This window comes from Amycolatopsis echigonensis, assembly GCF_014174495.1.
GTDB lineage: Bacteria > Actinomycetota > Actinomycetes > Mycobacteriales > Pseudonocardiaceae > Amycolatopsis > Amycolatopsis echigonensis.
Genome location: NZ_JACJHR010000027.1, coordinates 1 through 55224, shown reverse-complemented (window position 1 = coordinate 55224; position 55224 = coordinate 1). Strand labels below are relative to the sequence as shown.

At 69.0% G+C, this 55224-nt stretch carries 59 protein-coding genes (1 of these 59 only partly in view); 33 read left to right on the top strand and 26 right to left on the bottom strand.

Annotated features, from left to right (window positions below):
- On the bottom strand, window positions 1–792 hold the 5' portion of the coding sequence (locus H5411_RS20085; RefSeq protein WP_183124636.1) for a fumarylacetoacetate hydrolase family protein. Its footprint begins 201 nt before the window's first position; only the first 792 of its 993 coding nucleotides appear in the window; it begins with the start codon at window positions 790–792; its stop codon lies beyond the left edge, outside the window.
- Between the two features lie 120 nt (window positions 793–912).
- Between H5411_RS20085 and H5411_RS20080 the strand changes: the two genes are divergently transcribed.
- Complete coding sequence (locus H5411_RS20080; RefSeq protein ID WP_183124635.1) at window positions 913–1512, top strand: TetR/AcrR family transcriptional regulator; 600 nt, start codon at window positions 913–915, stop codon at window positions 1510–1512.
- A gap of 137 nt (window positions 1513–1649) precedes the next feature.
- On the opposite strand, the gene H5411_RS20075 is transcribed toward H5411_RS20080, so the two are convergent.
- From H5411_RS20075 to H5411_RS20050, 6 genes are read right to left on the bottom strand one after another with little or no spacing between them, the layout of a single operon-like run.
- On the bottom strand, window positions 1650–2528 hold the full coding sequence (locus tag H5411_RS20075; RefSeq protein ID WP_183124634.1) for an SMP-30/gluconolactonase/LRE family protein: 879 nt from the start codon (window positions 2526–2528) through the stop codon (window positions 1650–1652).
- A gap of 2 nt (window positions 2529–2530) precedes the next feature.
- A complete protein-coding gene (locus tag H5411_RS20070) occupies window positions 2531–4012 on the bottom strand; it encodes a CoA transferase (RefSeq protein WP_183124633.1) in 1482 nt (493 codons plus the stop codon).
- Entirely contained in the window at window positions 4009–4866 is an 858-nt protein-coding gene (locus H5411_RS20065; protein ID WP_183124632.1) for a 3-hydroxyacyl-CoA dehydrogenase NAD-binding domain-containing protein, read from the bottom strand. The genes H5411_RS20070 and H5411_RS20065 overlap by 4 nt, the downstream gene beginning before the upstream one ends.
- Window positions 4867–4880: 14 nt before the next feature.
- Window positions 4881–6044 (bottom strand): acyl-CoA dehydrogenase family protein, encoded by a 1164-nt coding sequence (locus H5411_RS20060; RefSeq protein WP_183124631.1) that lies wholly within the window; start codon window positions 6042–6044, stop codon window positions 4881–4883.
- 13 nt (window positions 6045–6057) lie between these two features.
- Window positions 6058–7230, bottom strand: coding sequence for an acyl-CoA dehydrogenase family protein (locus H5411_RS20055; RefSeq protein ID WP_183124630.1), 1173 nt, complete (start codon window positions 7228–7230; stop codon window positions 6058–6060).
- A 3-nt stretch (window positions 7231–7233) separates the two neighbouring features.
- Complete coding sequence (locus H5411_RS20050) at window positions 7234–8406, bottom strand: CaiB/BaiF CoA transferase family protein (RefSeq protein ID WP_183124629.1); 1173 nt, start codon at window positions 8404–8406, stop codon at window positions 7234–7236.
- Window positions 8407–8536: 130 nt separating this feature from the next.
- Here H5411_RS20050 and H5411_RS20045 point away from each other — a divergent pair, with 130 nt between their 5' ends.
- From H5411_RS20045 to H5411_RS20015, 7 genes are all read left to right on the top strand, one after another.
- The gene (locus tag H5411_RS20045; protein WP_101441021.1) at window positions 8537–9412 is read left to right on the top strand and encodes a LysR family transcriptional regulator; all 876 of its coding nucleotides are present in this window, start codon (window positions 8537–8539) and stop codon (window positions 9410–9412) included.
- A gap of 123 nt (window positions 9413–9535) precedes the next feature.
- A complete protein-coding gene (locus H5411_RS20040; protein WP_183124628.1) occupies window positions 9536–10936 on the top strand; it encodes a fatty acid desaturase in 1401 nt (466 codons plus the stop codon).
- Window positions 10936–11127, top strand: a complete 192-nt coding sequence (locus H5411_RS20035; protein WP_037811043.1) for a ferredoxin — start codon at window positions 10936–10938, stop codon at window positions 11125–11127. The genes H5411_RS20040 and H5411_RS20035 overlap by 1 nt, the downstream gene beginning before the upstream one ends.
- A complete protein-coding gene (locus tag H5411_RS20030; RefSeq protein ID WP_183124627.1) occupies window positions 11124–12326 on the top strand; it encodes an NAD(P)/FAD-dependent oxidoreductase in 1203 nt (400 codons plus the stop codon). The genes H5411_RS20035 and H5411_RS20030 overlap by 4 nt, the downstream gene beginning before the upstream one ends.
- A gap of 1 nt (window position 12327) precedes the next feature.
- On the top strand, window positions 12328–12951 hold the full coding sequence (locus H5411_RS20025) for a TetR/AcrR family transcriptional regulator (RefSeq protein WP_183124626.1): 624 nt from the start codon (window positions 12328–12330) through the stop codon (window positions 12949–12951).
- Between the two features lie 431 nt (window positions 12952–13382).
- Complete coding sequence (locus H5411_RS48485; protein WP_281377261.1) at window positions 13383–13505, top strand: hypothetical protein; 123 nt, start codon at window positions 13383–13385, stop codon at window positions 13503–13505.
- Window positions 13506–13564: 59 nt separating this feature from the next.
- Complete coding sequence (locus tag H5411_RS20015) at window positions 13565–13960, top strand: VOC family protein (protein ID WP_101437442.1); 396 nt, start codon at window positions 13565–13567, stop codon at window positions 13958–13960.
- Window positions 13961–14340: 380 nt separating this feature from the next.
- On the opposite strand, the gene H5411_RS20010 is transcribed toward H5411_RS20015, so the two are convergent.
- A complete protein-coding gene (locus H5411_RS20010; protein ID WP_183124625.1) occupies window positions 14341–15057 on the bottom strand; it encodes a CDP-alcohol phosphatidyltransferase family protein in 717 nt (238 codons plus the stop codon).
- A gap of 33 nt (window positions 15058–15090) precedes the next feature.
- Here H5411_RS20010 and H5411_RS20005 point away from each other — a divergent pair, with 33 nt between their 5' ends.
- From H5411_RS20005 to H5411_RS19995, 3 genes are read left to right on the top strand one after another with little or no spacing between them, the layout of a single operon-like run.
- Window positions 15091–16065, top strand: a complete 975-nt coding sequence (locus H5411_RS20005; protein ID WP_183124624.1) for a zinc-dependent alcohol dehydrogenase — start codon at window positions 15091–15093, stop codon at window positions 16063–16065.
- 11 nt (window positions 16066–16076) lie between these two features.
- Window positions 16077–16475 (top strand): 6-pyruvoyl trahydropterin synthase family protein, encoded by a 399-nt coding sequence (locus tag H5411_RS20000; protein ID WP_183124623.1) that lies wholly within the window; start codon window positions 16077–16079, stop codon window positions 16473–16475.
- Window positions 16472–17209: a class I SAM-dependent methyltransferase gene (locus H5411_RS19995; RefSeq protein WP_183124622.1), complete on the top strand. Its 738-nt coding sequence runs from the start codon at window positions 16472–16474 to the stop codon at window positions 17207–17209. The genes H5411_RS20000 and H5411_RS19995 overlap by 4 nt, the downstream gene beginning before the upstream one ends.
- Here H5411_RS19995 and H5411_RS19990 read toward each other — a convergent pair.
- The 4 genes from H5411_RS19990 to H5411_RS19975 all read right to left on the bottom strand — a co-directional run bounded on the left by H5411_RS19990 (window position 17192) and on the right by H5411_RS19975 (window position 21318).
- A complete protein-coding gene (locus H5411_RS19990; RefSeq protein ID WP_183124621.1) occupies window positions 17192–18157 on the bottom strand; it encodes a DNA polymerase domain-containing protein in 966 nt (321 codons plus the stop codon). The two genes, H5411_RS19995 and H5411_RS19990, sit on opposite strands and share 18 nt — an antisense overlap.
- 77 nt (window positions 18158–18234) lie before the next feature.
- Window positions 18235–19014 (bottom strand): oxygenase MpaB family protein, encoded by a 780-nt coding sequence (locus tag H5411_RS19985; RefSeq protein ID WP_183124620.1) that lies wholly within the window; start codon window positions 19012–19014, stop codon window positions 18235–18237.
- A gap of 42 nt (window positions 19015–19056) precedes the next feature.
- Window positions 19057–20100, bottom strand: a complete 1044-nt coding sequence (locus tag H5411_RS19980) for a cytochrome P450 (RefSeq protein WP_312878461.1) — start codon at window positions 20098–20100, stop codon at window positions 19057–19059.
- Between the two features lie 342 nt (window positions 20101–20442).
- Window positions 20443–21318, bottom strand: coding sequence for a LysR family transcriptional regulator (locus tag H5411_RS19975; RefSeq protein WP_183124619.1), 876 nt, complete (start codon window positions 21316–21318; stop codon window positions 20443–20445).
- 70 nt (window positions 21319–21388) lie between these two features.
- Between H5411_RS19975 and H5411_RS19970 the strand changes: the two genes are divergently transcribed.
- Complete coding sequence (locus tag H5411_RS19970) at window positions 21389–22531, top strand: FAD-binding oxidoreductase (RefSeq protein ID WP_183124618.1); 1143 nt, start codon at window positions 21389–21391, stop codon at window positions 22529–22531.
- A gap of 105 nt (window positions 22532–22636) precedes the next feature.
- Here H5411_RS19970 and H5411_RS19965 read toward each other — a convergent pair whose 3' ends face one another.
- Entirely contained in the window at window positions 22637–23041 is a 405-nt protein-coding gene (locus H5411_RS19965) for a nitroreductase family deazaflavin-dependent oxidoreductase (protein WP_183124617.1), read from the bottom strand.
- A gap of 83 nt (window positions 23042–23124) precedes the next feature.
- Between H5411_RS19965 and H5411_RS19960 the strand changes: the two genes are divergently transcribed.
- Entirely contained in the window at window positions 23125–23583 is a 459-nt protein-coding gene (locus H5411_RS19960) for a MarR family winged helix-turn-helix transcriptional regulator (RefSeq protein ID WP_183124616.1), read from the top strand.
- Here H5411_RS19960 and H5411_RS19955 read toward each other — a convergent pair.
- Window positions 23569–24240 (bottom strand): GNAT family N-acetyltransferase, encoded by a 672-nt coding sequence (locus H5411_RS19955; protein ID WP_183124615.1) that lies wholly within the window; start codon window positions 24238–24240, stop codon window positions 23569–23571. The two genes, H5411_RS19960 and H5411_RS19955, sit on opposite strands and share 15 nt — an antisense overlap.
- Before the next feature lie 40 nt (window positions 24241–24280).
- Here H5411_RS19955 and H5411_RS19950 point away from each other — a divergent pair, with 40 nt between their 5' ends.
- The gene (locus H5411_RS19950; protein WP_101437431.1) at window positions 24281–25129 is read left to right on the top strand and encodes a PaaX family transcriptional regulator; all 849 of its coding nucleotides are present in this window, start codon (window positions 24281–24283) and stop codon (window positions 25127–25129) included.
- On the opposite strand, the gene H5411_RS19945 is transcribed toward H5411_RS19950, so the two are convergent.
- The gene (locus H5411_RS19945; protein ID WP_037811023.1) at window positions 25119–25511 is read right to left on the bottom strand and encodes a RidA family protein; all 393 of its coding nucleotides are present in this window, start codon (window positions 25509–25511) and stop codon (window positions 25119–25121) included. The two genes, H5411_RS19950 and H5411_RS19945, sit on opposite strands and share 11 nt — an antisense overlap.
- A gap of 66 nt (window positions 25512–25577) precedes the next feature.
- On the opposite strand from H5411_RS19945, the gene H5411_RS19940 reads away from it, so the two are divergent.
- Window positions 25578–27929, top strand: a complete 2352-nt coding sequence (locus H5411_RS19940; RefSeq protein WP_183124614.1) for a bifunctional salicylyl-CoA 5-hydroxylase/oxidoreductase — start codon at window positions 25578–25580, stop codon at window positions 27927–27929.
- Window positions 27926–29071, top strand: a complete 1146-nt coding sequence (locus H5411_RS19935; protein WP_183124613.1) for an acyl-CoA dehydrogenase family protein — start codon at window positions 27926–27928, stop codon at window positions 29069–29071. The genes H5411_RS19940 and H5411_RS19935 overlap by 4 nt, the downstream gene beginning before the upstream one ends.
- 44 nt (window positions 29072–29115) lie before the next feature.
- Here the strand turns inward: H5411_RS19935 and H5411_RS19930 are convergent, their stop codons facing one another.
- A complete protein-coding gene (locus H5411_RS19930) occupies window positions 29116–29847 on the bottom strand; it encodes a DUF2306 domain-containing protein (RefSeq protein WP_183124612.1) in 732 nt (243 codons plus the stop codon).
- A 251-nt stretch (window positions 29848–30098) separates the two neighbouring features.
- Here H5411_RS19930 and H5411_RS19925 point away from each other — a divergent pair, with 251 nt between their 5' ends.
- Window positions 30099–31316, top strand: a complete 1218-nt coding sequence (locus tag H5411_RS19925) for a glycoside hydrolase family 16 protein (protein WP_183124611.1) — start codon at window positions 30099–30101, stop codon at window positions 31314–31316.
- 286 nt (window positions 31317–31602) lie between these two features.
- Here H5411_RS19925 and H5411_RS19920 read toward each other — a convergent pair whose 3' ends face one another.
- Complete coding sequence (locus tag H5411_RS19920) at window positions 31603–32289, bottom strand: GntR family transcriptional regulator (RefSeq protein ID WP_183124670.1); 687 nt, start codon at window positions 32287–32289, stop codon at window positions 31603–31605.
- A gap of 148 nt (window positions 32290–32437) precedes the next feature.
- Between H5411_RS19920 and H5411_RS19915 the strand changes: the two genes are divergently transcribed.
- Genes H5411_RS19915 through H5411_RS19895 form a run of 5 tightly spaced genes read left to right on the top strand, consistent with a single transcriptional unit; the run spans window position 32438 to window position 36749 of the window.
- Complete coding sequence (locus H5411_RS19915) at window positions 32438–33703, top strand: MFS transporter (RefSeq protein WP_183124610.1); 1266 nt, start codon at window positions 32438–32440, stop codon at window positions 33701–33703.
- Entirely contained in the window at window positions 33700–34524 is an 825-nt protein-coding gene (locus tag H5411_RS19910) for a putative hydro-lyase (protein WP_183124609.1), read from the top strand. Before H5411_RS19915 ends, H5411_RS19910 begins: the two co-directional genes overlap by 4 nt.
- A gap of 1 nt (window position 34525) precedes the next feature.
- Complete coding sequence (locus H5411_RS19905) at window positions 34526–35275, top strand: LamB/YcsF family protein (RefSeq protein WP_101437424.1); 750 nt, start codon at window positions 34526–34528, stop codon at window positions 35273–35275.
- Entirely contained in the window at window positions 35272–35877 is a 606-nt protein-coding gene (locus tag H5411_RS19900) for a 5-oxoprolinase subunit B family protein (protein ID WP_183124608.1), read from the top strand. Before H5411_RS19905 ends, H5411_RS19900 begins: the two co-directional genes overlap by 4 nt.
- Window positions 35874–36749, top strand: a complete 876-nt coding sequence (locus tag H5411_RS19895; protein WP_183124607.1) for a 5-oxoprolinase subunit C family protein — start codon at window positions 35874–35876, stop codon at window positions 36747–36749. The genes H5411_RS19900 and H5411_RS19895 overlap by 4 nt, the downstream gene beginning before the upstream one ends.
- Here the strand turns inward: H5411_RS19895 and H5411_RS19890 are convergent.
- The 6 genes from H5411_RS19890 to H5411_RS19865 all read right to left on the bottom strand — a co-directional run bounded on the left by H5411_RS19890 (window position 36718) and on the right by H5411_RS19865 (window position 41191).
- A complete protein-coding gene (locus tag H5411_RS19890; RefSeq protein WP_220817176.1) occupies window positions 36718–37341 on the bottom strand; it encodes an alpha-ketoglutarate-dependent dioxygenase AlkB family protein in 624 nt (207 codons plus the stop codon). The genes H5411_RS19895 and H5411_RS19890 overlap by 32 nt on opposite strands.
- A 164-nt stretch (window positions 37342–37505) precedes the next feature.
- On the bottom strand, window positions 37506–38561 hold the full coding sequence (locus H5411_RS19885) for an alcohol dehydrogenase catalytic domain-containing protein (RefSeq protein ID WP_101437420.1): 1056 nt from the start codon (window positions 38559–38561) through the stop codon (window positions 37506–37508).
- A gap of 154 nt (window positions 38562–38715) precedes the next feature.
- Complete coding sequence (locus tag H5411_RS19880; RefSeq protein WP_101437419.1) at window positions 38716–39066, bottom strand: transcriptional regulator; 351 nt, start codon at window positions 39064–39066, stop codon at window positions 38716–38718.
- Window positions 39067–39138: 72 nt separating this feature from the next.
- Entirely contained in the window at window positions 39139–39957 is an 819-nt protein-coding gene (locus H5411_RS19875) for an LLM class flavin-dependent oxidoreductase (protein WP_167441985.1), read from the bottom strand.
- A gap of 68 nt (window positions 39958–40025) precedes the next feature.
- Window positions 40026–40709 (bottom strand): metal-dependent transcriptional regulator, encoded by a 684-nt coding sequence (locus H5411_RS19870; protein ID WP_101437417.1) that lies wholly within the window; start codon window positions 40707–40709, stop codon window positions 40026–40028.
- A gap of 41 nt (window positions 40710–40750) precedes the next feature.
- On the bottom strand, window positions 40751–41191 hold the full coding sequence (locus H5411_RS19865) for a GNAT family N-acetyltransferase (RefSeq protein ID WP_101437416.1): 441 nt from the start codon (window positions 41189–41191) through the stop codon (window positions 40751–40753).
- Between the two features lie 43 nt (window positions 41192–41234).
- On the opposite strand from H5411_RS19865, the gene H5411_RS47675 reads away from it, so the two are divergent.
- Window positions 41235–41549 carry a hypothetical protein gene (locus tag H5411_RS47675; RefSeq protein ID WP_183124605.1) on the top strand — a complete coding sequence of 105 codons (315 nt, stop codon included), beginning with the start codon at window positions 41235–41237 and terminating at the stop codon, window positions 41547–41549.
- A 13-nt stretch (window positions 41550–41562) separates the two neighbouring features.
- Here the strand turns inward: H5411_RS47675 and H5411_RS19855 are convergent, their stop codons facing one another.
- Window positions 41563–43140, bottom strand: coding sequence for an amidohydrolase (locus tag H5411_RS19855; protein ID WP_183124604.1), 1578 nt, complete (start codon window positions 43138–43140; stop codon window positions 41563–41565).
- 47 nt (window positions 43141–43187) lie between these two features.
- On the opposite strand from H5411_RS19855, the gene H5411_RS19850 reads away from it, so the two are divergent.
- The 5 genes from H5411_RS19850 (at window position 43188) to H5411_RS19830 (ending at window position 47296) form a co-directional block, all read left to right on the top strand.
- The gene (locus H5411_RS19850; protein WP_183124603.1) at window positions 43188–43931 is read left to right on the top strand and encodes an enoyl-CoA hydratase/isomerase family protein; all 744 of its coding nucleotides are present in this window, start codon (window positions 43188–43190) and stop codon (window positions 43929–43931) included.
- A complete protein-coding gene (locus H5411_RS19845) occupies window positions 43928–45463 on the top strand; it encodes an ATP-dependent acyl-CoA ligase (RefSeq protein ID WP_183124602.1) in 1536 nt (511 codons plus the stop codon). The genes H5411_RS19850 and H5411_RS19845 overlap by 4 nt, the downstream gene beginning before the upstream one ends.
- Window positions 45460–46107 (top strand): TetR/AcrR family transcriptional regulator, encoded by a 648-nt coding sequence (locus H5411_RS19840; RefSeq protein WP_183124601.1) that lies wholly within the window; start codon window positions 45460–45462, stop codon window positions 46105–46107. Before H5411_RS19845 ends, H5411_RS19840 begins: the two co-directional genes overlap by 4 nt.
- Before the next feature lie 46 nt (window positions 46108–46153).
- The gene (locus H5411_RS19835; protein ID WP_009083750.1) at window positions 46154–46480 is read left to right on the top strand and encodes a hypothetical protein; all 327 of its coding nucleotides are present in this window, start codon (window positions 46154–46156) and stop codon (window positions 46478–46480) included.
- Window positions 46481–46606: 126 nt separating this feature from the next.
- Window positions 46607–47296 carry a 4'-phosphopantetheinyl transferase family protein gene (locus H5411_RS19830; protein ID WP_183124600.1) on the top strand — a complete coding sequence of 230 codons (690 nt, stop codon included), beginning with the start codon at window positions 46607–46609 and terminating at the stop codon, window positions 47294–47296.
- A 3-nt stretch (window positions 47297–47299) separates the two neighbouring features.
- On the opposite strand, the gene H5411_RS19825 is transcribed toward H5411_RS19830, so the two are convergent.
- Both H5411_RS19825 and mihF read right to left on the bottom strand, forming a co-directional pair.
- The gene (locus H5411_RS19825; RefSeq protein ID WP_183124599.1) at window positions 47300–48466 is read right to left on the bottom strand and encodes an isochorismate synthase; all 1167 of its coding nucleotides are present in this window, start codon (window positions 48464–48466) and stop codon (window positions 47300–47302) included.
- A 91-nt stretch (window positions 48467–48557) separates the two neighbouring features.
- Entirely contained in the window at window positions 48558–48869 is a 312-nt protein-coding gene (gene mihF / locus H5411_RS19820; RefSeq protein WP_050788348.1) for an integration host factor, actinobacterial type, read from the bottom strand.
- Between the two features lie 461 nt (window positions 48870–49330).
- Between mihF and H5411_RS19815 the strand changes: the two genes are divergently transcribed.
- From H5411_RS19815 to H5411_RS19795, 5 genes are all read left to right on the top strand, one after another.
- Window positions 49331–50959: a long-chain fatty acid--CoA ligase gene (locus tag H5411_RS19815; protein WP_101437409.1), complete on the top strand. Its 1629-nt coding sequence runs from the start codon at window positions 49331–49333 to the stop codon at window positions 50957–50959.
- Between the two features lie 100 nt (window positions 50960–51059).
- Window positions 51060–52364 carry an ABC transporter substrate-binding protein gene (locus H5411_RS19810; RefSeq protein ID WP_183124598.1) on the top strand — a complete coding sequence of 435 codons (1305 nt, stop codon included), beginning with the start codon at window positions 51060–51062 and terminating at the stop codon, window positions 52362–52364.
- Window positions 52361–53272, top strand: a complete 912-nt coding sequence (locus tag H5411_RS19805) for a carbohydrate ABC transporter permease (RefSeq protein ID WP_101437407.1) — start codon at window positions 52361–52363, stop codon at window positions 53270–53272. The genes H5411_RS19810 and H5411_RS19805 overlap by 4 nt, the downstream gene beginning before the upstream one ends.
- Window positions 53269–54087 (top strand): carbohydrate ABC transporter permease, encoded by an 819-nt coding sequence (locus H5411_RS19800; protein ID WP_167441984.1) that lies wholly within the window; start codon window positions 53269–53271, stop codon window positions 54085–54087. The genes H5411_RS19805 and H5411_RS19800 overlap by 4 nt, the downstream gene beginning before the upstream one ends.
- An 88-nt stretch (window positions 54088–54175) precedes the next feature.
- Window positions 54176–54646: a hypothetical protein gene (locus H5411_RS19795; protein ID WP_101437406.1), complete on the top strand. Its 471-nt coding sequence runs from the start codon at window positions 54176–54178 to the stop codon at window positions 54644–54646.
- Window positions 54647–55224 lie beyond the last annotated feature (578 nt).

Sequence of the window (55224 nt, the reverse complement as noted above, 5' to 3'; positions counted from 1 at the left end):
GTACACGTCTTCGTCCAGCGAAGCCCAGGCGAGCACCTCGGCGAAGGAGAACTGCCGGTCCTTTGTGGATCCGGACGCCCAGACGTCGCCGTTGACTGACGCCGTCATCTGGACCGCCCATTCGTCGACCTCGTCCATGGTGAGCACGCACGGACCCATCGCGGTGCAGAAGTGTTTTCCTTTGGACGGACCGATGGTCATGCTCATTTCGAACATCTGGATGTCGCGCGCGCTGACGTCGTTGAAAATCGTGACCCCGGCGATGCGCCCGGCGGCCTCGGCCGGGGTCAGGTTTTTGCCGCCGCCGGAGGTGAAGAAGCCGAGTTCGAGTTCGAAGTCGAGCTGCGCGGTGTAGGACGGCCACAGCAGGGGCTCGTCCGGGCCGATGACCGTCTCGACGTTGCACTGGTAGCAGATCGGCATCGCCGCGAAGGCGGGCGGAACGGCGAGGCCGGAGCCTTTGGCGTGCTGGGTGTAGGTCAGATAGTCGCGGATCCGCCGCGGCCTCGGCACCGGGGCGAGCAGCCGGACCTCGTCTCGCGGAAGCACTGCCGGATGACCGTCGTCGATGAGGGAGTCGCCTCTTTCGGCCGCGGTGTCTGCGAGCAGAAGCGCCTGTTCAGCCCTGCCGCGCGCCTCGGCACCGCCCTCGAAGAAGGCGACCATCTCGGCCGGTACCTCGGTTTCCCCTTGCCGCGAAGCCCTCAGGACCCGCGCCGGATCCACGACGGCATCGCCGTGCAGCACCCCGAGCCGGGCCGTGCCCGCGGATTCATAGGTGACCAGCCGCATCGCCGCCTCCTTGAACTGGAGTATAATTTTGGACTTGAGTCCAAGCTAAGCCGCGGCGGCGGCAGCGTCAAGGGCGCCGTTCAGCGGGCACCGGGAAGAAATGATGGTTGACTGCGAGGCATGACGGCAGAAGCGACGAGCGATCGGCGGACCAGGCAGCGACACGAACGCCGGGACCGGCTGTTCCAGGCGGCCGTGGAGCTGTTCGTGGAACGCGGCTACGAGAACACCACGATGGAGGACATCGCCGAACGAGCCGACACCGCGCGCGCCACCGTCTTCAACCACTTCCAGCGCAAGACGGCCTTCCTGGACGAGTGGAGCCTGCGCCGGCGGGAACGCGCGATGACCGCGGTGCGCGCCGAACATCTGGAGGACCGGCCGCTGCGCGAGGTGCTGAACCGGTACCTGACCGAATTGGCGCGCAACAGCCTCGACTCCCGAGCGGAAACCATCGCCTGCATGGGCGCGGCGATCCACTCCACCAACGTCTTCGGCAATCCGGAACTGGCGCGCGAGTTCGCCACATTCGTCGCCCGGGCACAGGAGGCCGGCGAGATCCGCGCGGACGTTGATCCGGCGCAGGCCGGGTTATTGCTTGCTACGGGCTACTTCGGGACGCTCAGCTCGTGGATCGAGAGCGAGGCCGCGCCGTTCGATCTGCAGGAGCATTTGCTGAAGATGGTGGAGATGATTTTGCGCGGGATCGCGGCGGACTGAAAACCGTCAGTTCTCGGGGGGCAGCAACATCGAGCCGTCTTCCCAGTATAGACTTGGCAGAGCCACGTTCCACTGTGGACGATCAGAACCTCGGCCACCCCCCCACGACTGTCGGTGTTCGTCCACCAGCCCAGAGACTAACGCTGAATCCCCGCGATCCCGGACAGCAGCTCGCCCATGTCCACCACCACCCGCGACTCGCCACCGACCAACGGCACCGCGGTGATCCGGCCGCCGAGGTCGGACACGTAAGCGACCTCGTCGTCCACCGCCAGGCCGATCGCCTCGGCGAACCCGCTCGCCAGGATCTCCGGCTCGGCACCCTTCTCCCCCGGACCCGGGATCGGCGCACGGTTCAGCGTGTTGCCCTTCGGAGCGGCACCTCGATCAGTCCAATACAGATACCCACCGTGGATTTCCAGGTCGATCGGCTCCGGCAGGTGATCCCACAGGGTCTCGACGTCAGACCGATCGCGAGCTGTCTCGCCAGCCGGAATCTCCAAGCCAGCACGGAAAATCCGGCCGAGGCCGCCCTTGGCCGGACCCTTCTGTGTCCAGTACAGATGCGTAGCGTCCACCGTGACACCAACGCATTCCCGCATCCCGCTGTCGTCCGGCTCGTTCACGATCAGGTCCGTGAGCTCAGTGCCATCCGCACGCACCCGCGTGATCCGGCAGCCCTCCCGGTCCCCCCAATACAGAGAACCGTTGAAGGCCAACTGCTTCCCAGTCGTCAACGTTCCATTCGGGACCACATCGCGCGCACCGGTGCCGTCAAACGAAACCGCGTGCAGGCCGCCGTTGCGTGCCGAGTAGTCGAGGCCAGCCTCGCCCGGCACCGAGGGGTCGCGCGAGGGCATGCCCATGGTGGTCCAATAAACAGTGTCACCGTCGACGACGACGCCATCCGGCGAAACGCCAGCCTCTTTGTACAGCGGGGTAACCTGCCCGTCGGGAAGCCCGACCCGGTAAATCGTCCCGGTGCGAATGCCCAGCACCACCAGCTCGCTGAACACTGTCACCTCCACTCTGGACGGTGTGATCCCCTGGGGATCAACGGATTCGTGTAATAGCCCGAAGTTTCCGACATCCGGATTTGCTCGGTGACCCCGCGGTAGCGGCCAAGCGGAGTGTCCGCGGTGAACGTCTCGGGATCGAAGTATTCGTGCCCGGGAGCAACACCCGCGACCTCCGCGGCGTAGCCCTTGTCGAAGATTCCCAGGCTCAGCAACCACAAGGCAACGCGCGTGAGCGAAACCTGCACCCGATAGGAACCGCCCCATTCGGCGCGGAGCATGAGGGCGCGCAGGATTCCCAGTTGCAGGAACCAGGAGGTGATGTAGTCGTTCACCACCGGCACCGCGGGCAGCGACGGGACCCCGCCCTCGCCTTCGAGCAGCATGACGCCGGACAGGCAGCCAGCCGTCTGGTCGAAGCCGACGCGGCCGGACCACGGGCCAGTGGCGCCGTTGAGCGTCACCTCGGCGTGGATGATGCCGGGACGGATCTCGGCGGCGGTTTCCGCGTCAAGACCGTGCCGCGCGAGGTATCCGGGGCGGCGGTTGGCGTAGAAGATGTCCGCGCCGGTCAGCAACCCGTGCATCCGCTCCTGGTCCTCAGGACGACGGAAGTCGAGCCGTGTGGAGCGGACGCCCACATTGGACGTCGCGTACAGCACCGGCAGTTCGTATTCGCCCGGATCCCACACGTTCAGCACGTCCGCGCCGTGCAGCGCCAAGGCGCGGCCGCAGCCAGCGCCCGCGATGATGTGCGCCCGGCCGAGGGCACGGACCCCTTCGAGTGGCGTGGAAGGGTTGGGAGGCAACGGTTCCGGCGGGCTGTCACCGATCCGCTCGACGATCACCGGCGGCATCGTCGACAGCACCGACTGGTACTGCTCGGTGGCCATCAGCTCTTCGGTCGTCCGCACCACCGGCATGATGACGCCCGCGGCCTCGGCGGCGTCCTCCAGCTCGAACGAATTCCACTGCGAGATCGCTTGCCGCACCAAGGCATCCCGCTCGGGAACGCCCAGCAGCGCGGCCGCGTCGTTGCGCAGCTTCGGATACGGGCTGATCGGGTGCACCCAGCGGCCGTCCGCGGTGGAGTAGAAGCGATCCGTGCCGAACGCGGGATCGACGCGTGCCGGGTCGCCTTGCGGGTAGCCGTCGAGCAGTTCCCATTTCCGGTCGTAGAACGGGCACAGCCGGTGCGGCGCGGTCCGCAGGTCCATCGAGATGTCCTGTCCGCGTCCACCGCGCAGCTGCCAGATCTTCGCCACCGCAACGGATTTCGCCGCCAGCGCGATTGACGTCGCCCCGGCTAGCCGCAACGCGCCCGGCAGCACCGGGTCGGCTCCGGTGAACTCGATCCGGCCGCCGGCGTCGGACTCTTGCAGCCCGACCGAGCCGAGCAAATCGGCCAGGGGCTGGTGCAGATCGTAGCCGTCGGTGGTGGCTGGCTTGGCGAGCGCGGCCTCGAGGTGTTCGGTGAGGCTCATTCCTTCTCCAGCGCGTCCAGCAGTGCGCGGGTGCGGCTGTCGCGCGCCTCGACCCGCGCGGCGTAAGTGTCCGCGGCGCCGTAGGTCTGCTCGACCTCGTCGATCACCGCATCGAGGTGTTCCCGGTCCGGACGGCCGATCTCGAACTTCATCTGCGAACCGACGTGGCTCACCAGGTGCCGGATCCCGTCCGGCCCGCCGCCGAGGTGCATGCTCTCGAACGGCCCGATGGTCGCCCACCGCGGCCCGAGCGACGCCTTGACCAGCTCGTCCAGGTCCGCCGCGGACACGACACCCTGCTGCACGAGGTACATCGCCTGGTCGTTGAAGACCTTCTGCAGCCGGTTCCCGACGAAGCCGGGCACTTCCTTCTTCAGCGTGATCGGCTTCTTCCCCAGCCCGCGGTAGACCTCGACGGCCTTCTTCACGGTCTCCTCGGAGGTCGATACCCCGGGCACCACCTCGACCAGCGGCATCAGCTCGGGCGGGTTGAACGGGTGCCCGACCACGATCCGCGAGGCCGCCGCGTTGCCCTCGGCGATCACCGAGGGCAACAGCGACGACGAGGAGGAAGCCAGCACTGCGTCGTCGCGCGTGGCGGCGGCGAGCGTCGCGAACATTTCCCGCTTCAGCTCGATCCGCTCCGGACCCGACTCCTGGACGAAGTCGGCCCCGGCAGCGGCTTCCGCGAGGTCCGCGACTGCCGTGACGGGTAGCCCGGCGAGTTCCCGGGAGACGATGTCCCGCAGGTCCGGACGCGGATCGGTGACCCGCACCGTCCAGCCCGCCTCGGCGAACAGCCGAGCCCACGACACTCCGATGACCCCAGCGCCGACGATCGCGACGACCGGCATGACGCGCTCCTTTCTCAGGCGGTGACCGCGTCCGCGTTGTTGAGCAGCGCGCTCGGCGGCGTCAGCAACGCGTCCGACGCTAGCGCGCGGCGACGGGCCGCGCTCACTCCGCCGTAACTCTCCGTAATGGCGATGAGGCGCGCCGCGTGGTGCGCGACCTCTGATTCGTAAGTCATTCCGATGCCGCCGTGCAGCTGGACGATCTCCTCGGCGGTCGCGGTCGCCGCGTCGCACACGAACACGAACGCGTCGTCAGCCGCGCCATCAAGGTCCACAGTGGACGCACCGTTGTCGTACGCCTCGACCGTCGCGGTGGCCCACAGCGCCAGCGAACGAGCCAGCTCGACCTTCGCGTACAGGTCGGCAGCACGGTGCACGAGCGCCTGGAACGCCGCCAGCGGAACACCGAACTGCTTGCGCGTCTTGAGGTATTCGACGGTCATCGCGAGCCCGGTTTCCATCAGGCCGATGGCCTCGCCGGTGACCGCGACGCGGGCCCGCGAGAACGCGCGACGCAACCCGGCAGCGACGTCAGAGTCCGCGGTGCCGAGCAGAACCGCCGGCGTACCAGCGAATTCGACCTGTGACGTGTGGCCCCAGTCGGCGGCCCGGCCGTCGACGCGAGTGATGCCTTCAGCGGTCGCCTCGACCAGGTACACCCCGGTGCGGCCGTTCTCGTCCACGGCGGTGACCAGGAACTTGTCGGCCTGGTCGGCGTTGCGCACCGGCGACTTCACGCCGGTAAGCGCGGAACCGGCTGCCGACACCGTCGGCGCGACGCCCCACGGACGCCCCGGCTCGGAGTGCGCGACCGCGATGGTGGTGCCGCCGCCGGCCAGCACCGGCAGCAGCTCCTTGACCTGGTCGTCGGTGCCCAGCTCGGCGATGATCCACGACGGCAGGAACACGCCGTCGAGCAGCGGTTCGGCCGCCGCGTGCTTGCCCATCGCCTCCAGCGTCGCGTAGACCTCGACCGGGCCCGCGCCCGCGCCGTCGTGGTCCGCGGAGATCGGGAGACCGGCGAGACCCAGCTCGCCGAGGGTGCTCCAGACCTGGTCGTTCCAGCCGAGTTCGCTGCTCGTCGCGGCCGCGCGGCCGCCCGCCGGGTAGCCGCGGCCGACCGCCGTGTCGACGGTCTCGAACAGCAGCTTCTGGTCTTCGTTGAATTCGAGGTTCATGAGTCGCCGTCCCTTACAGACCGAGGATCGTCTTCGCGATGACGCCGCGCTGGATTTCGTTGGAGCCGCCGAAAATCGACAGCTTCCGCTGGTTCAGGTACTGCGCCGCGGCCACCACCGCGGCCTCGTCGGCCTGGACCGGCGACTCGGTGTCCAGCAGCATGCCGTCGGAACCGGCCGCGCGCATGCGCAGCTTCGTGAGCGCCTGCAAGGCCTGCGTGCCCTCCATCTTGAGCAGCGACGACACCGGGCTCGGCTGGCCGTTTTCCGAAGCGGCGGTGACCCGCATCTGGGTCGCCTCCAGCGCGAGCAGCGTGGTCTTCGCGGTGTGCATGGCCGCGCGGAACTCGTGGTCGTCCGCGAGCGGACCGTCCTCAGTGGGCAGATCCGCGGCCGCGGCGGCGAGGTCGGCGAAAATCCGCTGACCGGTGCCGACCTGGGCGATGCCGTTGCGCTCGTTGCCGAGCAGGAACTTCGCGTACGTCCAGCCCTTGTTCTCCTCGCCGACGAGGTTCTCCGCCGGGATGAGCACGTTGTCGAAGAAGAACTCGTTGACCTCGGCGGACCCGTCGACCAGCTTGATCGGACGGCGCTCGATCCCCGGCGTGTTCAGGTCGAGCAGCAGGAAGGACAGGCCCTGCTGCTTGCGCGGCGCGTCCGGGTTGGTCCGCGCGAGCACGAACATCCAGTCGCCGTACTGGCCGAGCGTGGTCCAGGTCTTCTGTCCATTGAGGACGTAGTGGTCGCCGTCGCGTTTCGCGGTGGTGCGCAGCCCGGCCAGGTCCGAACCGGCCTCCGGCTCGGAGAAGCCCTGCGACCACCAGATGTCGAGATTCGCGGTGGCCGGGAGGAACTTCTTCTTCTGTTCCTCGCTGCCGAACTCGGCGATGATCGGGCCGACCATGCTCGCGTTGAAGGCGAGCGGCTGCGGCACCGCGTTGCGCTGCAGTTCGGAGGCGTAGATGTGGGACTGGGTCGGCGTCCAATCGCGGCCGCCCCATTCGACCGGCCAGTGCGGCACGGCGAGGCCGTGCTCGTTCAGGATCCGCTGGCTCGTGACGATGTCGTCGCGCGTGATCTGGCCGAGCGCGCTGCGCTTGCGAATTTCCTCCGGAATCGCGCCCAGGAACACCTCCCGCAATTCGTCCCGGAACGCGAGGTCCTCTTGAGACAGTTCGAGATCCATCGATCAAACCCCTTCAGTGGTGCGTACGGCTCCGACGACTTCGGCGGTGCTCGCTCCGGCGCGTTCGGCGTGCCTGCGGAACCCGGCCGGGGTCCGCGAGAAATGCAGCGGGCTCTCCACTACGCGGATCGTGCCCTCGGTCGGGTGTTCCCGCTCGGTGATCAGCCCGACTTCCTGAACGTACGGGTCGGTCGGCAGGTCGGCGATGTCGACGACGACCGCGTACGGAACGTCATGGGCGGTCAGGTACTCCTCCCACTCCGCGGTGGTGCGGTTCGTGGAGTTGGCCAGTACCTTCTCCACCCCCGCGGTGAAAATCTCCCGGTCGATCACCGGGGAGTCCCAGGCCGGATCGGCCGCGGCGTCTTCGAGGCCGGCGCCGATCAGCAGCGTCCGCACGGCGTCGTTGGTGTAGGGCACCGCGGCGATCGCGCCGCCGTCGGCCGTGCGCATGGCGGCGTGCGTGTCGCTGAGCGAAAGCGGGTTGCCGACGTCGCCGGCGGCCGGGACGAAGACGTCGCCCGCCAGGTGCTCGACGAGGTTGACCGCGATCATCGCGTCGGCCATCGCCAGTTCGACCTGCTGGCCCTTGCCGGTGCGCTGCTGGTCGAACAGCGCGGCGAGAACGCCGCCCAGCAGGTACAGCGCGGCGGTCTTGTCGGCGATGAAGGTCGGGACGAACTGCAGCGTGCCGCCCGCCCGGTCCTGCAGGCTGACCAGGCCGGACGTGGCCTGGATGACCTCGTCGTAGGCGGGGCGGTTGGCGCGCGACGAGTGGGGCGCGAAGCCCTGCGCGTGGGCGTAGACGAGGCGCGGGAAGCATTCGCGCAGCTGCTCGTAGCCGAGGCCGAGCCGGTCGAGGGCGGCGGCGCGCATGTTGGTGACGAGGACGTCGGCGTCGGCGAGCAGGGCGAAGAGGTCTTCGCGGCCGGCGGGGTCCTTGAGGTCGAGTTCGATACTGCGTTTGTTCTGGTTGACCTGCATGTACAGCGGGGCCATCCCCGGCGTGCGGCCGGTGTTGGCCGGCGAGTGCCGGGCGACGTCGCGCAGCGGTTCGACCCGGATCACGTCGGCACCGAAGTCGCCGAGGATCTGCGTGGCGTACGGGCCCATCACCGCGGACGACAGGTCGAGCACCTTCACCCCGGAAAGCGGTCCGGTGGCTTCGTCGGGCATCTTCGCGGTCCTCCCGTTGACGATCTTTGGCTTCGCTCTTGACGCTAAGCGCTTGCTCACCGGAAGGGAATGACCGAGTGCATCAGATCGGTATGACCACGCTGATAACACCGTGGGTACGCTGCACTGCGTGGAGATCCACCACCTGCGGTACTTCCTCGCGGTCGCGCGCGAGCTGAACTTCACCCGCGCCGCGCGGTCGCTGAACATGTCGGTGCCGCCGCTCAGCCAGCGGATTCGCGACCTCGAACGCGAGCTGGGCGAACCGCTGTTCGACCGCTCCACCCACCACACCCGGCTGTCCGAGGCGGGCGAAGCACTGCTGCCGCTCGCCGAAGCGGTCGTCTCGGGCTTCGACGCCATTCCGGCGAAAATGCGCAACCGCGACCAGCGCACCGACATCCGCCTTGCCATCCCCGACGTGCTCAACCCCGCGCACCGCCGCCAGCTCAGCGAATCGATCCGGGCCCTGGACGGCTCCTACCGGTTCACGCTGCGGCAGATGCCGTCGCTCGAGATGGAATCAGCGCTGCGGAGCAACTCGATCGACCTCGCGGTGTCACATCTGGGCACTTCCGATGACCGGCTGTCCACGATCGTGCTTTACCGCGAGCCGCTCGGCGCCGTGGTCGACGCGTCGCGCTTCCCCGGACGCACCTCGCTGACCCTGGCTGACCTGCGCGGATTCCAGTATCTGCAGGGTCCGCGACACTGGGACCTCGGTTCGCGGCGGGCCGAGCAGCTCGCCGCCAAGGGCGTGCTGGTCGATCCAGAGGCGCAGTTCTCCGACGTCAGCGGACTGCTGATCTTCTTGCGCAGCACCAAAAGCTTCACCCTCGCGCCGGTCGAATCCGCGACCGCGCTGGCGCTGGACCCGAACGAATGCGCGGTCCTCCCGATCGACGATCTCGTCGCCACGCTGACCACGTTCCTGATCCGGCGCACCGCCGACACCCGGCTGGACCCGGTGGTCGAGGTGCTGCGGCACGCCCGCGTCCCCGGCTGACTTCGACCGACGCCCGACCCGCGGGTTCACTCCTCCGTGTCAACTTTACATTCGGATACCTCTTGTCAATCGCACTGTACATGTCTTACCTTCGTGTAAAGCCAGCCAACGGAGGAGGGCGTGATGAGCGAGATGACCGGCACCGTGCCGCTGGGGTCGACCGAAGGATGGACCGACAAGAAGCGGTACCTGTGGCTGATCGGACTGGTCGTGCCGTCGCTGGCGTTCCTCGCGATCGGCCTGCACGCCGCGACCGGATGGGGCGTCTGGCTCTGGATCGGGCCGATCGTGATCCTGGCGATCGTGCCCGCGATCGACCTGGTCGCCGGGCTCGACCGGAGCAATCCGCCGGACGACGTGATCGAGCGGCTCGAACAGGACCGGTACTACCGGTGGATCACCTACCTGTTCCTGCCGATCCAGTACGTCGGATTCGTCTTCGCGTTCTGGCTGATCGCGCGCGGTGAACTGTCCATCGCGGACAAGGTCGGACTGGCCGTCTCGATCGGCTGCATCGGCGGGATCGGCATCAACACCGCGCACGAACTGGGCCACAAGAAGGAAAGCCACGAGCGCTGGCTGTCGAAGATCGCGCTGGCGCAAAGCTTTTACGGGCACTTCTACATCGAGCACAACCGCGGGCACCACGTGCGCGTCGCGACTCCGGAGGACCCGGCGTCGAGCCGCGTCGGCGAGAGCTTCTACCGGTTCTGGCCGCGCACTGTGTTCGGTTCGCTGAAATCCGCGTGGGGACTGGAGCGCAAGCGTTACGCCCGCCGGAACAAGCATCCGTTCCGGATCGGCAACGACGTGCTCAACGCGTGGCTGATGTCCGCGGTGCTGTGGGTCGCGATGGTGGCGTGGCTTGGCGTCGGAATCCTGCCGTACCTGGTGATCCAGGCGGTGATCGGGTTCTCGCTGCTGGAAGTCGTGAACTACATGGAGCACTACGGGATGTTGCGGCAGAAGGTCGGGCCGCCGGAGCGCCGCCGGTACGAGCGCGTGGATCCCAGCCACAGCTGGAATTCCAACAACATCGCCACCAACGTCCTGCTGTATCACCTGCAGCGGCACAGCGATCACCACGCCAACCCGACCCGCCGCTACCAGACCCTGCGCGACTTCGCCGAATCTCCGGTGCTGCCGACCGGGTACGCCGGGATGATCGTGCTGGCACTGTTCCCGCCGCTGTGGCGTCGCGTCATGGACAAGCGGGTGCTCAACCACTTCGACGGCGATATGAGCCGGGCGAACATCCAGCCGTCTCAGCGGGAGAAAATCCTTGCCCAGTATGGATCTTCTGCCGTGAAGCCGGTTGCCGTGCCGGAGGACGTGCGCGGCGACGCCCGCGAAGGCGGAATGTGCCCCGGCTGCGGATACGTCTACGACGAGCAGCGCGGCGACCCGCGCGAAGGCTTCCCGGCCGGGACGCCGTGGTCGTCCATTCCGGACAGTTGGTGCTGTCCTGACTGCGGCGTAAGGGAAAAGGTCGACTTCGTTGCTCCCGGAAGGATGAGTGCGTGATGCGGATCGAAGCGGATTTGAACAAATGTGACGGCCTGGGCATGTGCGAAGCGATGGCGCCGGACTTCTTCGAGGTGGGTGACGAGGGCACGGTCGTCGTGCTCGACGAGAACCCCGGCGAGGAGCACCGGACCGACCTCGCCGCGGCGGTCGACGCCTGCCCGGTGCTCGCGCTGAAGCTGGTGTCATGACGCTCGCGGTGGTCGGCGCGTCGCTGGCGGGACTGCGAGCGGTCGAATCGGCGCGGCGGACCGGATACGACGGCCGGATCGTGCTGATCGGCGCGGAGGACCGCCTTCCCTACGACCGGCCGCCGCTGTCGAAGGCTTTCCTCGTGGCGGACGGCCCGGTTGCGGTGGAACCGTTTCTCAGCGAGGACGACCTGCGCGATCTCGGCGTCGAACTCTGGCTGGGCACTCCCGCGACCGGACTCGACCCGATCGCCCGGGAGATCCACCTCGGCGACACGACCGTCCCGTACGACGCGGCCGTCCTCGCCACCGGTGCCGCCGCCCGAGTTCTGCCCGGTACCGCGGAGATTTCCGGCATTCACTCGCTGCGCACGGCCGACGACGCGATCGCCATCCGGTCCGCATTGGACAGCGGGGTGAGGACAGTGGTGATCGGAGCCGGATTCATCGGCTCCGAAGTCGCTTCGGCCGCCCGCAAACGCGGTCTACCAGTGTCCATTGTGGAAGCTCTGGATGCTCCGTTGGTACGCGCGATCGGACCGGAAGTCGGCGATGTCTGCGCGGATCTTCATCGCGCCGCGGGCACCGATCTCTATCTGGGCACAACCGTCACCGGATTCGAAACCGCCGACGGCGCGGTCACCGGGGTCCGGCTGTCCACCGGCGAAATCCTCCGAGCCGACCTCGTCGTCGCGGGAATCGGCGCCGCCCCGGCCACCGGCTGGTTGCGCGACAGCGGACTCTTGCTGCACGAACGCGACGGCGGCATCGTCTGCGACGGCACGCTCGCCGCCGCACACGGCGTCTACGCGGCCGGCGACGTCGCGCACGTGGCGAACGCCCTGTTCGACGACGAGCTGATGCGGCTGGAGCACTGGACGAACGCGGCCGAGCAGGGTGCGGCCGCGGCTCGGCACGCGCTGGACCCCGCGAGCGCACGGGTGTTCAGCGCCGTGCCGTATTTCTGGTCCGATTGGTACTCCCACCGCATCCAGTTCGTCGGGACGCCGCGCGCGGACGAGGTGGTCGTCGCGGTCCCGGCCGAGTACGGCTTCACCGCGCTGTACCGGCGCGGCGACCGGCTTGTCGGCGCGTTCACTGTCGACCGACCGCGCGACATCATGAAGTACCGCAAGCGGATCGCCGCGCGGGCACCGTGGTCCGAGGCAGTCGCCTTTGCCTTGGAGAGGGCCGCTTAGAATGACCGCTATGAGCGCGCTTCCGGTGCCCGCGGGCGGCCAGTACCGGCAGCCCATCATCACTGCCGCCATCGAACTCACCGCCAAATCCGGCTGGCCAGCGGTCACCATGGCGCGGCTGGCCGAACTGGTCGGGGTGAGCAGGCAGACCGTCTACAACGAGATCGGCTCGAAAACCGCCCTGGCCGAGGCGATGATCTCGCACGAGCTGCAGCGGTTCCTCGCCGTCGTGAGCACCGCGTTCGACCGGCATCCGGACGACCTGGTCGAGGCGATCTACGACGCCGTCCGCGCGGTGCTCGAACTGGCCGACGACAACATCCTGCTGCGCGCCATCGCCTCCGCGACGCACGGCACCGACAACGAATTCCTCCCGCTGCTGACCACTCGCGCCGGCAGTCTGCTCACCGAAGCGAAAACCGTCCTGCGCGCCCGGGTTCTCCGCTACGCGCCGCCACTCGACGACGGCCAGCTCACCGTGGTCATGGACCTGGTCGTGCGCACCGTGCTGAGCCACGTGATGCAGCCGTCCGGCACCCCCGCCGAGACCGCCGACGGCCTGGCCTGGGTCGCCGCTCGGGTACTCGGCACCTCCCCGTCGGCCTCGATGCGCACCCGCTCGTAAACGAGATGCGCGGCCGACGCCCTGCGTGTCAGCCTGCCGCGCGTAGACCGTGAACGACTTTCCGCACTCGCCCACGTCCGGCACCCATCGCCGCTCCGGTCAGCCACGACGAGGTCCAGCGCCTGCTCGACCGCGGCATCCCGCGCGAGGACTCCGCTGTTCTAGACCTGGACTGCGGCAGTGCCGAGTGGCTGATCCGCGCCCTCGCCCCCTACCCGAGACTCCGCGCCGTCGGCGTCGACACCTCGGAATTCGCCCTCTCCCGTGCCCGCGCCGCCGCAACTGAATGAGGCGTCGCGAGCCGCCCCCGCCAAGATCTTCGGCGACCTGCCAGACCTGCCTGAACTCCTCGGCCAGATGACCGCCGCCGGCTGGACGCCGACCCACGGCCACCCGAGCACCCGCGCCGATCTGGACGCTTACGAATGGTCGTGGACCACCCGGAAGACCCCGACCAAGCCGAAGCCCTCGCCGCCGCGGCCACCCACCGCGACGAGTGGCTCCGGGATTACCGGCACTCGTTCGGCTTCGCGTGCGTCGTGCTGCGCGCTTGACAAAACTTCTTGTCAATGCCACGTTCGGACCAGACCCCAACCTGCGAAAGGGCACTCCGATGACCGACCTCGTGCCGTTCCTGATGTTCCAGAAGCGTGACGCCGCCGAGGCGATGGCCTTCTACACGTCGCTGTTCCCCGGTGATTCCGTGCTCTCCGAGGAGCGCTACGGCGCCGACGGCCCGGGCCCGGAGGGAACGATCGTGATGGCCGAGTTCACCGTCGCCGGGCAGCGGGTGCGGTGCAGCGACAGCTTCGTCAAACACGGCTTCGACTTCACGCCATCGACCTCGCTGTTCGTCACGGTCGACTCGACCGACGAACTCAAGCGGCTCTACGAGGCACTCGGCGAGGGCGGCGGAACGCTGATGCCGCTGGACGACTACGGCTTCGGCCCGTTCGCCTGGGTGAACGACCGGTGGGGCGTGTCGTGGCAGTTGAGCGCGAAGGGCTGAACCGCACAACAGGATACGCGTACGGTTTCTTTTTGCGATCGCTAATCACGACGGATCCGCAGCTCGAGAGCAATTCCCGACGCTATTGACCGAGCGCCAGATGTCCGGAAAAGGAATGCGGTCAGGTTATCCACGGACGGGTTAAGCGAAGGTATTCGGGCACCGCTAGAGTGAGCATTGGGAGGTTGGAGATCAGCCTGAGGGGGGGCCGATACCGCATCCCGGGGCCAGCCGTTTTACCCGCAGTAGTCCGCCGAGGCGGTGCTGGTCGGGCCAAGCGGCTGGCCCTTGTGCCGCATTGCGGAATCAAGAGTCACGACGGTCCGGAAGCCGCGCTTTCAGTCCTCTAAACCCGGCGATGAAGAATCAATTCGCGGCGCCTAGACGGCACGGTTCCGGTACAGCCACCACACGTCCCGGCCGAAGGACCAGCTCAGCGTTGCTGCCGCCGCCCCCGCCAGGACCGCTGGGGCGAATCCCGCCGCCGCGACGGTCAGGGCGATTCCCTGCATAGCCGCCACTGCCTTTCGCGCCCGGCTGGGGCGCAGCGGGGCGCGAAGCCACGGTGCCAGCCGGGCCGCGGCCACGAAGGCGTAGCGCATCAGGCCGATCGCCAGGACCCACGGGCCGACCGAGGTTGCGACCAGGACGCTCAGCACCAGGATCAGGAAGGCGTCCGCTTCCATGTCGAACCGGGCGCCCAGCGCGGAGACCGTTCTGGTGCGGCGCGCGACGTAGCCGTCTAGTGCGTCCAGGGCCAGGGCGACCGCTGCGATGGGGACGAGCAAGGTCAGCGGCGGGTGCCCGCCCAGGTGGTCGGCGACCAATGCGGTCACGCTGCCGATCAGGGCCGCTCGGGCGAGGGTCACCTGGTCGGCGGGGCCTAGCCGGTACACGCGGATCCGCCAGGCACCCTGGGTGAGCAGCACCACCAGGCCGAGCAGGTAGGCCACGCCGACTGCCCATCCGGCGAGGCCGAGGCCGGTCGTAACCGTCAGCAGGGTCAGCAGCGCGAGTTGCGCCAGCAGCGCGGGGGCCTGCTGGACGACGGTTGAACCCAGCTCGGCCGGGGTTCGTGTACACGTGGAGACAGCCATTTCTCCTCGATCCGGCAGCAACGGAGGACAACCTTGACACGGGCGGCGCAGGCCTTCTGGTTCACTTCGGCCGCGGGCGGGGAGGTCCGATCGGCCGAGGTGGCTGCTCCGCAGGACGGCGAAGTGCTGGTCCGAACGCGTTTTTCGGCGTTGAGCCGCGGCACGGAAAGTCTCGTCCTGCGCGGCGGAGTGCCGGAGAGCCAGCACGAGGTCATGCGCGCGCCGTATCAGGAGGGAGACTTTCCGTGGCCGGTCAAATACGGCTACCTGAACGTCGGCGAGGTCCTTTCCGGACCGCCGGAGCTGACCGGAGCCACGGTGTTCTGCCTGTATCCGCATCAGACCGAGTACGTCGTGCCCGCGTCGGCGGTCACGGTGGTGCCGGACGACGTCCCCGCGGCGCGGGCGGTGCTCGCCGGGACCGTCGAGACCGCGGTGAACGCGCTCTGGGACGCGGCTCCGCTGGTCGGCGACCGGATCGCGGTGGTCGGGGCGGGAATGGTCGGCTGCTGTGTCGCGCGGCTGCTGTCCCGGTTTCCCGGAGTCGACGTCCAGCTCGTCGACCCCGACGCGGATCGCGCGGCGATCGCGGACGCGTTCGGCATTCGGTACGCCACCCCGGAGACCGCGAGCGGCGACCTCGACCTCGTGGTGCACGCCAGCGCGACCGACGCCGGGCTCGCGCGTTCGCTGGAACTGCTCGGCCGCGAGGGCACGGTGGTCGAGCTGAGCTGGTACGGCGACCGTCAGGTGTCGGTGCCGCTCGGCGAGAACTTCCATTCGCGGCGGCTCACGGTGCGAGGCAGCCAGGTCGGCACGGTCTCGCCGGCTCGCGCGGCGCGGCGCGGTTACGGCGACCGGATGGCGCTGGCGTTGCGGCTGCTCGCGGACCCGGCGTTCGACGCGCTGATCACCAGCGAATCCACGTTCGCCGAACTGCCGGCCGTCGCGGCGCGGTTGGCGGACGGAACTTTGCGCGGACTGGCTCACCGGATCACCTACCCGTAAAGGAGAACGCGTTGTTCAGTGTCACCGTGCGCGATCACATCATGGTCGCCCACAGTTTCCGCGGCGAGGTTTTCGGCCCGGCGCAACGCTTGCACGGCGCGACGTTCGTGGTCGACGCGACGTTCCGGCGGCCCGAATTGGACTCGGACAACATCGTCGTCGACATCGGGCTCGCTACCCAGCAGCTCGGTGCGGTGCTCGCTGACCTGAACTACCGGAACCTGGACGACGAGCCCGATTTCGCGGGGATCAACACGTCGACCGAATATCTCGCCAAGGTGATCGCCGACCGGCTCGCGGACCGGATCCACGCCGGGGAGCTCGGTGAAAACGCTCGCGGACTGGCCCAGATTTCGGTGACCCTGCACGAATCCCACGCCGCTTCGGCCGGATACGAGCGTTCCTTGTGACCACAGTGGACTCTTCCGGTTACGCGCCGGAATGGTTGCGGCTCCGGGAGTCAGCCGACACCGCGGCCCGGGCGGCCGATCTCGTCGCCCTGCTCCCGGCCAGTCCGGGGGTGATCCGGGATCTCGGCTGCGGCACCGGGGCGATGGGTCGCTGGCTGAGCGGTCGCCTGCCGAAGCCGCAGCGGTGGATCCTGCACGACCAGGATCCGCGGCTGCTGGAGATCGCCGCGCGCAGTCTTCCGCCGGAGATCAGTGTCGAGACGGAACAAGCCGACGTGACTCGGCTGAACATCAGCGGAACGTCTCTAGTCACAGCATCCGCTTTGCTGGATCTCCTTACCAAGGAGGAGATTCAGCGCTTGGTGAAGTCCTGTGTGGACGCGCAAAGCCCGGCGCTGTTCACGTTGTCTGTGACCGGGTCGGCGCAGATCACGCCACCAGACGGGCTAGACGAAGCACTCAACACCGCGTTCAACGACCACCAACGCCGTGACGGAAAGCTGGGCCCCGAAGCCGCCGCCTTCACCGCGGCGGAGTTCACCCGACACGGCTGGACTGTCCACACCAGACCGTCACCGTGGCGGCTCGGTCCGGAACACCGCGAGCTCATCGACACCTGGTACCGCGGCTTCGTTGCCGCAGCACGAGAACAACAGCCGGACCTGGCGGTGCCCGAGAATCGGCGGATCGCCGAAGTCACCGTGCACCATCAGGACTTACTCGCTCTCCCCTGACGCTCGTCGCGCCCGGGCCCGGCGTTTGCCCTCGTGCATCGCCGCGACCCGGGCGACCGGGATCGTATGCCCCTCGGCGACGAGATCCGCCGGAAGTTCCTGCGGCTCCGGCAATTCCTCCGCCCACGGATCAGCGTTGCCCAGCAGCCCCACCGCGGTCTTCACCGTGAAATCCGCGGGTCTGACGTTGTCCGCGTCCGCCCAGCGAACCGGGAACGACACCGGCGCACCCGGCCGGATCCGCGGACTGTACACGGCCGCCACGGTAGCCCCGCCCGCGCGGGTCGAGTCGAGAAACACCTTGCCGTGCCGGTCTTCCCGGATGAACGCGGTGGTCGCCAGCTCCGGATCGATCCGTTCCGCCCGCGCGCCGACCGCCCGGGTCGCCGCCGCGACGTCCTCAAAGGACAGACCCGGGACGAGCGGCACGAACACATGCACGCCCTTGGACCCGCTGGTCTTCAACGCACCGGCGAGCCCGACGTCGGCCAGTGCCTGGCGCACCAGCCGGGCCGCCGCGACCGCGACGCTGAAGTCCGCGCCCTCCGGCGGGTCGAGGTCCATGATCAGATCGGTCTGGCCGATCGGATCCACCCTGGTCAGCGCCGGATGCAGTTCGACCGCGCGCTGGTTGCCGAACCACAGCAGCGTCCGGCGGTCGTTGCACAGGCCGTAGGTGACTGTCCGTTGTGAACTCTCCGCCCACAGTTTCGCCCGCGGCACCCACTCCGGCGTGTACTTCGGCAGGTTCTTCTGCATGAACGCGTCCTGCCCGCGCAGCACGCGCATCACCGACAGCGGACGGTCGCGCAGCACCGGCAGCAACCGGTCCGAAACGGCGTCGAAGTAGTCGACGAGGTCGCGCTTCGTCACCCCGGCGTCAAGGAACAGCTCCTGGTCGAGGTTGGTCAGGGAAACCCCTTCGCGCACCTCATCCGCTCTACTCATGCTGCCTCCGCGGCAGGAAGTACGTCGGCAGTGGCCATAGGTCAACCCTTGCCGACCAGCGCATTCCGGTCAACCGCTTAGACGAGCGGTTTCCCTTTGCGCAACCGCCGCCGGAAGTCCGCGAGGCACGCGTCATAGGGAAAACGCCGTACGCGCAGCGGAAGCGGTTCGACCATTCGGCCGATCGCGCGCATCAGCCGATCGAACCGGCGCTGGTCCGCGGCCGACCACGGCAGCCGCATCTGCTCGCGGAACACCTCCGGCAGGAATCCCGTCGTCACGAAGCGGTGGAACCGTCCGAAGAGGAACGAGAACGGCCGCGGCAGGAACTCCAGATTCGCGATGGCGGTGAGGTATTCGCGGAGCCGGTCGTCGATGTCCACTCGCGCCAGTCCGTCCGCCCAATACGCGGCGAAGTCCTTCGGCCAGTCTTCCGGACGCACCTGCAGCGTCGTGCCCAGCACCGCGGCCTCGGCGTACCACGATTCCGGAGCGGGCCGACCGAGAAACGCGCGGTGCACGTCCTCGACGCCACGGCACAGACAGGCAGCGACCCACAGTTGCAGCTCCCGGTCGAAAGCGCGGTACTGCACCGGACTCGCTTCGGTCGAGACCACCTGCGCGTGCACCGCGTTCACCGCCCGCCGGTACGCCTCCCGGTCAGCGTCGGTGCCCAGCACGGCGACGGCAAGGTAGGTGACGGTCGTGCGGGTGCGTTTCAGCGGATGCTTGAACAGATTCCCCGAATCGACCCGGCTTTCCATCACGCCGTACCCGACCTCGGGCCGGCCCAGCTGCATGATCACGTTCGCGCCGCCCGCGAGCAGGCTGACGCCGAGCACGCCGTCCTGGAGCATCCGTCCAGGGGAACGCCTCCGTTGACACGTTGTCAAGAGCCGCTAGGCGCGCACGACCCGCACGTCCGACACCTCCAGCAGCCCGTCCAGGTGCACCCGGGCGCGCGTGTGCGCCGGATCGACCACGAGCCCGTCGCGCCGGACCAGGTCGAGGACGCGTTCCGCCAGCGGCAGCACCAGGTGCCGTCCCCAGCAGCGTTCGCTGGGGTGCCCGAACGGGAGGTAGCCGGGGTGAGTGTCCGTGTCGAGCGCGGCCCAGCGGCTCGGCCGGAATTCGTCGGGCGCGTCCCACAGCTCCGGGTCGCGATGGCTGAGCAGCGGCAGCAGCAGGACGTCGTCGCCTGGGCCGATCCGGGCGTCCACCTCGGTGAACTCCAGCGAACGCACGCGCAGGATGTTCCACGACGGCGGCAGGAGACGCAGCGCTTCGTTGAGCACGTGCTCGGTCGGCACGTCGTCGTCCAGCGGCGAGCTGAGCCACAACGCGTTCGTGACCAGCGCGGCGACGGTGAAACAGACCGGCCCGGCCACGCGCCGGTAGAGGTACATCGCGAAGCGGCGCTGCTCGTAGGTATCCGACTCCAGCACCATCCGTGCCAAAGTGGACAGCGCGACCTCCGGTGCGGGCCGTCCCCACAGCGCGGCTCCGGCGGCGACCGCGGCCCAGGTGATCTTCGGCGTCAGTTCCAGCCGACGGTCGACGAGGATCCGGAATCGCCGCTGTTCGTGCCCGAACACCAGGTCTCGCAGGTAGTTGTGCGGCACGGCGGGCCACGTCCCGGTGAGTTCGGGTTCTCCGAGCGGCTTCTTGAGCGCGGCGCGCACGTCCGCGCCGACCGCACGCATCAGCGCCGACGATTCCGGCCGTGTGACGGTCCTGCCGCGCACCGGTTTGAACGTCGGCCGTTCCTCGGCGTTCGCGGGCCGGCTGCGCAGCAGAGCGTCCATCAGCTCGGCCCCGGCGACGCCGACCGTGTCCGGTTCCAGCCGAAAGAAGGATTTCCCCCGATAACGGTCCAGCAGTTCCTGAAGACGCGACGCGAATACCACTTGGCGCACTTTGTTCCGTTCAGCGGGAATAGTCACCGCGAAGCTCCTTCGCGACGCCGGGGCGGCCGGTCCCGGACATTCCGGAACCGGCCGATCCAGTTCGGACGAGACCGTCAGATCCAGCCGTATCAGGCGTAATACTTCAGGCTCTTGCCCGGAAGGGCCTTGCGCACGAGACGAACCAGCTTCACGGAAATTCCTCCGTATTCTCGAACACCGCCGACCGCACCCGCGGCCGCCGCCGACAGTACGGCGAGTTTCTCGAATACGCCGCAACACCGACCTGAACGGCCTACTCCGGCCGATCTGTCCGGGAATTCCGGCGGGAATTCCTTTGCGAGTCCGAGACGGCGTCCGTAAGCTTTGCCGCCCCAGTTCCTAAAGGGTCGACCGAGCGAACTCGATCAGCGCGCGGGCCGCGGGTCCGGACGGACCGTCGGACCGCCACGCCAGCGCCAGCTGTCCGCGCAGCTCCGGCCGCAGCCGCAGCGAGTGCAGCTCCTCGGCGTAGTAGCGAGCCAACGACTCCGGAACCAGCGCGACGCCGAGGCCGCGGATCGCGAGCTTGGCCAGCACGTTCGGGTCGCTCGCTTCGATAGTCACCCGCGAGTGCAGCCCGGCCGCGGCGAATCCGCGGTCCAGCACGCCGCGCATGCCGGTGCCCTTCGGCAGGCAGATCAGTGCCCGTTCGGCCAGCTCAGCCAGGGTGAGCGAGGCGCGGTCGGCGAATTCGTCGCCCAGCGCGGTGACCGCCACCAGCTCCTCGTCGAGCACGATCTGAGTGGTCAGCCCGGCGGGCGCTCCGTCGGCCAGGCCGATCACCGCGACGTCCAGCCGTCCTTCGCGCAACGCCTCGACCATCAGGTCGGAATTCGCTTCGCTGAGGGTGATTTCCACTCCCGGGTAGCGCTCGGCGAACCCGGCGAGGAACTCCGGCAGCGCCACCGGTCCGGCGGACGTCACCATCCCCATCGCCACCTGGCCGCGCACCAGCCCTTCGTGCTCCGCGACCGTCTCGCGCACCGCCGCGACCGCCGCCAGCGCGGCCCGAGCGTGCGGCAGAGCGGCCTCGCCGACGTCGGTGAGCCGCACCGTGCGGCCGGACCGGTCGAACAACGGCTGCCCCAGCTCGCGTTCCAACCGCCGGATCTGCGCGCTGACCCCGGGCTGCGCGACATGCATCCGCGCCGCCGCGCGCGTGAAGTTGGCTTCCTCGGCGACCGCGACGAAGTACTCGAGCTGATGCAGTTCCATAACCAATAATTCTAGCTGTCGGAACTAGTATCTCTTGGACTTATCGCCGATCAGCCAGCACGCTGAAGGCATGCAGACGTTCACCCCTGAACAAGCCGGTTACCGCGAAGAGATCGCCGGGTTCCAGACCGGCATCACCTCCGCCCCGCAGCTGGTCGTCGCCGCCACCAGCGCGGACGACGTCGCCGCCGCGGTCCGCCTCGCCGCCGAACGCGACCTGCCGGTTGCCGTGCAGGCCACCGGCCACGGACTGCGCGCACCGGCCGAGGGCGTGCTGATCTCGACCCGCCGGATGACCGGCGTGACCATCGACCCGGACCGCGCCGTGGCTCGGGTCGAAGCCGGAACGACCTGGGGCAGTGTCATCACGACCGCAGCGGAGCACGGGCTCGCGCCGCTGAGCGGTTCGGCCCCGGGCGTCGGAGTGGTCGGCTACACCCTCGGCGGCGGTTTCGGCCTGCTCGGCCGGCATTTCGGCCTGGCCTCGGACCGCGTCCGCTCCGCCGAGATCGTCCGGCCCGACGGCACGCGCGCCACCGGCCCGATCGACGCCGGGATCGTGACCGCGCTGGAGTTCGGCCTCGTCCCGGTGACCACCCTGTACGGCGGCGGACTGTACTTCGACACCGCCAAGATCCCGGACGTCCTGCGCACCTGGCGCGACTGGACCGCCGACCTGCCGGACACCGTCGGCACCTCGGTCGCGATGGTGCCCTACCCGGACCTGCCGATGGTGCCGGAACCGTTGCGGGGCAAGCACATCGCGCACATCCGCGTGGCGTATCTCGGCACGGACGGCGACGAGCTCGTCGCGCCGCTGCGCGCACTCGGCCCGCTGCAGGACACCCTCACCACGATGCCGTTCACCGACTCCGGCCAGATCGCCGCGGAACCGCCGCACCCGCACTCGTACCTCGGCGACAACCGGGTGCTGCCGACGCTCCGGGACGACGTGCTGAGCACTGTGCTCGACCACGCCGGCCCGGACGCCCCGATTCCGCCTGTGCTGATCATCGACCTGCTCGGCGGCGCGTACCAGCACTCCTCCGCGCCCGATTTCACCGCCGATTCGCGCTACACCGTGCGTGCGCTGTCGATGATCGAGCCGGACGCGGCGACCGTGCAGGCCGCCCACGCCAAGCTGTTCGCTCCGCTGGATCCGATGTCGACTGGACGGTTGCGGAGCTTCGTCTACGGACAGCCGCTGGGCTGACTGTGCCGATCATTGCTAATCCGACCGCAGTCACGGCCTAATGACTTCCTGGCAACGGTTACGCGCCGAGGTGGGGGGCGGCCTGCTTTTGGCCGGATTAGCAACTCAGCGCTCGAGAACGAAGACCGGGATCACGCGCTCGGTCTTCTTCTCGTACTCCGCGAAGCCCTCGGCGTGCGCGACCATCCCGGCGTACAGCCGGTCGCGCTCGGCGCGGTCGGTCACGAGCTTCGCCGTCGCCGGGAACTTCTCGGTGCCGATCTCGACCGTGACGGACGGGTTCGCGACGAGGTTGTGGTACCAGTCCGGGTTGGTGTCCGCGCCGCCCTTGGACGCGGCGATCACGATCCGGTCGCCGTCGGTGGTGTACACCAGCGGGCTGACCCGCTGTTTGCCGCTTTTCGCGCCGGTGTGCGTGAGCAGCAGCATGTTCCTGCCCTCGAACATGCCGCCGACCTTGCCCGCGTTCGCGCGGAACTCGTCGATGATCTGCTGGTTCCAGTCCGACATCGGAGACTCCCTGTTTGATGATGTAACAACAAACCTAGCCGCGCGCCTCGGGCTGTCAACACACGCGCAGGTACTGTCGCGGCATGGCCACCGAATCCGGCCCGACCGTCGAGGACGGGGTTCGCGAACTGCTGCTGCTCATGCCCCGCATCGTCGGGCGCGCGAAGCGGACGCCGCCGCCTCCGGAACTCGACGACGTCGCGCTCGCGCCGCGGCATCTGTCCCTGCTGGCCTATCTGTTGTTCGACGGCCCGATGACGGTCAACGAACTCGCCGGACGGCTCGAAATCGCACCCACCACAGCGAGTCTGATGATCGGCGACCTGTCCCGGCAAGGCGTGCTGGAACGCACCGAGGACCCGGACGACCGGCGGCGCACCATCGTGAGCATCCACGCGGACAAGCGCCCCGCAGTGGACGCGTGGCTCGCTCGTGGGGCGAAGGCGTGGCAGGAAGCGCTGTCCCCGTTGAGTCCGAGCGAGCGGGCGCTGGTGATCAACACGCTCAAGGTGTACGAGCAATACGGCTCACGAGGGGACTAGCCACTGCGCCTGCGGGCCCCCGCATTTCCGCGGCCACGCCGCGTCGTGCTGATACCACCAGGCTTCGCAGCCCCGCCCGTCCGGCAGGGTGTACCGCGGCGGTCCCGGCACCCCGCGCAAGCCGGCGGCTTCCAGCGAACGGCCGCTGGCGACGTTGCCGACCTCCGCGCCCGCGCGCACCCGCGAAAGCCCGAGATGCTCGTGCGCCAGCACCAGGCCGGCGGCGAACAGGTCGCGGCCGAATCCGTGTCCGCGATACTCCGGCGCGAGATAACCGCCGGTTTCCGGGCCGCCGTCCTCGCCCGCGTGCACGCTGACGAGACCGGCGCAGCGGCCTGCCACGAGATCGATCGCGACGACGTCCACCGAATGCGGATCCGGCGTGGTCCAGTCCGGTCCGGTGCCGGGAATCACGCGCAACGCCTCGCCGCGCATCGGCTCGGCCACCACGGACTCGGGAAGCCAGCCGAGCCAGCGCTGCGCGGCCGCGTCGCTGCCGCCCGCGACGGCCGCCGCGTACTCCCAGGCGGTGGGAGTACGGAAAAGGAACCGGCCGAACGCGAAGGCGTGTCCCCGGCGGTCGCAGGTGCGTTTCGCCATCAGCCGTCCGCGGCGGGTCAGCCGGCTCACCAACGGTGCAGTGCTCACAAACGCCATCGCGCCGGAAATGCTACCCCTCGCTTGTTATGGTGATCGGGTGACGGCCGTACCGGAAGCAGCCGATGCCGACAACGGGCGCGCGGCCCAGCCCCGGCACCTCATTGTGTCGGTCTACGGCGTCCACCACCAGGCGGGCGGCGAATGGCTTTCAGTCGCCTCGCTGATCGATCTGCTCGCCGCGGTCGGCGTCGACGAGCCCGCCGTGCGGTCGTCGATTTCCCGGCTCAAACGACGCGGGGTCCTCGACGCGGTGCGCCGCGACGGAGCCGCCGGGTACGAATTGTCCGGTACCGCACTGGATTTGCTGCGCGAGGGCGACGAACGGATCTTCCGCCGCGACCGCGCGAAGCTCGCCGACGGCTGGCTGCTCGCGGTGTTTTCGGTGCCGGAAGCCGAACGGCACAAGCGGCATGTGCTGCGGACGCAGTTGTCGCGGCTCGGTTTCGGCACCGCCTCTTCGGGCGTGTGGATCGCGCCAGCGCACCTGTACGAGGCGACCGTTGGCACGCTGGAGCGCCTCGGGCTGGCCGAGTACGCCGATGTGTTCCGCGCCGAGCACCTCGCTTTCGGCGACCCGCGCGAGAAGGTGCGCGAGTGGTGGGACCTCGACCAGCTGGACGAGCTGTACACGGCGTTCCTCGAAGAGCACGAACCGGCGCTGCGCCGGTGGCAGCGCCGCCGCACGACGCCCACGGACGAAGCGTTCGCCGATTACCTGCGCGTGCTCACCGGCTGGCGGCGGATGCCGTACCTCGACCCGTGCCTGCCCGCGGAATTGCTGCCCGAGGGCTGGTCCGGCATCCGGGCCGCGGAGGTGTTCTTCACGCTGCACGACCGGCTCGAGGAAGCCGCGCGCACGCACCTGCGGCAGGTGCTCAGCGGTTGACCACCGCGTAGCCCTGCACTTCCACCAGCGCCTCGACGTCCCACAGCCGGTTCACGCCGATGCCCGCCATCGCCGGGTAGTCCGCGCCCACCAGCCGCTTCCACACGCGGCCGATCTCGCGCGCGTGCGCCTTGTAGTCGTCCATGTCGACGATGTAGACGGTCAAGCTGCACAGGTCCGCGGGTTCACCGCCGGCCGCGCGCAAAGCGGTGAGCAGGTTGCCGAGCGCACGCTCGAACTGCTCCACGACACCGTCGCCGACGATCCGGTTGTCCGCGTCCAGCGCGGTCTGCCCGGCGAGGAACACCAGCCGGCCCTGCGCCGCCACCGCGTGCGAGAACCCCGACGGCTTGCCCAGCTCGGGGGGATTGATCCGCTCCATGCCGGGAGCGTAACCCATCTATCGTCTTCTTGACGACCGTAGGACGGGCAACATACTCTGGGTCGCGTGCGGATTTCAGTAGTCGGCGGCGGACCCGCGGGTCTCTACTTCGCCGTGCTCGCGAAACAACTCGGCCCGGACCACGAGATCACGGTCTGGGAGCGCAACGCGCCTGATGACACGTTCGGCTTCGGGGTCGTCTTCTCCGACGAGACGCTCGGCGGCATCGAGCACGCCGACCCGGCCGTGCACGAGGCGATGAGCCGGGAGTTCGCGCGCTGGGACGACATCGACGTGCACTACCGCGGCACGGTGTCGACCTCGGGCGGGCACGGATTCGCCGCGATGAGCCGCAAACGGCTGCTCGCGATCCTGCAGCAGCGGTGCCGCGAAATGGGCATTGATGTCCGATTCCGCAGTCTCGCGCCGGATCCGGCAGTACTGGCCGCTTCCGCTGATCTCGTGGTCGCGGCGGACGGCGTGAATTCCGCGGTGCGCACGGCGTTCGCCGATTCGTTCCGGCCGTCCGTCGAAACCCGGCAGTGCCGCTACATCTGGCTCGGCACGGACCTCGTGTTCGACGCGTTCAAGTTCTACGTCCTCGAGACTCCGCACGGCGTCATGCAGGTCCACGGCTATCCGTACGGCCGGGACGGCAGCACCTTCATCCTGGAGATGCACGAGGACGTGTGGCAGCGGGCGTTCGGCCCGATCGCCGCCACCGGACTCGGCCCGGGGGAAAGCGACGAGAAGTCGATCGAGCTGATCCGCGAACTGTGCGGCGACATTTTCGACGGACATCAGCTGCTGGCCAACAACTCCAAGTGGACCACGTTCGGCACGGTCCGCTGCGAAAGCTGGGTCCACGACAACGTCGTGCTGCTCGGCGACGCGGCGCACACCGCGCATTTCTCGATCGGCTCGGGCACGAAGCTCGCCATGGAGGACGCGCTCGCGCTCGCCGCCTGCCTGCACGAACAGCCGAGTGTTCCGGAAGCCCTTGCCGCGTATGAAGAAGAGCGCCGACCGGTAGTCGCGTCCACGCAGCGTGCGGCGCAGGCGAGCCTGGAATGGTTCGAGAATCTGGCACAGTACACGCATCAGGAGCCGGAGCAGTTCGCGTTCAACCTGCTTACCCGCAGCCGCCGCGTCACTTACGACAACCTGAAGCTGCGAGACAAGGAATTCGCCGCGTCGCTGGATCAGTGGTTCGCCGATTCGCTCGGAACTTCCGTTGCGCCGCCGATGTTCCAGCCGGTCCGGATCGGTTCGCTGGAATTGCCGAACCGGATCATCGTTTCTCCGATGGACATGTACTCCGCGGTCGACGGCGTGCCCGGCGAATTCCACCTGGTGCACTTGGGAAGCAAGGCGCTCGGCGGGGCCGGGCTGGTCATGACCGAGATGATCTGCGTGTCCGCCGAGGGCCGGATCACGCCGGGTTGCCCGGGGCTCTACACCTCCGAGCAGGAAGCCGCGTGGAAGCGGATCGTCGAGTTCGTGCACCGGGAAACCCCGGCGAAAATCGGGTTGCAGCTGGGGCATTCGGGCCGCAAGGGCTCCACGAAGCTGATGTGGGAAGGCATTGACGACCCGCTGCCGGAAGGCAACTGGGAGGTCTGCGCGCCGTCCGCGCTGCCGTACTCGCCGAACAACCAGACGCCGCGCGAGCTGACCGTCGCCGAACTGGGCGAGATCCGGGACCAGTTCGTTTCGGCCGCGGAAGCCGCCGCGCGCGCCGGGTTCGATCTGCTGGAACTGCACTGCGCGCACGGCTACCTGCTGTCGTCCTTCCTGTCTCCGCTGACCAACCATCGCACCGATTCCTATGGCGGCTCACCGGAAAACCGGCTGCGCTTCCCGCTGGAGGTCTTCGACGCGGTGCGCGCGGTGTGGCCAGCCGACCGTCCGCTGACTGTCCGGATCTCCGCCACGGACTGGTTCGAGGGCGGCAACGACGCCGACGAGGCCGTCGCCATCGCGCGGGCTTTCGCTGAGCACGGTGCGGCGGCGATCGATGTGTCGACCGGACAGGTGGTCAGCGAGGAGAAGCCGAAGTTCGGGCGCAGCTACCAAACGCCGTACGCCGACCGGATCCGCAACGAAGTCGGCCGCCGCTATGGCACCGCAGTGATCGCCGTCGGTGCGATTTCCTCTTACGACGACGTGAACTCGCTCATCCTCGCCGGCCGGGCCGATCTGTGCGCACTCGGCCGGACGCATCTGTTCAATCCACAATGGACTTTGCACGCGGCCGCCGCGCAGGAGTACCCGGTGCCGTGGCCGAAGCAGTGGGCCGCGGGCAAACGCCCGCCACAGACCGGCCGCACCGACGGTCCGGAACCGCGACTCGACCTGGTCCGCACCGGCGGCCACCAGACCGCCCATGCCCGTTGGCGACCGGAGGACGTCCGATGAACGCTTTCGCTTTCACTCCGGAACAGACCGCATACGCCGCTTCCGTACGGAAGATCGCCGCCGAACAGCTCGTCGAGTTGGCCGCTGCGGGTACCGAAGGCGCGGTAAACCGTCCGCTGCTCAAGGCCATGGGCGCACACGGCTTGCTCGCCCGGTTGTTCCCCGGTGTCGAAAGTGGACAGCCGACCCGGCAGGCGGCCGCGACCGATCTGTGCCTGCTGCGGGAAGCCCTAGCCACGCAAAGCACCGAAGCCGAGACCGCCTTGGCGTTGCAGGGCTTGGGCAGCTACCCGGTACTTCAGTCTGGTTTGGACGAGCAGGTCCAGCGCTGGCTCCCCGCCGTCGCCGCTGGTGACGCCGTCGCCGCCTTCGCGCTGACCGAGCCCGATGCGGGATCCGATGCTGCCGCGCTGCGACTGGCCGCCGAACCAGACGGCGACGGCTGGCGGCTCACCGGCACCAAAATGTGGATCTCGAACGCCCCGGAAGCCGACTTCTACACAGTTTTCGCGCGCACGACCCCCGACGCCGGTTCCCGCGGAGTCAGCGCCTTCGTCGTCCCCGGCGACCGCGCCGGACTCAGCGGGGAACACCTGGACTTGGTGAGCCCGCACCCCATCGGCACCGTGGTATTCGACGGCGTCCGGGTAAACCGCGACGAACTGCTCGGCGAGGAAAACCGCGGTTTCGCCGTAGCGATGCGGACTTTGGACCTGTTCCGCCCGAGCGTCGGCGCCTTCGCCGTCGGCATGGCACAAGCCGCCCTCGACGCGACCGTCGAGTACACCGCTTCGCGCGAGGCATTCGGCGGGCCGTTGGTGAAGCAGCAAACGGTCGCACACACGCTGGCCGAAATGGCGACGCGGACGGAAGCCGGTCGCCTGCTGGTCTACGCCGCCGCAGCCGCTTACGACGCCGGGGAGCAGAACCTCGCGGGCCGCGCGGCAATGGCTAAGTTGTTCGCGACCGAGACCGCGCAATACGTGGTGGATCAAGCGGTGCAATTGCACGGTGCCCGCGCACTGCGGCGAGGGCACTTGCTGGAGCATCTGTACCGAGAGGTCCGAGCGCCGCGCATTTACGAAGGCGCGTCCGAGATCCAGCGGACGGTCATCGCGCGGTCTCTGCAGCGACGCGGATGAGCCGCCTGCTGGCGTTCTGACCAGCAGGCGGCTCGGACGGCTAGTTACTGAACACTCGCGCGGCGTTTCGGTTTCCGGTCCAGCCACAGCTGCGCCGCGATCAGCGCGACCGTCCAGCTCACCCACGCCCCGAGCGCCGCGATCGACTGCGTCAGCGCGATCTCGCTGCCGCCGAAGGTGGTGGCGACCTGCGGTCCCAGGAAGATCGCCGCGACCGGGCCGATCAGGCGGTTGAGAATGATCGACATCGTCAACGCGAAGCTGCGGATCATCCAGCGCCGGTGATCGCCGAACCGGCGTTCGCGAGCGGCGCGGAAGCCTGCCCACGTCGTGCCGAGCCACAGCACCGCGAGCAGCACGTCGCTGGCCCGCGTCACCGGCCCGTACGGAGTCGCCGCGCCGATCGTCAACGCCAGCAACCCGGACGGCAGAACACCAGCGAACACGTACGCGCGGCCCGAATAGCGGTGCAGCACCGGGTGCTTCCGCCGGATCCACGGCCAGATCTGCACCAGCGCGGTCACCATCGCGATCGATCCGAACACGACGTGCCCCACCAGGAAAAGATAGTGCGCGGGGAAAGTCGACGGCACCCGCGACCGCGCCGGGTCGAACGCCAGATACGGCGGCAGCGAATACGCCAGGAACGCGACCACCACCAGTCCCAGCGGCCCCACCCATGGTCGCCGCCACCAGTGCTTCCGCGGCTCGACCCGTACCGTTCGCTCCGCCGCGGGCGTCGCCCGCGTCGGTCGAAGATCCGTCCCCGCCGTCATGTCGGCCTCTCTCCTGTCGTCCGGTCTCGGCTGGCACTTCCGAACGTAGGACGGCCGCTTCCGCCGAACCATGGTGCCGGCTGGCGTCACCGCGGTGGGGACAGCCTTACCCTCGGCCAGGTGACCCCCGCACCCTCGGTGACCATTGCCGCAGAGGTCCAGACCAGGCATACTTCTCCTACTTTGTTGCCCGCCACAACAAAGCGTTCATCCTCGTCCTAGGTTCCTCCCCGAAACCGAGGTGACAACGCATGTCCCGTTTCCTCAGACGTCTCCCCGCCGTCCTGGCCGCCGCCGCGCTGCTGGCGCTCGGCCTCCAGACCGCCCCGGCTGTGCTCGCCCCGCCCACCGCGGCCGCCGCGGACAGTTTCACCGACGATTTCAACGGCCCGGCCGGAGCCGCCGCCGACGCGTCGAAATGGACCTACGAAACCGGTGACAACAACGGCAACAACCACGAACGCCAGTGGTACACGGCGGGCGCCGCCAACGGCGCGCTCGACGGCCAAGGCCATTTGGTGATCACGGCCAAACGCGAGAATTCCGGCCACACCTGCTGGTACGGCGCCTGCCAGTACACCTCCGCCCGGCTCAACACCGCCGGGAAATTCAGCCAGGCCTACGGCCACGTCGAGACCCGGATGAAGATCCCGCGCGGCCAGGGCATGTGGCCCGCCTTCTGGATGCTCGGCGGCGGAAACTGGCCCGCCGACGGCGAAATCGACGTCATGGAGAACATCGGCCGCGAGCCGAACATCGTGCACGGCACCATTCACGGCCCCGGTTACTCCGGCGCGGGCGGCATCGGCGCGGCGTACAATGGCCCCGTCTTCGCCGACGATTTCCACACTTACGCCGTCGATTGGTCGCCGAACAAAATCGTCTGGTCTGTCGACGGCAACGCTTACGAAACCCGCACCCCAGCCGATCTGAACGGCAACCGCTGGGTCTTCGACCACCCCTTCTACCTGATCCTGAACCTCGCGGTCGGCGGCGACTGGCCCGGCGATCCGGACGGCAGCACGCAGTTCCCGCAGCAGCTGGTCGTCGACTACGTGCACGTGACCACCAGCGGCACCGGCGGGTCGACCGGCCGGATCATCGGCATCGGCGGCAAATGCGTCGACGTGCCGTGGGCCAATCCGGCCAACTTCACCCAGCTGCAGATCACCGACTGCAACGGCAACGCCGCGCAGGACTGGACCGTCGGCGGCGACGGGACCATTCGTGCGCTCGGCAAATGCATGGACGTCAAATACTCCGGCACCGCCGACGGCACGCCAGTGCAGATGTACGACTGCAACAACAGCGACGCGCAGCAGTGGGTCGTGACCGCGGCGCACGACATCGTCAACCCGCACGCGAACAAATGCCTCGACGCCGCCGGGGTCAGTTCGGCCAACGGGACGAAACTGCAGTTGTGGACGTGCACCGGCAACGTCAACCAGAAATGGTCGGTGAACCAGTAGTCGTCCACTGTGGACGAAGTGCGGACGGCGGGCCGTAACCTCCCCCCGGTGGCTACGGCCCGCCGCGAACGCCGCGCGGGCCGGGCGGGAACCAAGGTCGACCGCCCGGCCATCGGCCGCCGTCCGCGCGTCGGCTGGGGGTCCCGGCGCCGGGGCGGCTTTCACACGGCCCACTGCCGACGGTAGCCAGACCGCGTACGCCGTGGAGCCTTCCGCGGCCCAGGAGGGGCCGAACGGCCATTCTCGCTGCCTTCCCGGGCAAACCGGCCGGTCGCGGCCGAACCCGTCAGCGAGCCTCGGCGAGCCCGGGCAACTCCGCGTAGGCCTCGACCAACTGCGCTTCAGCGTCGTCGAGGTAGACGGCGAGCATCTCCGCCGTACGGATCCCGTCGCCGGTGGCGAGGACGTCCAGGATTTCGTGGTTCCGCGGCAGATACCGCTCATGAAAGCGGCGCGGGTCCGCCATCACATGGAACACCAGCCGCAGTTCCGCGGCGAGCGCCTGCATCAGCTCGACGATGCGCTCGCTGCCGGTGAGCGCCGCCAGTTCCGCGTGGAAACGGATGTTCGCGGTACCCAGGTCCTGCCACTGCGCGTGCTTCGCCGCCCGGTCGCCGTCCGCGACGGTGCTGGCGATCTTCTCGAACGCGGCCGGCTTCTCGGTCACGTCGCGAACCGCCGCGCATTCGATGATCTTGCGGACGCGGTAGATGTCGCGCACGTCCTCGACACTCGGCACCCGCACGAACACCCCGCGGTTCAGCTCGTGCACCAGCAGCCGTTCGTGCGTCAGCAGCCGGAAGGCCTCACGGAGCGTGTTGCGCGAGACCCCGAGCGCGTTGACGATGTCCTGCTCCGAAAGCCGCGCTCCAGGCCGGAAGTACCCCTCCGAAACGCGCGTGCGCAGCACACCCGCGACTCGTTCCGCGGTGCTCGTCCGGCCGAGCAGGCCGCGATCCGCTTCCAGGCCCATCGGCTCTCCGTCGGTGACCACGTCGCCCAGCGTAGCCAGCGGACGATGAACAATAAAATGAGGGACTTGTGGAATTGTTGAACAATCCGTACGGTAGCGGCCATGTGACTCGTGCCACCATGAGTACGTCCCCCTTGTGAGGTGCCCTATGAACGTCAACGTCGCCGACGGCACCGCGAACGCGGCCCGCCCGTTCGGCTGGTATCGCTCGCTCGGCCGCAAAGGCCGCCGCGCCTTCCTCGGCGCGTTCGGCGGCTACGGCCTCGATTCGTTCGACTACCAGACCCTCCCCTTCGGCCTGGCCGCGATCACCGCCTACTTCGGCATCACGTCCGGCGAAGCGGGCCTGCTCAGCACCGTCACGCTGGTCGTGTCCGCGATCGGCGGCGTCGGCGCCGGCGTGCTCGCCGACCGCATCGGCCGCGTCCGCACGCTGCAGCTGACCATCGCGATGTACACGATCTTCACGGTGCTCTGCGGTTTCGCGCCGAACTTCGAAACGCTGCTGATCTTCCGCGGTCTGCAGGGGCTCGGATTCGGCGGCGAGTGGGCGGTCGGCGCCGCACTGGTCGCCGAGTACTGCTCGGCCAAGTACCGCGGCCGCACGGTGGCGTTCGTGCAGAGCGCGTGGGCGGTCGGCTGGGGCCTGCTGGTGCTCGTCTACACCGTGCTGTTCAGCGTGCTCGACCAGGCGATCGCGTGGCGCGTGCTGTTCTGGGTCGGCGTCATTCCGGCGCTGCTCGTGCTGTGGGTCCGGCGCAGCGTGGAGGACGCCCCGGAGGCAGCGGCCCGCCGGGTTTCGGCCAAGGTCAAAGGCTCGCTCGCCGGGATTTTCCGGCCGAAGCTCCTGCGTACCACCGTCTTCGCCGCGCTCCTCGCGACCGGCGTCCAGGGCGGCTACTACACGCTGTTCACCTGGATGCCGAAGTACCTGCAGAGCAGCCGCGGCCTGTCCGTGGTCAACACCGGCGGCTACTTCGCGCTGCTGATCCCGGGCGCGTTCATCGGCTACGTCTGCGGCGGCTACCTCACCGACCTGCTCGGCCGGAAGAAGACGTTCCTGCTGTTCTCCGTCGTCTCCGCACTGCTGATCGTGCTGTTCGTGCAGCTGCCCTACGGCGCGAACGGCCTGATGCTGCTGATCAGTTTCCCGCTCGGCTTCTCGACTTCGGCGATTTTCAGCGGCTTCGGCGCGTACCTCGCCGAGCTGTACCCGACCGAGTTGCGCGCCACCGGCCAAGGCTTCACCTACAACTTCGGCCGCGCCGTCGGGGCCGCTTTCCCCGCGGTGGTGGGCTTTCTGGGTGCGGGCGGCGCGATCGTGCTCGGCGCGGTGGGCTACGCGATCGCCGCGGCGGCGCTGCTCGGGCTGCCGGAAACGCGAGGCAAGGAACTGGTGGAGGTGCCGTCATGACCTCAGCGCCTCGTGAGCGGCAATCCCGGTTAGAACCGTCATCAGCACTCACGACGTCCCCCGCCCAGGCCCGCTCCCTCTTCCGTGCCGGTCTGGAAGTCCCCACCACAGGCTGGGCGGCTGGTTACGCACAGACCAATCTGATCGCCGTCCCGGAGGACTGGGCCGACGACGTACGCGAGTTCTGCGCTCGCAACCCGCGGCCGTGCCCGGTGCTCGACGTCAGCGAACCCGGCGACCCGACGACCCGGCTCGCGCCCGGCGCGGACCTGCGCACCGACCTGCCGCGCTACCGGGTCTGGCACAACGGCGCGTTGACCAGCGAAATCCCCGACGCCACCGGGGTGTGGCGCAGTGACCTGGTCGCGTTCTCCATCGGCTGCAGCTTCAGCTTCGAGACGTTGCTGCGCGCCGCGGGCATCCCGCTGCGGCACGTGGAGCAGGGTCGCAACGTCTCGATGTACGTGACGAACCGGCAGGGCGAACCGGCGGGACGGCTGAGCGGCCCGATGGTGGTGTCGATGCGGCAAATACCGGAAACCCTGGTCGAGGACGCCGTGCGCGTCACCGCCGCGATGCCCGCGGTGCACGGCGCCCCGGTGCACGTCGGCGACCCGGCCGAACTGGGCATCGCCGACCTCGCCCGGCCGGATTTCGGCGATCCGGTCGACGCCGAGCCCGGTGACGTGCCGGTGTTCTGGGCCTGCGGCGTCACCCCGCAGGCGGCGCTGATGGCGTCGCGGCCGCCGTTCGCCGTCACGCACGCCCCCGGGTACATGTTCTTGACCGACCAACCCGATCGCGATTACCAGGTGGGATGACATGGACCTCAACAGCGACCTCGGCGAAGGCTTCGGCGCCTGGACCATGGGCGACGACGAAGCCATGCTCGACATCGTGACCAGCGCGAACATCGCGTGCGGCTTCCACGCGGGCGACGCCAGCGTGATGCGGCGAGTGTGCGAACGCGCGGCCGAACGCGGCGTCGCCATCGGCGCGCACGTCGGCTACCGCGACCTGGCCGGCTTCGGCCGTCGCGCGCTCGACATCGCGCCGGAAGACCTCGCGGACGAAGTGCTGTACCAAATCGGCGCTCTCGACGCCTTCGCGCGCGCGGCACACAGCTGCGTGCGGTACGTGAAGGCGCACGGCGCGCTGTACAACACCGCAGCCGTCGATCCGGAGCAGGCGGCGGCACTTGTCGAAGGCGTACGGCGCTATCACACCGATCTGGCACTGCTGTGTCCTCCGGACTCCGAAATGCTGCGCGCGGCTCAAGCGGCGGGCGTGCCTGCGTACGCAGAAGCGTTCGCCGATCGCGCGTACACACCGGAAGGACGACTGGTGTCGCGCAAACTGCCAGGTGCGGTGCTGCACGACGCTGACGAAGTCGCCGCGCGGGCGCTCACCATGGCGACCACGGGCGAGGTCGTCGACGCCGAAGGCGGCAAGCTCACGCTGCGGGCGGATTCCCTTTGCGTGCACGGAGATACGCCTGGCGCGGTCGAGCTGGCCCGACGGATTCGCGAACTGCTCACCGAGTCCGGCGTAGTGCTGAGGTCGTTCGTGTGAGCACAGTGCTGCGCTACGGCCGTTCCGCGTTGCTGGTGGAGGTCGATGACGTGCTCGGGTTTCAGGCGGCCTGCGAAGCCGCCCAGCCCGAGGGCGTCGTCGAGCTCGTCCCCGCCGCACGCACCCTGCTGGTCCGGTTCGACCCGGCCCGCACCGATTCCGCCGCGTTGACTCGTTCGCTTACTTCGCTGTCCACAGTGGATGTTTCTGCGCGCTCGGCGGACACCGTCACCCTGCCGGTGCGCTACGACGGTGCCGACCTGGCGGACGTCGCCCAGGCTACCGGGCTGTCGGTTTCCGAGGTCGTACAACGACATTCAGCGGCCATCTACGTCGCGGCGTTCTGTGGGTTCGCGCCTGGTTTCGCCTACCTGACCGGCCTCGATCCGGCGTTGCACCTGCCGCGCCGCAGCACGCCGCGCACGCGCGTGCCAGCGGGAGCGGTGGCGATCGCCGGCGAATACAGCGCGATCTACCCGCATCCGTCGCCCGGCGGCTGGAATCTGCTCGGCCACAGCGACGCGGATGTGTGGGATGTCGGGCGAGAGCAGCCGAACCTGCTGGTACCGGGCACCCGAGTGCGGTTCGAGGCGATCCGGTGACCGGGAAGATCGAGATCCTCGAGACCGGCCCGTTCGCGACGGTGCAAGACCTCGGACGGCCCGGGTACGCGGCAGTCGGCGTGGGGCGGTCCGGCGCAGCCGACCGAGGTTCGCTGAAGCTGGCGAACCGGCTCGTCGGCAACCCGGAAACGCACGCGGCCCTGGAGGTCACCCTCGGCGGCCTGCGGTTGCGGGTTTCCGAACACGCAGTCGTCGCGGTCACCGGCGCGCCGCTGCCGATCCGCGCTGGCGGACGGGCTGCCGCCGTCGGCGCGCCGATCATCCTGCGCCCGGGAGACGAACTCGAACTCGGCGTCGCGTCGCTCGGTCTGCGCAGCTACCTCGCGGTGCGCGGCGGAATCGACGTGCCGCCGGTGCTCGGCGCACGGGCCACGGACACGCTGGGCAAACTCGGCCCGCCCGTCCTCGCGGCGGGCACGTCGCTGCCGATCGGCTCGGTGGCACAGGGCGACCCCTGTGTCGATCTCGCCCCGCTGCCCCGGCTTGCCGAAGAACCCATCCTGCGCCTGGAACCCGGACCGCGACTGGACTGGTTCACCCCGTCCGCACTGTCCACTTTGCTCACTGGCGCCTACACCGTGACGAGCGACCTCGACCGCGTCGGCGTCCGGCTGGACGGACCGGCGCTGACCCGCGCCCGCGTCGGCGAGCTGGCCCCGGAAGCCGCCGTTCCCGGCGCGCTCCAGGTGCCGCCGTCCGGGGTGCCGATCCTGTTCCTCGCCGACCATCCGGTGACCGGCGGTTACCCCGTCGCCGCCGTCGTCGACGAGGACGATCTGGACCTCGCCGCCCAGCTCCGGCCCGGGCAACGCGTCCGGTTCACCGCCCGGACACCCGCAGCGTCAGGTTGAGCCTCCCGGTCAGGCCAAGATCCGGATCCGCTGTGCCGGGCAGGGTTTTCGGCACCCCGTGGAACGCCAGCCGCGACGGGCCGCCGAACACGAACAGGTCGCCCGAGCGCAGTTCGACGTCGGTGTACGGCCGGTTTCGGTGCTCGGTGTTGCCGAAGCGGAACACGCACGTGTCGCCGAGGCTCAGCGAGACCACCGGCTCCGTCGAATGCTCGTCTTTGTCCTGGTGCATGCCCATTTTGGCGGTGGCGTCGTAGTAGTTCACGAGCGCCACGTCGGGCTGGTAGTCCTCGGCTGGCCGGCCGTAAGCGTCGGCGAGCGCGCGGCGGCCGAGGTCGGCCAGCCAGTCCGGGAACGGCTCGACTGGCGAACCGTCCTCGCGCAGCCGGTCGTAGCGGTACGGCCGCCACTGCCAGCCGAGACAGACCGTGCGGACCGACATCACCCCGCCGCCCGGCAGCCGGGTCGACCGGTAACCGCGCCAGCCGCGACAGGCCGTGACGAGGTCGCGTTGTTCTTGAACGGTGAGCCAATCCGGGACGTGCACCGCACCCGGTGCGATTTCCCGGCGCGGACGCGGCAGCAGCTCCATCACGCCGCTCCGCGGCCGGCGGCCGCAGGAGTCACCCGGACGGGCGCTCCTGCGGCGGTTTCCCCTCGCCACTTGCCGCCAAGCTTCGGAGAATTCCACACCGCAGCGGGTCCCGCCAGGTCTCGGTCAGCTACAACTCGGACTCGGTTGCCGGCCGCCATTCGTCACCCGAACTCCACGACGGTCACCCCGGCCCGGGCAGGCACCGGATCGCTCATCGCGGCGAGCGCCGCTGGCACCCCGTCGAGCCCGATCCGCGTGCCGATCAACCCGGCCAGATCGATGCCCGACCGCTCCACCACCCCGAGCAATTCGGGGTATTCGTACGCCTGCAGCCCATGGATCCCGACGATCTCCAGCTCGCCACCGACCACCCGGTGCATCGGAATCGGCGGCACTCCCTGACTGGGCGGCATCAACCCGGCCTGCACGTGTCGGCCGCGCTTGCGCAAGCTGCCCACCGAAGCCGCACAGGTGGTCGGAGAGCCGAGACAGTCCAGCGACACGTGCGTACCGCCTTCAGTGCGCTCACGGACGTACGCAGCCAGCGCCTCCGGCCCATCGAACGCGCTGGCGTCGACACTCAGCACGGCGCCAGAACGCTCCGCCAACGCACGCGCCTGCGGCGAGACGTCGACCGCAACCACCTTCGCGCCCGCAGCGGCCGCGAGCAGGACCGCGGAGATGCCTACGCCGCCACAGCCGTACACAGACACCCACTGCCCCGCGCGTACGCCGCCCTGGCGCAACACTGCGCGGAAAGCCGTCCCGAAGCGGCAACCGAGTGCGGCAGCTTCCGCCGACGACATCGAGTCCGGCAACGCGACCAGGTTCGTCTGGGCATGCTCGATGGCGACCAGCTCGGCGAACGAACCCCAGTGGGTCGCGCCGGGCTGGAACTCGTCGTCGCAGATCTGCTGGTCGCCCTTAGCGCACTGCGCGCAAACGCCGCATGCGCACACGAACGGGACGGTCACCCGGTCGCCTTTCGCCCAGCCCTTGACGCCCGCGCCGACCTCGACGATCCGCCCGGCGAGTTCGTGCCCGGCCACATGCGGCAACTGGACCGCCTCGTCGTGCCCCTGCCAGGTGTGCCAGTCGCTGCGGCACACCCCGGTCGCCTCGACCGCAATGACGACCCCGCCGTCGGGGGTCACCGGATCCGGTACTTCCCGCACTTCCGGAAGCACCCCGAACTTTTCGATCACGACCGCACGCATGGGTCTGATCGTAGAAGCCGCCGGTTTCGGCCTCGGCGCGCGATGCCGAAGCCCGGCGCGTTCACGGGACGGGCCTTGGCGAACGCGGCGGACGGCGGCGCGCGGGCGTCGGGATACGCCGGCGCGCTTCGCCGTCCGCCGCGGCCGGGCGCGCTCAGGGGAGCGGCTGGCCCGGCTGATGGAACTGGCCGCGCGGACGCGGCGGGCCGAGCAGCCTGCGCAGCGACCCGTCCGGGACGCCGAGGATCTGCTCGAGATTTCGCAAGGCTCGCAACGATTCCGGGCGTTCCGGGCGGCAGCGTCCGGATTGCCAATGGCTCAAGGTCGCGAGACTAACCGTCGTTCCCCTTCCCCGCAGCCGATATCTGATGCGTTCCAGGCCGAGCCCGCGGGCCCGGATGGCCGCGCGCAGCGCTTCGGCGAACGGGCCGGTTTCGAGCAATTGCCCGAGCTCCCGTCCGCTTGTCCTCCCCCGGTCGATCGTCGGTGTTCGCTGACCGGTCATCGCACACGCTCCGAACCACGTCGCTGGGAAACCTCGGAGCGTAGGCCGGACAACGCATGATCGGAAGGGCTTTCACCCTTGTGCGGACAGTGCCCGGGCAATCGCGGCGAACGGTTCCGCATAGCCGGAATTGACCGTGACACAGGAAATCCCCCACCGCTCTCGCCAGCGGAGAAGCATTTCCCCAGCGGCGTCAGGGTTTTCTGGTACCACGGTGACCGCTTTTTCCTCGACCAGCTGAGGTATGTCGACCCCGGTGTAGCGCGCGAGCCGGGGAGAAGGCTTGTCCCCGATCGCGGTGAGATTCACCGCCACTTCGACGTCCCGGTCTCCCGCGAACGAGCGAAAAGTGTCCACAATGGAGTCAGCCTGCTCCTCGGTGGTGCGCGGTCCCCAGGCGAACGTCACGACGTCGGCGGTGCGCGCGGCGAGCGCGAGCATTTTGGGCCCGGAAGCCGCGAGCATGAGCCGGGGCCGCTCGGGGCGCTGCGCGAGCACCTCGATCGTGTCGGCCAGCCGGGCGACGCGTTCGCCGGGCGAAAGGAACTCGCGGCCCAGCGTCGCGGCGTGCTCGCCCGCTCCGGGATGGCCGACGCCCAGCCCCAGCAGGAAGCGGCCGCCGGTCGCCTGATGCAGCGAACCGGCCTGCCACGCGAGGTTCCGGGCGTCGCGGAACGGATCGGCCAGCACGAAGGTGCCGACGGTGAGCTTGCTCGTGACCGCGGCGGCGGCCGGAACGAGCGTCAACGGGTCGAGCCCGCCGACCGGGTCGGTCGCGAACATCGTGTCGAGACCCAGTTCCTCGATCCGGCGGGCCTGCGCGGTCCAGGACTCCAGATCCGGGGCGTACCCGGCGACGATGCCGAAGCGGAACGGCTTGGTAGTGGTCATGCCGACCATCGTCGGCGGACACACGGCCGGGCACATCCGCCCGGCAGCGACACTCGCGCGTACGCCCCTCAGCGCAGGGTGACCGACAACGCCTGCGCGATCTCCTTGCCGATGGCGTGCGTGGCCGCGTCCGGCGGCTGGCCGACCTTCACCACCATCGGCCCGCCGAACGGCTGCCGCTCGACCACCTCGATGCGTTCGCCGAGGCCGATCGCGTGCTCGGTGAGGTAGCGCAGCAGGTCCGGATCGGTGTCCCAGACGCGGACGATCTCGCCGACCGCACCGGGCGGCAGGTCGTCCAGAATGCGCATCGGGAGTTCCTCGACGCTGCCGTCCGGAGCCGGGATCGGATCGCCGTGCGGATCGCGCACGGGGTTGCCGAGCTTGGCCGCGATGCGCTCGACGAGCCGGTCGGAGACGGCGTGTTCCAGCGCGTCGGCCTCGGCGTGCACCTCGTCCCAGGTGTAGCCGAGTTCGGAGACGAGATAGGTCTCGATCAGCCGGTGCCTGCGCAGCACCGACCGCGCGAGCTGCCGTCCCTCCGAGGTCAGCTCGATGCCGCGGTAGGGCACGTGCGCGACCAGGCCGAGCTGCGAAAGCTTCGTGACCATGCCCGACGCCGACGACGGGCTCACCTCAAGCCGACCGGCCAGCGACGCGTTGGTGACCGCCTCGCCCCGCTCGACCAGCCCGTAGATCACCCGCACGTAGTCCTCGACCGACGACGACCTCCGGACGGAACCATCTCCCATGCCGCATACGATACGGGGCCCAGCCCGCGGGGGTCGGCCGGTCAGGGCCGCCAGCGGTAGCGGATCCAGCCCGGCACCGGCTCCGCGCCGAGCTGCGCGTAAAAGGCCTCCGCTTTCGCGTTGCCCGCCTGCATGTCCCATTCGACCCGGCCCGTCGTGCGGGCGCGCAGTGCGTCGAGCAGTTCCCGGCCCAGCCCGTGCCTGCGGTGCTCCGGGCGGATGAACAGGTCGTCGAGCCAGATGCCCGGACGGCCCTCCCACGTGGAGAAATTCCAGCTGCAGAAGGCGAACCCGGCGATGACGTCCGGGCGTCCCGGCGGCGTGCACATCAGCACCCACGCCTTGGGTTCCGGACCGAACAGGTGACCGCTCATCTCGGCGCGGTCGAGTTTGAGGTCGTGCTTCTCCTCGTAGACCGCGTGTTCCTCGATGAGGCTGCAGATTTCCTCGACGTCCTCGAAGACGGCGTCGCGAACGGGCATCGGGCGCCCCTTTCTTGTCGGTGGTGGCGGCTACGGTGCGGGAATGACTGAAGAGCGGTTCGAAGACCTCGTCGACGAGCTGCAGCTCTGCCCAGGCGTCACGCCGCCCCGGCCAGGGCGCGGCTTCTGTTCGCACGCGCTGAAGGTGCACGGGCGGATCTTCGCGATGTTCGTACGCGGCGAACTCGTGGTGAAGCTGCCGAAGGCGCGGGTGGACGAGCTGGTGGAGGGCGGCCACGGCGTGCGCTTCGACGCGAACAAGGGCGTCCCGATGAAGGAGTGGTTCGCGATGGATCCGGAGTCTCCGCTGGAGTGGAGTGCGGTGGCGAGGGAGGCGATGGCATTCGTAGGCAGCTGAACCGGCATTTCGATCACCCGGCCTCGTAACGGAGCTCGCCGCCCACCGCGGTGCCGAGCACCCGTGCTTCCTCCACTGTGGACAGTGGGTCCGCGGACAGCACCACGAAGTCCGCGAGCTTCCCCGGCTCCAGCGTGCCGAGGTAGCTTTCCGCGAAGGTCGCGTAGGCCGAGCCGTACGTGTAGGCGCGCAGGGCCTCCGCCGGGGTCAGCGCTTCCTCCACCGAGAACGGTTCGCCGGTGGACATCTGGCGGTGGACCATGTCGGCGAGGCCCAGCAGCGGGGCGCCGTCGACGACGGGGCGGTCTGAGCTGGCGGGCAGGACGCATCCGGCGTCGAGGAGGCTGCGGAGGCGGTAGCACCACGGCACCCGCGCTTCGCCGAGTGCCGCGCGCATGCCGTCGCCCAGTTCGTTCACGAACCGGCCCTGCGGGGACGCGATCAGGCCCAGTGACGCCAGACGGGTCAGCTCCGCGGGCGGGAGCACGGCGCAGTGCTCGATGCGGTGCCGGTGGTCGGCGCGCGGGGTGGCGGCCAGGGCGGCTTCGTAGGCGTCGAGGACGACCGTGATGGCTCGGTCGCCGATGGCGTGGGTCGCGATTTGCCAGCCGGCGTCGTGCGCTTGGCGGATGGTGCGCGCCAGTTCGTCCTCGGGCACCTGGAAGTAGCCGCGGTTGTCCGGTTCGCCGTCGAACGGTTCGTGCATCGCGCAGGTGCGGCCGACCAGCGAGCCGTCGGCGAAGAGCTTCATCGGGCCGATGCGCAGCCACTCGTCGCCGAGGCCGGTGCGCAGGCCCAGGTCCAGACCGAAGCCGGCGCCGTCGGGCAGGTCGTGCAGCACGCTCGCGGCGACCATCACCGTGCTGCGCACTCGCAGGACGCCGCGTTCGCGCGCGAGCTGGTACGCGGCCAGCTCGGCGGGCGTTTCGCCGACCAGGCCACCGCCGATTCCGGCTTCCTGGACGCTCGTGATGCCCTCGGACAGGTACTGCTGGCTCGCCCGGTCAAGGCCGCGGATCACCGATTCGAGCGGCGTCGGGTACGTCAGCGGGCGCAGCAGCAGTTGCGCCTGCTCCCGCAGCAAACCGGTCGGCGAGCCGTCGGAGGACAGGACCACGTCGCCGCCGACGGGGACGTTCTCGAGGTCAAGCTGGTCGAGCACCGCGGAGTTGACCAGCGTCATGTGGCCGGACGTGTGCTTGAGCCGCACGAGCATGCCGGGCGCGGCACGGTCCAGGCCGTGCCGGTCGGGATGCTCGCCGCCGGCGAGTTTGTTCTGGTCGTAGCCGCTGCCGACGACCCAGCTCCCGGCGGGCAGCTCGGCCGCGCGCCGCGCCACCGCGTCGTACACCTCGTCGACGGTGCGGCAGTCGCTGAGCGGCACGTCGTCCAGGCCCATCCCGAACCAGGCCATGTGGTTGTGCGCGTCGTGGAAGCCGGGGGCGACGAAACCCCCGCCGAGGTCGACGCGGCGGCGGGCGGACAGTTCGCGCGCGTCGTCGCCCAGCGCCACGATCCGGCCGTGCAGCACCGCGAGCGCGGTGTCGCCGGTGACCAGCCTGGCGTTCTCGTACACCGCGTCAACCTGCATGCCTTCGACACTATCGATCGATCGATCGAACGTCTAGGCTCACCTCCATGAGCACCGTGGACCTGGCCGTCGAAGGCGGCATCGCGCAGATCCGGCTGAACCGGCCCGAGCGGCTCAACGCCGTCGCGCCCGTGCTGGTGGACGACTTTCTGACCGCGCTGGAGGAGGTCGCGCACAGCGACGCCCGCGTCGTGCTGCTGTCGGGCAACGGCCGCGCCTTCTGCGCCGGGCACGACCTGAAGGAACCCACCCCGGAGGGGGACTCCCGGACGAGGCTGGAGCGGCTCCAGGACGTCACGCGCCGGCTGCGCGCGCTGCGTCAGCCGGTGATCGCCGCCGTGCACGGGTACGCGATCGGCGCGGGCGCGGAGTTCGCGCTGGGCTGCGACCTGATCCTGGCCGCCGAGGACGCGGTGTTCGCGTTCCCCGAGGTGTCGCTGGGGCTGAGCGTCACCGGTGCCGCGTCGAGGCTGCTCCCGCTGCTGGTCGGGCCGGTCAAGGCCAAGGAGCTGCTGCTGCTCGGCGAGCGGATCGACGGCCGTCGCGCGCACGACATCGGGCTCGTCAACGCCGCGCTCCCGGCGGACGAGCTGATGCCGTTCGCGCTCGGCTGGGCGGAAAAGATCGCGCATCACCCGCCGGAGGCCGCCACGATGGCGAAGCGGGCGCTGGACGCCGGGATCGACCACGCCTTCGATTCGGCGCTGGAACTCGAGGTCACCCACGCTTTGATCACCGAGCACTCGGCCGCCGTCCGCGAGTCGACCGAAGCGTTCCGGAGCCGGGCGTGACGCCGCTGCAGAACGTCGACACCCTGGTCGCCCTGGTCACGCGGGCCGCGCAGCTCTGGCCGGAGCGCACGGCGTGGATCTTCGACAGCACCGGCGCCCGGTTCACCTTCGCCGAGGTCGACGACCGCAGCGGACGCCTGGCGAAAGCGCTCCAAGACCAAGGCGTCCAGGCAGGCGATCGCGTAGCGGTGATGCTCCGCAACGAGCCGGAATTCCCGCTCCTGTGGCTCGCGCTCGCCAAACTCGGCGCCATTCTGGTCCCGGTCAACATCAACTACCGCGAATTCGACGGCGCGCACGTCTTGCGCCACTCCGGCGCACGACTCGCGGTAGCCGCCGAAGAGTTCGTGGAACTGCTGGAGAAAATCGCGCCGGAAACGGCTGTGGAACGCGTCCTCACGCCGGACGCGCTTCAGTCGGAAACGTGCTGCGAGCCGCGATCGGTGGTCGCCGAACAGCCGGTCAACATCCAGTACACCTCGGGCACGACCGGCGCGCCGAAGGGCTGCGTGCTGCCCCACCGGTACTGGACCACGCTCGCGATCGGACTCGCCACCGGCTTCCCCGCCGTCGGCGAAGACGACATTCTGCTTACCGCCCAACCGTTCCACTACATCGATCCACAGTGGAACGTCGCGCTCGCGCTGGCCGCCGGGGCAACGCTCGTCGTGCTGGACCGCTTCCACCCGTCCACCTTCTGGGCGAAGGTCCGCGAGTACGAGGTCACCTGGTTCTACTGCCTCGGCCTGATGCCCACGCTGCTGCTGCGCCAGCCGCCGCATCCGGACGACCGGAACCACCGCGTCCGCGCGATCAGCGCGTCGGCGATCCCGCCCGACCTGCACGCTCAGCTGGAGGAACGCTGGGGCGTGCCGTGGTACGAGGCGTTCGGGATGACCGAGACCGGCGGCGACCTCCGGGTGTCCGAGGCCGATCACGACGCCGCGGTGGGCACCGGCTGCATCGGACGGCCGACCCGCGACCGCGAGGTGATGATCGCCGGAGAGGACGGGAAACCGTTACCGCGCGGCGAAACCGGCGAACTGCTGATCCGCGGCATCGGGCTGATGCACGGTTACCACGAAGATCCCGAAGCGACCGCACGCGCCTTCGCCGGCGGCTGGTTCCACACCGGCGACCTCGCGCGGATGGACGCCGAGGGCCGCGTCTACTACCTCGGCCGCACCAAGGACATGATCCGGCGCAGCGGCGAGAACATCTCCGCCGACGAGGTCGAGCGCGCGCTGCTGCAACATCCGAAAGTGCAGCTCGCGGCCGTGCTCGCGGTGCCGGACGAGCTGCGCGGCGAGGAAGTGAAGGCGTACGTCGTGTGCTCCGACGGCCGGCCGTCGCCCGAGGAGCTGGCGGAGTTCTGCGCGCGGCAGCTGGCGTACTTCAAGGTGCCGAGGTTCTGGACGTTCGCGGACGACCTGCCGCGCACCCCGTCCGAACGCGTCGCGAAGGGCGAGCTGCGGAAGGTCGCCGACCTCCGTGCCGGCTCCTGGGACCGCAGCACCGGGGAGTGGCAGTGAGCAGCGCCGAACGAGTACGGGCGGCGGCCGTGAAACTATTCGCCACCAAGGGTTTCCACGGCACAGGCATCCGGGATCTGGCCCAGGAAGCCGAACTTTCTTCGGCGACGCTCTACCACTACATGGGCACCAAGGAAGATCTTCTCGTCGAGATCATGACGACCTCGCTGCTCCGCCTGATCGACGCGGTCGCGAAGGCCACCGCGGGCAGCGACGATCCGGTGGTCCGGATGCGCACGCTGGTCGCGCTGCACGTCCTCGCGCACGCCGCCCAGCCGGGCGAAACCCGGGTGGTGGACAACGAAGTCGACGCGCTCTCGGCTCCGGCGCGTGCGCGAGTGGTCGCGCTGCGGGACGAATACGAGCGGTACTGGGCCAAGGCGATCGAAGACGGAGCCGCGGCGAATGTGTTCCACACCGCACAGCCGGCCGTGACGCGGCTCGCATTGCTGGAAATGTGCAGCGGCGTGGCCAGATGGTATTCCCCGAAGGGCCCGCTCAAGCTCGAAGACCTGGCCACGCACTACGCGGAACTGGCCTTGCGGGTGCTCGGGCATCCGGTCGCGGTGCGTGCGCAGGACCTCCGGCAATGCCTCGAAGTGGTCGCCCAGGTGTGGGACTTGCCTGTCCAAGAGGGCTTTTAGCGCTGTACGCCTTGCTCAGACGGCGAACGTGGGGGACGCTCGAAGGGTGACTGAGCAAACGATCCAACTCGAACTGGACGACTCGGGACTCTCGCCTGGCCTGCCCGCACCCTCAAACCCGCGCGATCAGGTCCAGGACGTGCCGTATCGACCAGTCGAGTTTCGTGACGACGACCTGCCCAGCGCGCTCGAGCGCTGTGCAGTATGGCTGCGCCAAGCGCAGGAGTGGCTGGGAGAACCGCTCGACGTCCTCGCGATCCACCTAGACTACGACGAGCGACAGGGTTCGCCCTACTACGACGTGAAATTGCTGTGCAACGAGGAGGACCTAGCCGGGGTCCCCATCGCGATGCGCAACAAAGACAAGTCGTAACACTCGTTATCCAGCCGCGAAGGCCCTCTCGGACTCCGAGGGGGCCTTCGCCGCGTCCGGGATAGGGGCATGACAAACCTCGGCGCGCCCCGGCAAGATCGGAGGCGGACGAGGGAGGGTACGCCGGTGACCGAAATCGTGGTGCGCTGGTCCGAACCGCTGGCCGCGGAGGATCGCTACCTGAAGCTGCTGGACGACCTGGAGCGAGGCCGCTACGACGCGTACCGGCTCGAAATCGACCAGCGCCGTTTCCTGACCGGCCGGGTGCTCGCGAAGACCCTCGTCGCGGAACGGCTCGGGGGCGCGGCTGAGTCCGTGCGCTTCGACGCGACCTGCGACGACTGCGGCAAACCGCACGGCCGTCCGCGCGTGCCGGGCTCGGACCTGGTGCTGTCGATTTCGCATTCGGGCACTCTGATCGGTCTCGCGGTCACCGACGGGGTGCCAGTAGGCCTCGACGTCGAAACGGCCACCCGCAGGGCGGACGCCTCGCTCGTGGAGTACGCGCTGAGCCCGGCCGAGCAGGAAGCTGTCGCGGGTCTGTCGGACGAGGAGCGCTCGGCAGCCTTCTTCATCTACTGGACGCGCAAGGAAGCGGTGATGAAGGCCACCGGCAAGGGCCTGAAGATCCCGCTCCAGAGCATCACGTTCTCCCGCTACGACGCTCCCGCCGAGCTGGTGGCGTCCGGCGACGAAGCACTCGACCCCGCGCGCACCCGGCTCGCCGACCTCAAGGCGGCCGACGGGCACCGGGCGGCGGTGGCGGCGCTGACCGCGGACAGCCTGAGCGTCACCGAGGAGCACTGGCTGCCGTAAGCCTCACGAGGCGCTGTCGTCCAGCCCCATCGCGCCGAGCAGCGTGCGGAACTTCGCGATCGTCTCCTGGTACTCGGTGTCCGGGTCCGAGGCGGGCACGATGCCGCCGCCCGCGAAGAGCCGCATCGACTTCTCGGCCACTTCGGCGCACCGGATCGCGACGGCCCATTCCCCGTCTCCCGCCGCGTCCACCCAGCCGACCGCGCCCGCGTAGTACCCGCGGTCGAACGGCTCCAGCTCCTGCACGAGGTCGCGCGCGGCGACGGTCGGGGTGCCGCAGACCGCCGGCGTCGGGTGCATCGCGGCGGCGAGATCGAGGGCGGTCACCGACCGGTCCGCCAGCTCGCCGGTGATGGACGTCCGGAGATGCCAGATCGCGGGCGTGGAGACCAGCTCAGGACCCGCGGGGACGTCGAGCTTGCGGCAGAACGGCCGCAGCGACTCGATGACGTAGTCGATCACCAGGTCGTGCTCTTCCCGGTCCTTCGCGGACGCGAGGAGGGCTTCGCCGTTGGCCCGGTCGGTCTCCGGATCAGCCGAACGAGGCATCGACCCGGCGTGCGGGGTCGTGTACACGGAGTCGCCGGTCCGGGAAAGCAGCAGCTCAGGGGTGGCCCCGACGAGCGTGCGCTCGCCGGGCAGTTCGGCGGCGTAAGTGAAATGGCGCGGATTGCCGCGCGCGAGGTTGCGCACGATCGCCTCGACCGGGATCGGCGCGTCGAATTCCAGCTCGAGCGCACGGGCCAGCACGGCTTTGCGCAGGTCACGGTCGCGCAGGGCGGCGACTGCTTCCCGCACGTTCTCGCGGTGGCCGTCGGCGGACGGGAGCCGCCGCGTGGCCACCGGGGCGGGCAGGTCGGCGGCGGGCGGCGCGGCCGAGGTCTCGGCTTGCGCGTGGGCGCGATGCACCGCCCGGGGCAGCACGAGGTGCCCCGGCGAGGCAGCGCCGGGTCCGGTGTCGAACGGCAGCACGCCGACGGCGAGCGGCACGCCGGATCGGTCCAGCTCAGCGGCTGCCGAGCGGGCGAGGCGGCGAGGGTCGGCGTCGGTGACGGTCCCGAGCGCGCCGCGGGCGAGCAGGGCGCGCCGGGCGGTCGCGAACAAGAAGTCGCCACGCTGGTAGCGGACGGTGGTCTCGGCCGGGGTCGCCGGCGCGGTACTGGTCGTCACTCCACCAGCGTCTCAGGATCCGGGAGCGCCGCGGGGAAAGTGTCGCCGGTGCAACACCTCGCGCACCTTCCCCGCGGCCGCCGGATCAGCGTTACTTGAGCGCGTCGATCAGCGCTTCGCGCTGCCGTTCGCCCAGGCCAGCGGCCCGGCGGTCGGGGTCGATCCCCGCCTGCTCGAGCAGCGCGGCGACCTTGACCGCGCCCAGGCCGGGCACCGCCTTGAGGAGCTGCGTGACCTTCGTCTTGCCGATGGTCTTGTTCTCCTTGGCCTGCTTGAGCACCGACTCGATGCTCTCCTTGCCGGACTTGATCGAAGCGAGCAGCTCCGAGCGCGCCTTACGAGCCTCTGCCGCCTTGGCGAGGGCCTCGGCGCGCTGCTCCGGAGTCAACGTGGGCAGAGCCAACGTAATGTCCTTTCCTCTCAGGTCTCCGCTTTCGCGGCCGACGGTCTCAGCCGATGCTTGCAGCTGCAAGCGCTGGCCAGCCGTCACTTACCACGGCCCCAGTAAACGCCACGTGCGCGCGGTCCGCGCAACCGACACGCACTTATCACCCGTCGACGGGCGCGGCGGACCTGCGCGAGGGGACCCCTCGCGACCTGTGGAAACGGCCCGGAAGGGCGCATTTTCGGCCCTATTACCTCACCCGAACGAGAGTGTATTTCAACGCAGTTAACACAACGCGTTTTCTTGCCCCGCAACAGAAACCGCGACAGAAGTGGATCATGAAAGAGCGGGGCCGCCACCCGATGGCGGGAGAGGGCCGACAAGCCGTGACCGAACTTGTTCGTGCCCGATCCGGCGGTTCCGCATTAGAGTCGGGCGCACCCCAGTTCACCGGCGAACGAGCACCACGGGAGTCACCCATGTTGAGCACGATGCAGGACGGACAGCTGTCGCTCGCGAAGCTGCTGCGCCACGGCACGAAGGTGCACGCCAAGAGCGAAGTCGTCACCTGGACCGGTTCAGAAGCCCGCCGGGAGACCTACGCGGAGCTCGGCAAGCACGCCGCCCGGCTGGCGAACGCGCTGCGCGGTCTCGGCGTCACCGGCGACCAGCGGGTCGGCACGTTCATGTGGAACAACGCCGAGCACCTCGCGGCCTACCTGGCAGTGCCCGCCATGGGCGCGGTGCTGCACACGCTGAACATCCGGCTGTTCCCGGAGCAGCTGGTCTTCGTGGCGAACCACGCGGAGGACCACGTCGTCATCGTCGACGGCACGCTCGTGCCGCTTCTGGCGAGCAACCTGCCGGGGATGAAGACGGTCAAGCACGTGATCGTGGCGAACGGCGACGCGTCCGCGCTCACCGCGCCCGAGGGCGTCACCGTGCATTCCTACGACGAGCTGCTGGCCGCGCAGCCCGACGAGTTCGACTGGCCGGAGATCGACGAGCGATCGGCGGCCGCGATGTGTTACACGTCCGGCACCACGGGTGACCCGAAGGGCGTCGTCTACTCGCACCGGTCGATCTGGCTGCACTCGATGCAGGTCTGCATGACCGACAGCATGCGGCTCGCCCAGGAAGACCTCGCGCTCGCGATCGTGCCGATGTTCCACGCGATGTCGTGGGGCCTGCCGTACGCGGCGATGATGGTCGGCGCGTCGCTGCTGATGCCGGACCGGTTCCTGCAGCCCGCCCCGATCGCCGCGCTGCTGGCCGCGGAGAAGCCGACCTTCGCCGCCGCGGTGCCGACGATCTGGCAGGGCCTGCTCGCGCACCTGGACGCGAACCCGCAGGACATCAGCCACGTGCGCGAGGTGGTCGTCGGCGGGTCGGCCGCGCCGCCGTCGCTGATGCACGCCTTCGAGGAGCGCTACCACGTGCCGATCCTGCACGCGTGGGGCATGACCGAGACGTCGCCGCTGGGCAGCGTCGCGCGTCCGCCCGCCAGCTCGACCGGCGAGGAGCGCTGGGCCTACCGCTACACCCAGGGCCGCTTCCCGGCGTCCGTGGCGGCGCGGCTGATCGGCGACAACGGCGAGGAACTGCCGTGGGACAACGAGGCGGTCGGCGAGCTGGAGGTGTCCGGTCCGTGGATCGCCGGCGCCTACCACGGCGGGTCGGATGTCGACCCGGAGAAGTTCCACGACGGCTGGCTGCGCACCGGCGACGTCGGCAAGATCAGCCCGGACGGCTTCCTGACCCTGACCGACCGCGCCAAGGACGTGATCAAGTCCGGCGGCGAATGGATCTCGTCGGTGGACCTGGAGAACGCGGTGATGGGGCATCCGGCGGTCGCCGAGGCGGCGGTGGTCGGCATCCCGGACGAGAAATGGGACGAACGCCCGCTGGTCGCGGTCGTGCTCAAGGAAGGCCAGCAGGCCACCGCTGAGGAACTGCGCGAGTACCTGTCGGACAAGGTCGCGAAGTGGCAGCTGCCGGAGAACTGGACGTTCGTGGAGGAGGTGCCCAAGACGAGTGTCGGCAAGTTCGACAAGAAGCGGCTGCGCGCGTCCTACTCCGAGGGAAAGCTCGACATCTCACACCTCTGAGCGGTAAATCTCCGGCGAGTTGTCGGCCTGGGAAGGGTTCCGTGAGGGAATCTGATGCGGGGCAAGGAGCCCTTCCCAGCACGTCGGAGGAGAACTGGGGATGCAGCAGCGGAGCAGGAGGGCGTTCCTGTCGTTGGCGGGAACGGCGGCACTGGGCGGCCTCGCGGCCGCGTGCGGGTCGAACACCGGGCGGCCGGGGGACCCGCCGCCGTCCACGGCGATGTCGGCGGGAGTCTCGACGCCGTCGCCGGCCCCGAAGGTCACGCTGCAGCAGTGGTACCACGCCTACGGCGAGGACGGCGTGCAGGAAGCCGTCAAGAACTACGCGGCCAGTTACCCGGGCGCGAAGGTCACCGTGGTGTGGAACCCCGGCGACTACGACTCGAAGATCGTCACCGCGCTGCAGAACAGCCCGGTGCCGGACGTCTTCGAGGCACAGGTGAAGATCGACTGGGTCCGGCAGAACCAGGTGGTGGCGCTCGACGACATCATCGGACCGGTCAAGAACGACTTCAGCCCCGCCGTGCTCGCCGCGCAGACGGTGGAGGGCAAGGTCTACGGCATCCCGCAGGCCACCGACACGCAGGTCCTCTTCTATCGCAAGAGCATGCTGCAGGCCGCCGGCGTGCAGCCGCCGCAGACGGTGGACGAGCTGATCGACGCCGCGGGCAAGCTGTCGAAGGACGGCGTGAAGGGCTTCTTCGCGGGCAATGACGGCGGTGTCGGCACGCTCACCGGGCCGCTGCTGTGGTCTGCCGGACTGGACTACCTGAAGAACAACAACCGCGAGGTCGGCTTCGACGATCCGCGTGCGGCCGCCGCGTTCAGCAAGCTGCGCGCGTTGAACACCAGCGGTTCCCTCCTGCTCGGCGCGCCCGCCGACTGGTCGGATCCGGGCGCGTTCGTCGACGGGCTCTGCGCGATGCAGTGGACCGGGCTGTGGAACGTCCCGAAGATCCGCGACGCGCTCAACGACGACTTCGGCGTGCTGCCGTTCCCGAAGCTGGACGACAGCGGCAAGCCGTCGGTTCCGGTCGGCGCGTACGGCGCGATGGTCAACGCGAAGAGCGCGCACGTCAACGAGGCCAAGGCGTTCGTGAAGTGGCTGTGGATCGACCAGACCGACAGCCAGCTGGAGTTCGCCACCCGCTACGGCTTCCACGTGCCCGCCCGGCAGAGCCTGATCGACAAAGCACAGACGCTGCAGAGCGGTCCGGCCGCGGACGTGGTCAACTTCGTCAAGGAGAACAGCCACCTCATCGGCGGTCCAGTGTGGACGCAGACCTCGAACACCGCGCTGTCGGACGCGGTCGCGAAGATCGCCAAGGAGGGCGCGGACCCGGTGGCGCAGACGAAGGCCGCGGTCACCGTCGCGCAGGCCGAGCTGAAACGCCTGTTCGGATGAAGCTGTCCCGGAAAAGCCGGGACACGGTGGCGTTCTGGGGGTTCGTGGGTCCGTTCCTGCTCGGCCTGGCGATCTTCGCCTACGTGCCGATCGGGTGGAGCCTGTACCTGTCGTTCTTCGACGCGCGCAATACGGTCACCCCCAGCGTCTTCGTCGGACTGGACAACTACGCGCACATGCTCTCCGACGGCCCGTTCGTCGCGAGCCTGGGCACATTCAGCGTGTTCGCGCTGTTCATCGTGCCGCTGACGTACGTGCTGTCGCTCGCCTTGGCGGTCGGCGTGAACCAATTGCGGTTCGCGCGGGCGTTCTTCCGCTCGGTGTTCTTCCTGCCGTTCGCGTGTTCGTACGTGGTGGCGTCGCTGATCTGGAAGACGTCGCTGTTCTCCGGCGTCCGCTACGGTCTCGCGAACACCGTGCTCGGCGTCTTCGGCATCGACCCGGTGGCGTGGACCGGCACCGTGCACCCGCCGCTGTATTGGGTGGTGCTGGTGACCGCTCGGCTGTGGCTGCAGCTCGGCTTCTACATGATCCTGTTCCTCGCTGCGCTGCAACGGATTCCGCGACATCTGTACGAGGCGGCGTGGCTCGACGGCGCGAAGCCGGGCTGGCAGGTTTTCCGGCACATCACGCTGCCGCAGCTGCGCGCGACGTCGGTGGCCGTGCTGCTGCTGAACCTGATCAACGCCTATCAGGCGTTCGACGAGTTCTACAACATCATGGGCGATTCCCGGGGTTATCCGCCGTTCGCGCGGCCGCCGCTGGTGTACCTCTATTACACGTCGCTCGGCTCCGGCGGCCAGGATCTGGGCCGCGGCAGCGCGGGCGCGATCATCCTGGCGCTGCTCATCGCCGTGGTGACTCTCCTGCAGGGCAGGCTTTTCCGGTTCGATCGGAGCGCGACATGATCCGCGCGGTGTTTCGCTGGACGGCGCTCGCGGTGTCCGCGATCCTCTTCCTGCTGCCGTTCTACCTGTTGCTGCGCAACGGCCTCGCGTCCCGTGCGGAGATCACCGCGCCCGGCTGGACGCTGTGGCCGAAGCAGATCCACTGGGAGAACTTCACGAAGCTGTTCGACCAGCAGGACGTGCCGTTCGCGCGCAGCATCGTGAACTCGGTGGTCGTCGCGGTGCTGCAGACCGTCGGCCTGCTGGTCGTGTGCTCGCTCGCCGGCTACGGCTTGGCGCGCGTGCCCTACCGCTACTCGAAGCCGGTGTTCTACGCGGTGCTGGCGACGCTGATGATCCCGACGTCGGTGACGTTCGTGCCGAGTTTCGTGGTCGTGTCGACGCTGGGCTGGCTTTCGGATTTCCGCGGCCTGGTCATCCCGGGCCTGTTCAGCGCGTTCAGCGTTTTCCTGTTCCGGCAGTATTTCCTGGACTTCCCGAAGGAACTCGAAGACGCCGGCCGCGTCGACGGCCTGTCCCGGTGGGGCGTCTTCCGCAAGATCGTGGTGCCGAACTCGCGCGGCTTCTTCGCCGCGATCGCGGTGATCACCGTGATCGGCAGCTGGAACGCGTTCCTGTGGCCGCTGATCATCGCGCAGTCGCCGGACTCGTGGACGGTGCAGGTCGCCCTGTCCGGACTGCTGACCGCACAGAACCCCCAGCTCAACCTGCTGTTCCTGGCCGCGGCGCTGTCGATCCTCCCGATCGTGGTGCTCTTCGCGTTTCTCCAGCGCTATCTGGTGCGCGGCGTCACCGAATCTGGGTTAAAAGGCTGAAAACCGTCACATCGCCCGGCCACCGCGCGTAACGTTTCGCCGTTAGCCGCCGACGACTCACCGTCGCCACAGTCGCAGGAGTGCACCCATGACGGACCCGTATCAGCAGCAGCCCTACCCCGGCCAGGACCCGGCGCAGGGCCATCCGTCCGGTCCGGTGCCCGCGCCCGGATATCCGTCCGGGCCTACGCCGGCGCCGGGCTACTCCTCCGCGCCGGTGCCCTATGGAGCGCCGATGTACGGCTCGCCGTACGCCGCCCCGTACCCGGGAGCCGTGCCGCTGAAGACGAGCGGGCTCGCGGTGGGCGGCATGGTGGTCGGGATCGTCGCGCTGATCTTCTTCTGGGTCCCGTTCTTCGACGTGGTCGCGGCGATCACGGCGATCGGGCTGTCCTGGGCCGGGATGGTGCAGGCCGGGAAGCCCGGGTGGACTGGGCAGGGGATGGGGATCGCCGGACTGGTGTGCGGGATTTTGGCCGCGATCCCGGCGGTGATCTTCTTGATCTGGTTCTTCGTGTCGTTGTCCGCGGTGGGGGCTACCTGCGCGTTCTACTGCTGAGGGGTCTACTGCCGAGGGGTCTTGGGGCCTGCTCGTCGCCTGGCGGCGACATTGCATGCGGGTGTGCGTGGGGCACCCCGAAGCTTGATTGTGCTGACGGTTCAGGGGTGCTTGTCAAGGCGGGAAAGATGCCTTGACAAGCACCCCTGAACCGCAGAGGAGGCTTCGTATCGGGGTGCGGGGGTGGTGTGGGTGCCTCGATTGTTGGGTGCGGTGGCGGCGGCTTCTTGGGGGACGGTTGGTCGCGAGGGGGCTCTTGGGGGGAATCAGGGTCCGTGAGAGTGGCCCTCAGGGACGGGCTGTGGGTGGTGATCTCCCCCTCCGTTCGGCGGTAGTGGCACCCGTCGTCGTGTGACAGAGTCTCCCGCGTTGTCACGGCGAATGTGAGAGAGCTTCGCGTTCTGCTCCGGAGTAGTTCACCGAGGCGTCATGGGCGTCCGGGAGCGTGCTGGGGCACGGCGAGACGGGGAGTGAGACATGGCGGAACTGACCAGGCGGGCGTTCACCACCGCGGGCGTGGCCGGAGTGGGGTTGCTGCTCTGCACTCCGACGGCCAACGCGCTGGACCGTGCGTTGGC

Bases quoted from the DNA above. Each gene is read 5' to 3' on its own strand.
- H5411_RS20080 (WP_183124635.1), top strand. From the start codon at position 913: ATGACGGCAGAAGCGACGAGCGATCGGCGGACCAGGCAGCGACACGAA.
- H5411_RS20070 (WP_183124633.1), bottom strand. From the start codon at position 4,012: ATGAGCCTCACCGAACACCTCGAGGCCGCGCTCGCCAAGCCAGCCACC.
- H5411_RS20065 (WP_183124632.1), bottom strand. From the start codon at position 4,866: ATGCCGGTCGTCGCGATCGTCGGCGCTGGGGTCATCGGAGTGTCGTGG.
- H5411_RS20060 (WP_183124631.1), bottom strand. From the start codon at position 6,044: ATGAACCTCGAATTCAACGAAGACCAGAAGCTGCTGTTCGAGACCGTC.
- H5411_RS20055 (WP_183124630.1), bottom strand. From the start codon at position 7,230: ATGGATCTCGAACTGTCTCAAGAGGACCTCGCGTTCCGGGACGAATTG.
- H5411_RS20050 (WP_183124629.1), bottom strand. From the start codon at position 8,406: ATGCCCGACGAAGCCACCGGACCGCTTTCCGGGGTGAAGGTGCTCGAC.
- H5411_RS20040 (WP_183124628.1), top strand. From the start codon at position 9,536: ATGAGCGAGATGACCGGCACCGTGCCGCTGGGGTCGACCGAAGGATGG.
- H5411_RS20035 (WP_037811043.1), top strand. From the start codon at position 10,936: ATGCGGATCGAAGCGGATTTGAACAAATGTGACGGCCTGGGCATGTGC.
- H5411_RS20030 (WP_183124627.1), top strand. From the start codon at position 11,124: ATGACGCTCGCGGTGGTCGGCGCGTCGCTGGCGGGACTGCGAGCGGTC.
- H5411_RS20025 (WP_183124626.1), top strand. From the start codon at position 12,328: ATGACCGCTATGAGCGCGCTTCCGGTGCCCGCGGGCGGCCAGTACCGG.
- H5411_RS20015 (WP_101437442.1), top strand. From the start codon at position 13,565: ATGACCGACCTCGTGCCGTTCCTGATGTTCCAGAAGCGTGACGCCGCC.
- H5411_RS20010 (WP_183124625.1), bottom strand. From the start codon at position 15,057: ATGGCTGTCTCCACGTGTACACGAACCCCGGCCGAGCTGGGTTCAACC.
- H5411_RS19990 (WP_183124621.1), bottom strand. From the start codon at position 18,157: ATGAGTAGAGCGGATGAGGTGCGCGAAGGGGTTTCCCTGACCAACCTC.
- H5411_RS19985 (WP_183124620.1), bottom strand. From the start codon at position 19,014: ATGCTCCAGGACGGCGTGCTCGGCGTCAGCCTGCTCGCGGGCGGCGCG.
- H5411_RS19975 (WP_183124619.1), bottom strand. From the start codon at position 21,318: ATGGAACTGCATCAGCTCGAGTACTTCGTCGCGGTCGCCGAGGAAGCC.
- H5411_RS19970 (WP_183124618.1), top strand. From the start codon at position 21,389: ATGCAGACGTTCACCCCTGAACAAGCCGGTTACCGCGAAGAGATCGCC.
- H5411_RS19965 (WP_183124617.1), bottom strand. From the start codon at position 23,041: ATGTCGGACTGGAACCAGCAGATCATCGACGAGTTCCGCGCGAACGCG.
- H5411_RS19960 (WP_183124616.1), top strand. From the start codon at position 23,125: ATGGCCACCGAATCCGGCCCGACCGTCGAGGACGGGGTTCGCGAACTG.
- H5411_RS19955 (WP_183124615.1), bottom strand. From the start codon at position 24,240: ATGGCGTTTGTGAGCACTGCACCGTTGGTGAGCCGGCTGACCCGCCGC.
- H5411_RS19945 (WP_037811023.1), bottom strand. From the start codon at position 25,511: ATGGAGCGGATCAATCCCCCCGAGCTGGGCAAGCCGTCGGGGTTCTCG.
- H5411_RS19935 (WP_183124613.1), top strand. From the start codon at position 27,926: ATGAACGCTTTCGCTTTCACTCCGGAACAGACCGCATACGCCGCTTCC.
- H5411_RS19930 (WP_183124612.1), bottom strand. From the start codon at position 29,847: ATGACGGCGGGGACGGATCTTCGACCGACGCGGGCGACGCCCGCGGCG.
- H5411_RS19925 (WP_183124611.1), top strand. From the start codon at position 30,099: ATGTCCCGTTTCCTCAGACGTCTCCCCGCCGTCCTGGCCGCCGCCGCG.
- H5411_RS19920 (WP_183124670.1), bottom strand. From the start codon at position 32,289: ATGGGCCTGGAAGCGGATCGCGGCCTGCTCGGCCGGACGAGCACCGCG.
- H5411_RS19915 (WP_183124610.1), top strand. From the start codon at position 32,438: ATGAACGTCAACGTCGCCGACGGCACCGCGAACGCGGCCCGCCCGTTC.
- H5411_RS19910 (WP_183124609.1), top strand. From the start codon at position 33,700: ATGACCTCAGCGCCTCGTGAGCGGCAATCCCGGTTAGAACCGTCATCA.
- H5411_RS19905 (WP_101437424.1), top strand. From the start codon at position 34,526: ATGGACCTCAACAGCGACCTCGGCGAAGGCTTCGGCGCCTGGACCATG.
- H5411_RS19890 (WP_220817176.1), bottom strand. From the start codon at position 37,341: ATGGAGCTGCTGCCGCGTCCGCGCCGGGAAATCGCACCGGGTGCGGTG.
- H5411_RS19885 (WP_101437420.1), bottom strand. From the start codon at position 38,561: ATGCGTGCGGTCGTGATCGAAAAGTTCGGGGTGCTTCCGGAAGTGCGG.
- H5411_RS19880 (WP_101437419.1), bottom strand. From the start codon at position 39,066: ATGACCGGTCAGCGAACACCGACGATCGACCGGGGGAGGACAAGCGGA.
- H5411_RS19875 (WP_167441985.1), bottom strand. From the start codon at position 39,957: ATGACCACTACCAAGCCGTTCCGCTTCGGCATCGTCGCCGGGTACGCC.
- H5411_RS19870 (WP_101437417.1), bottom strand. From the start codon at position 40,709: ATGGGAGATGGTTCCGTCCGGAGGTCGTCGTCGGTCGAGGACTACGTG.
- H5411_RS19865 (WP_101437416.1), bottom strand. From the start codon at position 41,191: ATGCCCGTTCGCGACGCCGTCTTCGAGGACGTCGAGGAAATCTGCAGC.
- H5411_RS47675 (WP_183124605.1), top strand. From the start codon at position 41,235: ATGACTGAAGAGCGGTTCGAAGACCTCGTCGACGAGCTGCAGCTCTGC.
- H5411_RS19855 (WP_183124604.1), bottom strand. From the start codon at position 43,140: ATGCAGGTTGACGCGGTGTACGAGAACGCCAGGCTGGTCACCGGCGAC.
- H5411_RS19850 (WP_183124603.1), top strand. From the start codon at position 43,188: ATGAGCACCGTGGACCTGGCCGTCGAAGGCGGCATCGCGCAGATCCGG.
- H5411_RS19815 (WP_101437409.1), top strand. From the start codon at position 49,331: ATGTTGAGCACGATGCAGGACGGACAGCTGTCGCTCGCGAAGCTGCTG.
- H5411_RS19810 (WP_183124598.1), top strand. From the start codon at position 51,060: ATGCAGCAGCGGAGCAGGAGGGCGTTCCTGTCGTTGGCGGGAACGGCG.
- H5411_RS19805 (WP_101437407.1), top strand. From the start codon at position 52,361: ATGAAGCTGTCCCGGAAAAGCCGGGACACGGTGGCGTTCTGGGGGTTC.
- H5411_RS19800 (WP_167441984.1), top strand. From the start codon at position 53,269: ATGATCCGCGCGGTGTTTCGCTGGACGGCGCTCGCGGTGTCCGCGATC.
- H5411_RS19795 (WP_101437406.1), top strand. From the start codon at position 54,176: ATGACGGACCCGTATCAGCAGCAGCCCTACCCCGGCCAGGACCCGGCG.